We start from the raw sequence: 56,626 nt of genomic DNA, 5'->3' as shown, positions 1-56,626 counted from the left end.
CCAGGGCTTCACGAATGGCGGCGATACGGCCATCCATCATATCCGATGGGGCCACCACATCGGCACCAGCCTCGGCATGAGACAGCGCCTGCTTCACTAGGATTTCCGTGGTCACGTCGTTGATCACATAGCCGTTGTCATCAATGATGCCGTCCTGACCATGTACCGTGAAGGGGTCTAATGCCACATCTGTGATCACCCCAAGCTCAGGTACCGCTTCTTTAAGGGCGCGTACAGTGCGTTGAGCCAAACCTTCCGGGTTGTAGGCTTCTTCCGCGTGCAGCGACTTTTTATCGCCAGGCGTCACCGGGAACAAGGCAATGGCAGGCACACCAAGGGCTGCCAATTCTTTGGCTTCTTCAACCAGAAGATCGATAGACAGGCGCTCAACGCCCGGCATCGACTCTACCGCTTCGCGACGGTTTTTTCCTTCCAACACAAAAACGGGGTAGATCAGATCATTGACGCTAAGCTCATGCTCTTGGGTCAAACGGCGTGAAAAGTCGTTTTTGCGCAAACGGCGCATACGGGTGTAAGGAAATAAATCGAGTCCTGATTGAGGCATGGTGCTCTCCTGTACATTGAGTGTAAGCCGGCAAGGCGATGCCGCGCAGTATAGTTGGCCATTTTACCAGCTAATCCAAGGGGATGCTCTGGCAATGAGATAATTTGTTGATGTCGCGCATAGTTATCGGCGCGTTTGTCTTTAGCGGTCGAGGGCAAACAGGGTGTTGAAGTTGGCGATGCTGAGGGCGCTTATTTGTTCTTCCGGTACCCGATAATGTTCGCTTAGATGCGCAACTACATAGGGCAGATGAGCCGGTTCGCAGCGGCGTGATTTAGGCTTAGGGCTAATGGTGCGCGGCAACAAATAGGGGGCGTCGGTTTCCACAAGCAGCTTATCCATGGGAATAACATTGAGCGCATCGTTAAGCTCGCCGCTGCGGCGCTCGTCGCATACCCAGCCGGTAATGCCCAGATACAGGCCCAGGTCTAAATAATTTTGTGCCTGCTGGCGGTTGCCGGTAAAGCAGTGCAATACCCCGCGGGGTTGATACTCACGTAGCATGGCAAGCATATCGTTATGGGCATCACGCTCGTGTAAATACACCGGCATATTGAGCTCGTTAGCAAGTGCTAACTGACTGGCAAATATTTTTCTTTGCTGGGGGCGGGGTGAAAAGTCACGGTTATAGTCAAGGCCGCATTCGCCTATGGCAATCACTTCCTTGGCCTGGGCCATGGCGCTGAGATTGGCGGCGAAATCGTCCGTGGCATCCTTGGCATTGTGGGGGTGAATGCCGGCGCAACTATAAAGGTTAAATTGCTGCGCCAGAGCCAGCGCTTCTCGGCTGTCGGCTTCATCGCAGCCGATCACCATCATGGATTGAACGCCGGCCTCGCGAGCGCGGGCAACAACGGCATCAAAGTCATGGCGAAATTGACTGCTGCTGAGGTTAACGCCGGCGTCGATCATATTAGTCGGTGCGTTTTACGCGGATACTTTTATTGCTGCCTTGTTTTTTCAACAAGAAGGAATTGAACATGGCGCGACTGATCACTACGGTATCGTTTTTACTGATACGGAATGATTCAGTGCCAACCTGGCGCCAGCGCTGACCGTTGTCCAGGGTAATGATAAGCTCACCGTATGGCGCTTCTTTAATGCTGCTGACCTTGGCTACAAGTTCATCACCATTTTCTTCATTGCGCTGTTTGTGCTCTAAGCCAAAATCACCCTTGTCTTTTTTGCCCTTGTTGGCGGCGTTTGCATTGGCATTGCCTGCAGCCGCGGCAGAAGCCTCTGCGCCTTTGCCTTGTGACTTACCAGCCTTGTTAGCAGGCACATTGGCAGGCATGCTGTCGATTGGTTTGCCGGCCATGATGTTGTCATAACATAAAAGGCGACGAAAATCGTTTTCGATAAAGCTACACGCTTTTAAGGCCTGAATATTTACACCATCATCGGCCTGAGCCGTGGTGCTTAGGGTGGCTAGTAATGCTAGCGAGGCGGGCACGAGGTATTTTTTCATTGCTTTTCTTCCTGTGATTCTTCCGATGACGGTTTCGCGCTGTAAAATGCAGCCAAAATAAGGCCAAGCTCAAATAATAACAGCATGGGCAAGGCAAGCAAGGTTTGTGATAGCACATCCGGTGGCGTTAGAAACATCGCCAGTACAAAGGCACCGACCACTATATAAGGGCGCTTTTCTTTAAGGCTGGTGGTCGAGGTGACGCCGCTCCAGCATAACAACATGATGGCGACGGGAATTTCAAAGGCGATGCCAAAGGCCAAAAACAACTTAAGTACAAAGCCTAAGTAGCTGCTGATATCCGGCGTCAGGGTCATGACCTCGGGGCCAATGCCGGTGAAAAAGCTGAGGATAATCGGCAGCACGACAAAATAACAAAAGGCGATACCGCCGTAAAACAGCACTATGCTTGAGAGCAGCACGGGGATCAGCATACGCTTTTCATGGGCGTATAAGCCGGGCGCTATAAAGGACCAGATTTGGTGCAAAATAAAGGGAATGGCGGCAAAAAGCGCGACAAACAAGGTCAATTTAAAGGGCGTAAACAGCGGGGCCGTCACATCTGTGGCGATCATCTGGCTGTTTTCAGGCAGATTTTCTACCAAGGGGTTGGCGACGAAGGAGTAAATATCATTGGCGAAATAAGCCAGGCCAATAAAGATCACCAATACCGCAATCACAGAGCGCAACAAGGTGTTACGCAGTTCAAGTAAGTGCGAAATAAAGCCGGATTGCGCGGGTTCAGTCATGATTTTTCTTTGTGCTTTGCAGGTCGTTGCTGGTGTCTGTGGTAGGCTCGGACGTTATGCCCGCTTGCTCTTTATTCTGGACGCTTGTTGCCGTGCTATCCGTATTCTCATAGCTGCGTGTGACCGACTGTGCGGCGCGCTGTAATTGCGCCACCGATTCTTGCAGTTCCGGGGAAATATCGCTCATATTTTGCTGCTCGGCTTTTTTGAGGTTCTGATGTAGCTCATGCACGCGCAGCTCTTCGCTGACTTCGGCGGAAATATGATTAGCCATGGTTTTGATTTTGCGTATCCAGGTGCTGACGGTACGTATGGCCACCGGCAAACGCTCGGGGCCCAATACGATCAGGCCAACTATGGCCACAACCAGCAATTCCCACATGCCCATCGGCGCTTATACCTTGTCTTTATCTTGCGCAGCGGTTTTATCGGCGGCCGGGTTGGTCGCGTTATCTTGCTCGCTGATCTTTTCTTGAGTGGTCGTTTCGGTTTTATCTTCGTCTTTTACGGCCTTCTTAAAACCTTTCACCGCACTGCCTAGATCGCTGCCGATGTTACGTAGTTTTTTGGTGCCGAATAGCAATACGATGATCGCTAAAACGATAAGTAGCTGTACCCAGCCGACGTTACCAATGCCCATATTATGTACTCCAATATGCGGATAATTGTTCGACGAGTATACCTTGTACTACGTCGAGCTAATAGTATAAATCTTTACGGGGGAGACCCTATCCCTTTCGCCAACCCAGCCAACAAAGGCCTGCTCCCAAGGTGGCGCTAAGTGCGGCCCCAGTATACCAGTGGTTGATGACCAAAATACTACTGACTATCAAGGCACTGCAACCAATTAAGGTAAGCAGCACGGGTTTGTGGTTATTGGCCTGGGGTGGCGGCTGCAGATGCTGGCGCTTCAGCGCGTGATAGAGCAAATCCGGGATCTCGGGCATCTTTTCCGCCCAAAATGGCAAATTAGCATACATTTGCTTGGCCACGGCCCAAGGACCTACTTGTTGTTTGACCCAATCTTCCAAGAAAGGTTTCGCCGTTTGCCACAGGTCCAACTGCGGGTAGAGCTGGCGACCCAGGCCTTCAACATAGAGCAAGGTTTTTTGCAGTAACACCAGTTGCGGCTGCACTTCCATATTAAAACGTCGTGCCGTATTGAACAGGTTAACGAGCACATGGCCGAAGGAGATCTCCGCCAGCGGCTTATTAAAAATGGGCTCACACACGGTGCGAATAGCAAATTCGAATTCTTCTATGCTGGTATCGGCGGGCACCCAGCCCGAGTCCACGTGCAGCTCCGCCACCTTGCGGTAATCGCGGTTGAAAAAGGCGATAAAGTTCTCTGCCAGGTAGCGTTTATCGTCCTTGTTCAGGGTGCCGACAATGCCGCAGTCTATGCCTATATACTGCGGGTTGTGCGGGTTCTCGTGAGAGACAAAAATATTGCCCGGGTGCATATCGGCATGGAAGAAGCTGTCGCGGAATACCTGAGTAAAGAAGACCTCAACGCCACGCTCGGCCAGCAACTTCATATTGGTACCTTGCTTTAGCAGGGCATCGGTGTCGGAGACAGGAATACCGTAAATGCGCTCCATCACCAGCACATTGCTGCGGCTGTAATCGCTGTACACATAGGGAATGTAGAGGGATTCAGAACCTTCAAAGTTGCGTCTGAGCACAATGGCATTGGCGCCTTCACGCATTAAATCCAGCTCATCGAGCAGGGTTTTCTTATACTCTTTGACCACCTCAACCGGGCGTAAACGACGGCCCTCGCGCAGTAGTTTGGCCACCACCTTGGCGCATTGTTGCATCAGGGTCAGATCCGCATCGATCTGCTTTTTGATATCGGGGCGAATGACCTTAACCACCACTTCCTGATGCTCGCCGCTGCCATCGGCCAGCTTGGCGGTATGTACCTGAGCGATGGAGGCAGAGGCTAATGGGGTGGTGTCGAATTCGCTGAAAACGGCGCTAATATCGTCGATTTCTAACGCCTGTTCGATAATTTTCTGCGCCAGGTCGCCGCTAAACGGCGGCACCTGGTCTTGCAGCAGCGCCAGTTCGTTGGCGATCTCAGGAGGCAAGAGGTCGCGGCGGGTAGACAGCATTTGTCCAAATTTAATCCACACCGGCCCTAGGGTTTGCAGGGCCAGGCGTAGGCGCATGCCAGCGGGTTTGTCGCGATGGCGGTTGCGCAACCAAAAGGCGCTGCTTCTGGCCAGTTTGGCAAACCAGGGCAGTTTATGGCGCGGCAGCAGCTCATCAATGCCGTATTGCAATAAGGTTTTGGTGATGAAATACAGTCGCGCTACGGCCACAATTAACCTCTTGTTTGCTGCATTGGCATTTGCGCCAATAGTTTATCTAGGCGCTGTTCCAGCTGTTGGACATCGCTCTTTAATTGGCGATTCTGACGCGTGAATTGGGTCAGTTCCAGCGGGTGAATGCTTACTTTAAGCTCGTCTTGTAACAGCGTCAGCAGGATATGATCCAGCTTGCCTTGTGCTTCTAACGCCCGGGCTTTGCTTTGGCTGACAGCTTGCCATAATAACTGCGCTGGCGCATCGCCGATATATTGCGACCAATGTTCCGGCCAGTCGATATCGAGCTCGCTAAAGGCCTGACTAAAGGCCTGGGCAAGATGAATATCGCCGTCGATATCGAGTTTATGTTGGCGGATAAGCTGGGTCAGGCGCGATGGCTCTTTAAGCTTCATCAGGGTGTCGGTATCGGCACTGATAAAGCAATCACTGTACTCGGGCTGTGCATCATGCACTTGCAGCATCAGGCCTTCGCTGGCGTAGACGACGCTGATAAATTGCTGCCAGTCGCGCACATGCACCACCAGGCTCTGCCCCTGTACCTTGGCAAGGCGGGCCTGCACCTGAGGGTCGAGGGAGATTAGCCTGTTGGCGAGTGTTTCTACGGCGGCGATAGCAAAATGCCCGAGCATGGCCGCTCCTTAAAACTTAAAGCCGCGATGCAGGGCAACGATACCGCCGCTCATATTCTGATAGCTGGTCTGCTCAAAGCCCACGTCTTTCATCATGCCCTCTAATGTTTCTTGATCCGGGTGCATACGAATAGACTCGGCAAGGTATTTGTAAGACTCGCTGTCATTGAGCACTACCTGGCCCACCTTAGGCAGAATATTGAAGGAATAGATATCATAAAGCTTAGTCAGTACTTCATGCTCAGGCTTGGAGAATTCCAACACCAGCAGACGACCGCCTGGCTTAAGCACGCGATACATGGAAGCCAAAGCCTTGCTTTGGTCGGTCACGTTACGTAGACCAAAGGCGATGGTGATCACGTCTATGCTGTTGTCCGGAAACGGCAGCTCTTCGGCGTTCATCTGTACATATTCGATGTTGCTAACCAGGCCACGGTCGCGCAATTTGTCACGACCTACCTTGAGCATCGAATCATTGATATCGCCCAAGATCACGCGGCCGGTATCGCCAACCAGCTGGCTGAATTTAGCGGTCAGGTCGCCGGTACCACCGGCTAAGTCAAGAATTGTCTGGCCTTTGCGGGCGCCCGAGCTGGCTATGGTTACGCGTTTCCATAGACGATGAATGCCAAAAGAGAGCAAATCATTCATTAAATCGTATTTAGCTGCGACCGAGTGGAAAACATCGGCAACATGAGCCGCTTTTTCGTTTGCCGCGACCGTTTTATAACCAAAATGCGTGGTTTTTTGCTCAGCTTCTTTCATGGTAATTCAAGCCTAGAGGGAATTTGGCCATAGTGTACTTGAGGGCCCGTAACAGCTCAAGGATTAAGCCATTTTTACGCTCGCTCTGATTTTGCCTAATGCCTATAACGGCAGGGCACAAAACAGCGAGGCGAACAAAAGAAGGGAGATTTGGTCGCATCGACTTTGACACACATAGCCGCTGGGCTAGAGTAGGGCATCATAGTGCATTGCAATAACGAGAACAGAAATATGCAGTCTCCCTTTAAGTTGAAAACATTGGCCCTGGCCACTGCCTTGGTATTGGGCGTTAGTGCCTGTGCGGCGCCCAGCAAAACCGCGCCCCTGAACCAGGATGAGACCTTTACCCAGGTCGCCGAGCAAATCGTCAAATATCGCGAAAGTGTGAATCCTTACAGGCAAGAGGTGGACGGTTATCTGCTGGCCAACCTCAGCCCCGAGTACCTCAAGGCGCAGTACGAGCAACGCCAGGCCTTGCTTGCCCAGCTTGATGCCATAGATAGCGAGGCACTCAGCGGCGAGAACAAGATCAATCTACAGATTATCCGCGCTCAGGTGCAGAACCAGCTGGATGAGTATCGCTTTAATACCCATTATATGCCGCTGACCTCAGAGTACGGCTTTCACTCGTCGCTGTCCTTTATGGTTGCCCGTGGCGATTACAGCTCAAAAGCTGGTTTTGAAACCTACCTTAAGCGCTTAAGCCAGGTGCCGCGTTTCTTCGAGCAGAATATTTATTGGATGAACAAGGGCCTGGAAACCGGTCTGACTCAACCTAAGGCGGTACTCGCCGGTTATGAAGAGTCCATCAGCGCCTTTTTGGTGACTGATGTTACCGAATCCGAGTTTTATGGGCCTTTTAAGCAAAATACCGCCGGTATCAGCGATGATGAATTTGCCCTGCTACAAAGTCAGGCCAAGGAAGTGATCGGCAAGCAGGTGTTGCCGGCGTATCAAAACTACTATGACTTTTTCGTTAACACCTATCGCCCCGGTGCCCGCGATACCATAGGCATCTCTAATGTGCCTAACGGCGAGGCCTTTTATGCCAATCGCGCCAAGCATTACACCACCACCGAGATGACGCCAAAGGAAATCCATGAACTGGGTTTGCAGGAAGTAAAACGCATCCGTGGTGAGATGCAGGCGATCATCGAAGAGCTTGGCTTTGAAGGCAGTTTTGCCGACTTTGTTGAGTTCTTGCGTACCGATCCGCAGTTTTACGCCACCACCCCGGAAGAGTTGCTGAAGGAAGCGTCTTATATCGCCAAAAAGATGGACGCTCAGTTGCCAAAATTGTTTAAGGAGTTGCCGCGTAAGCCGTATGGTGTTGCGCCGGTTCCCGCCAACATAGCCCCTAAATACACCACGGGCCGCTACTCGGGCTCCAGCCGTGATGACGAAGCTGGCTTCTACTGGGTCAACACCTATGCCCTGGATAAGCGCCCCTTGTATGTGTTGGAAGCACTGACCTTGCACGAAGCGGTACCGGGTCATCACCTGCAAATTTCCCTTAATGCCGAGCTGGATTACCTGCCAAGCTATCGCCGTAATGCCTATCTATCGGCCTTTGGTGAAGGCTGGGGTTTGTACAGTGAATACTTGGGTATTGAAGCGGGCTTCTATCAAGACCCTTATAGCGACTTTGGTCGCCTCACCTATGAAATGTGGCGTGCGGCGCGTTTAGTGGTGGATACCGGCATGCATATGTTCGGTTGGTCGCGCCAGCAGGCGCTGGATTTTATGAGCGAAAACACAGCATTATCACTGCATAATGTGAAAACGGAAACGGATCGCTATATCTCCTGGCCGGCTCAGGCACTGTCGTACAAAATTGGCGAGCTGACCATTAAGCGCTTACGTGCCAAGGCGGAAAAAGCCCTGGGTCATGACTTTGACGTGCGCGAGTTCCACTATCAGGTCTTGCGTCATGGTTCTATTCCACTTAATGTACTAGAGCAGCAAATTGACCAGTATATTGCTGAGGCATTAGCGACCAAGAAAAGCTAGAATGCTGAAATATTACAAGAAATTGGGCGCCTAAGGCGCCCAAATAGTTAGGGGTAAGGCGAATTATGCCGATATTGATTAAGCGCCTTTTGCTCACCATTCGCAGCCATATCGACCAGCTCAGTTGGCAGGCGGTGGTACTCGCAATTTTAGCGCATATGGGGATAACTTGGCTGCTGCTGGCGGCCGCCGGTGAGCAGGCGCTGCTGGCGCCAAACACGTTTTTTTATTATTACGTGGTCACCACTTCAACCGTGGGGTATGGCGATTTAAGCCCAGGCTCAGATCTGGGGCGCCTGCTGGTGGCCCTGGTGCAAATTCCTTTCGGTTTGGCATTATTCGGTATGCTGCTGGGTAAGGCCGGACAAACCATTACACATATAATAAGGCGTGCTATGACAGGTGAAAAAGACGTAACGCATTTTGCTAACCACATCATTATTTTCGGTTGGCACCCAGTGCGCACTCGCAAAATGGTGCGCTACATTCTTGCCGATGACAAACGGGTGCGCAGAGACATAGTGCTGGCGGTGACCGATGATATTGAGCACCCTTTCTTTTCTGAGCCCAATGTCAGCTTTGTAAAACTGAGCAGCTATACCGATGAAGAGCAACTCAAGCGTGTTGGTATCAGTACCGCCGATCGCATCATAGTGGAAGGGGCGGACGATAACCAAAGCTTCACCACGGCGCTGAAAATCAGCAAGTTAGTGAAGGAAAGCGCCCATATCTGTGCTTATTTCGATGATGAAAGTAAGGCGCAAATGCTGAGCGAGCACTGTGCCAACGTTGAATGCAGCTCTAACCGTACCGCCGAGGTGCTGGTTCGCTCGATGGAAGACCCAGGTGCCAGTCGAGTGCAGCAGGAAATTATGTCGAGTCTCCATGGTGACACGCATTTCTCCATGGTGATCCCAAACGAAGTCAGTCGCTTCACCTATGCGGATATTTTTGAGCTCTTTAAGCGCCAGTATGACGCCACCATTTTAGGCATTGCCCATAATCGCAGCGCCCTGGATATGGATCTCAACCCACCGCTTGATTACGCCATTCAGGGCGGCGATATTATTCACTATATTGCCCCGGTACGCGTTCTTGCCGCCGAGGTAAAGTGGCCGTAATTGGTATTACTCACCTTCCCTGAGCAGCCAATCCAACCCTTGGATTGAGGTGCTTGGGAAAGCGGTGGCATGACGAGCCTCCTCCATGATCCTCAGTTTGATTTGGCTGTGACTCGCCGGCAGGCTGCGCAGCTTATCAAACAGGGCCTGTGCGCCGGCCACCATATCCTGCCCCTCGCCATACGCTGGGGTTTCTAAACTACCCACACCTATATAGACCTTGGGCGCTGCCTTACTGGGCTTTAGCTCTAAAGCCAGAATAGACTGGTTATCAAACCACACCGATGGGCTGCCCAGAATATAGTTGCTGAACATATCCGGTTCTTGCAGCAGTAAATAGGCGCCGAACAGTCCACCTAAAGAATTCCCCATATAGGTGCGCTGCGTTGCCAGAGCGCGGTAATTTTTTTGTATATGGGTAAATACCTGTTCGCGAATAAAGCGCGCATGTTTCGCTGCTTCGCCAGTGGCCAGCTTCCAGCTCGATTCTTTGGTTGGGGTGTAATCACGAACGCGGCTGCTCTGGCCCTTGTCGCCTTGAGCGTAACCAATGGCAACTAAAATGGCCTCGGGCATGGCCCCTGAATTCATCGGGAAGCGAGTGGCCCCAGAGACCAGTTGAAAACTGTAATGGCCGTCGGTGAGGTAAATAACCGGGTAGTGTCTACTTGGGTTTTTAGCATAGGAAGCTGGCAGCTTAATATACAGGGGGTAGGTATGCTGGCTATGGTGATCCGTTAATTCGATGACCTGGCTGCGGGGGATGGAATACGCGCCTTGTTGGCCATAGGTAAGTCCGCAAAAGAGTAATAACAGCAGTGAGAATAACCGCATAAACACACCTAAAATCAATTAATTTGCTTCAATTTTGCACCATACTAGCAGCTATCTAGCAGCTATACTTTGACGGCGACCATAAATTAATTACCTTGGTTGCCAACCTTTTTGCTTGCTACTGCGTCTTGTAATAAAGATTTGATTTTCACTATGACAGAAACCACCACGGCGTTATTGGTTCTGGCCGCACAAAAAGGGGACGCGAGCGCCTTCTCGGCCTTGTGTGAGGGCCACTATCAGGGCAGTTACCGCTTTGCCTTTAAGCTCTGCCAGTGTGAGCAGGATGCGGCGGATCTCACTCAGGAGGTATGGAGCAAGGTGGCCAAAGATATTCGCGTTTTGCTTGAGCCCAGTGCCTTTAAAGCCTGGTTGTTTCGCGCCGTATATCGGCGCTTTATCGACCTAACGCGACGTCGGCAAAAAGAACGGCTGGTGGCCGAGCCACCGCAGCAACAATGCGGGGATACGGCCAAGGTAGAGCGGCATTTAGACTTACTCGCCCTGATAGCCCAATTGCCAGACGTGGAGCGCCATAGTGTGTATTTGTTTTATTTAGAAGAGTTGCCCATAGCGGATATCGCCAAGGTACTCGATACGCCACCAGGCACAATTAAATCGCGCTTACACAGTGCTAGGCAGAAATTAAGCCAGTGGGCCCAAGATGAAAGAGGAAGCGAGCATGAATCTAGAGCAGCAAATTAAGTCGGAGCTGGCGCAGGAGCGCCAGCAATTAGACGGTATTTTAAGTCGGGATGAGGGCTTATTTGCCCGCTTGGGGCAAACCTATCAGGGCTCCATGCGCTTCTGGGTATGGTTTTCAACTCTGTTGGCCTTGATTGCCACGGCTGCCTTTATTTATTGCGGCTATCGCTTTTACATCGCCACTGAGGTCGGTGCCCAGATTTTTTGGGCGGTGTGGTTTATCGTCGGCCTTATGGTGCAGATTGCGGTGAAGCTATGGATCTTTATGGAAATGAACCGCAACTCCATTATTCGCGAGATTAAACGCACCGAGTATTTATTGCTTGAGCGCAGCCATAAAAAAGCCACCGAGTAGGTGGCTTTTTCGTTCGTTGTTAGTCCAGGGCCTTAAAGCGAATGGCGGTACCGCCGCTGGGCGCCAGCTTAAGCGTAAGCTGGTCCTTGCTGGTGACCACCTGCTTGCTGATGGTCATGCTGTAGGGGTTATTCACCCATTCGGCATCCTCGCCATCGGCATAAATCTGCGCCTCAAAGCGTTTACCCGGCTCTAAAAAGTCGAGCTTGATATCGACCTTGCGGGCTTCACCATCGGTAATGGCGCCCAGATACCAGTCGTTACCACTGTAGTGATCGCGCTTGCGTTCCTTACGGGCAAAAACCACATACTCACCCATTTCACCGGCAATGGCCTGGCTTAGCTCCCAATCGGTGGGCACATCCTGGATAAACTGGAAGGCATCCGGCTTGGCCAGGTAGTTACGGGGTAAATCCGCCGCCATTTGCACCGGGCTGTAGAGCACCACATAGAGCGCCAGCTGTTTCGCCAAGGTGGTTTGCGGGCGGTTGGTATCCGCGCCTAGGCCGTTAAAGCCCATATCGAATATCCCTGGAGTGAAGTCCATCGGCCCCGCCAGCATGCGGGTGTAGGCCAGCATGGGCGTATGTGCCGGTGGATTCGGCGGTGTGCCCCAGGCATTAAATTCCTGACCACGCGAGCCTTCACGGGTGATCCAGTTCGGGTAGGTGCGGCGCAGGCCGGTATCTTTGATCGGCTCATGGGTATTGATGCTAAGCTGATACTTGGCCGCCATTTCAAGATTGTAGAGGTATTCGTTAGCCATAAACTGGCCGTCGTGCCACTCGTAGCGGGCGATACCCTGCTCATCGATGCGCTTAATATTGCCGCCATCGGCAACATAGCCGGTTTTGATCTGGCTTACGCCATGTTGTTGGTAGAGCTTAAAGGCGTCTTCCATCTGGTTGCGATAGTTGCTGACATTGCCCGAGGTTTCATGGTGACCGATCAGTTTCGCACCCACCTTTTCACCGTGTTTGGCAATGGCGGCTAGGTCGAAATCATCATAGCTTTTGGTAAAGCTAAAGACATCGCCATTAAAGAACCAGTCGCCGTCCCAGCCTTGGTTCCAGCCTTCAACGAGCACGCCATCGAAGCCATATTTGGCGGCAAAGTCCAGGTATTCAATGGTGTTTTCTGTGGTGGCGCCGTGTTTTTCACCGCTGCCCCAGGTGTTTTCATTGATATGCATGCCCCACCAGATACCCACGTATTTACCCGGCTTAACCCAGGATACATCGCCGAGTTTATTCGGCTCATTGAGGTTGAGGATCAGGTGCGAGTTAAGTAAGCCTGTGGCCTTATCGGCGATTTGAATGGTACGCCAGGGGGTGGTGAAACCGTTTTCGGTTTTTACCGCAATGCCGTCGGACCAGGGCGTTAAATCGGCTTTAAAAATACCCGGGCGACGCTGGTTCAAAGTCATGCCGGCATAATCGACCAGCGCGGCTTCGTGAATACTGATATGGACGCCATTGCCCATTTTCAGGGTAAAGGGCGTATGAACATGGGCTGCCTCGCTGGCGTCGGTGCGCTTATAGACGTACTCGTAACGGTTCCAGCCACGGGCCGGGATCCACAGCGCTTCGTTGTTTTGTCCGGCCAGAGCAAACTCGGTGAGCTCATCGGTGATCTGGTAGTCGGGGCGCTCTTTGCCTTCTAATTCATAACGAAAGCCCAGACCGTCATTAAAGGCGCGCACCCGCACCCTGTAGTTGCGGCTGGCATCGCTTTCATCGCTGAAGGTAACCGCCAGTTCGTTGTGATTGTCACGGATAAGGCGCTGCTCACCCCAGGGCTGTTGCCAGCTTTGGTCGACGCTTTGAGTTTGCGTCTCGGTGATCACCAGGCCATCGCGTAGCGGTGCCGCGTCCTTAAAGTAAAAGCCGAGCTTGGATGAGTTAATCACCGGCTTACCGGCAAACGTCACCTGGTAACTTGGGGCGCCTTCATCACTTAAAGAAATTTGGATCTGGCCGTCGGGAGAGCTGACGCTCACGGTTTTTGCCAGCGCTAATGGCGATGCCAAAAGCAAAGGGATAAATACTCGCATTGACTTGTCCTGGTAATACATAACGCCTAAAGAGAAATCTTAGGGTAAGGTGAATCCAGGGTGATCACATAGAAACTGCATACGTATTCAAAGGCGAGGGGCTAGCTGCAGAGGTAAAAAAGGCGAGTTGAACTCGCCTTTTTTTATTTTGTTTCGCCTGCGAAGGCTCTTGCCATAAATGGCGGCTCGCTTAAGGCGCCCTGGTGGATACCCGGGGTGTAGTATTCGGTTTGTAGTGCTTGTGGATCACAGGCGCGGAAGCCGTCGAAACCCATGCCTTTACGAGCCAGAGTCACAGACCATAAACCCGACGGGTAAATAGGCTGTGGGAATGGCAAGGTTTGCAAGGCGCCAAAGCCCACTTCCTTCATCGCACCGCGCATTTCCAATAGTAATGGCATATGCATTAGCGGGCTTTCGCTTTGCTGTACCAGCACGCCGCCAGGGCGCAGGGCTTGCAAGCAGCTTTGGTAGAAGGCGTGGTTGAACAGGCCTTCACCCGGGCCAACCGGATCTGTGCCGTCAACAATCACTACGTCGATAGACTCAGGCGCGGCTTCGCGCATGTATTTGATGCCGTCATCAAATAACAAGGTTGCGCGTGGGTCCTGGTTTGAAGTGCACAGCTCAGGGAAATACTTCAGCGACATCTCGGTAACTACTTGATCTATATCGATTTGCGTGACCGACTCTACGCTGTCGTGCTTAAGCACTTCACGCAGGGTGCCGCAGTCGCCGCCGCCGATGATCACCACGTTTTTCGGATTCGGGTGGCTGAACAGCGCAGGGTGGGCGATCATTTCATGGTAAAAGAAATTCTCGCGGGTACTCACCATGGTGCAGCCGTCAATGATCATCAGGTTGCCAAAGTCGGTGGTTTCATACATGGCAACATGCTGAAAGGGAGACTGTTTTTCTTCAAGTAATTTGTTGATACGCAGTGAGAAAGCACTGCCATCACGGTCACTGATTTCGGTAAACCAGTGGTTTTTATCTAAACTTGTCATGTGTTACATAATCACCAATAAATGAGAAACGCAATTTTGCCAGTGTGCAGGGCAATGCTCAATCACATTTTAGCTGCATTTATGTGATTTTCTATTCGCTAGTGGCAATAAGAGGTATTAAACTAGCGGCAAATTCTTGGGTCAATATTGAGAGCAGAGTTATGGAAAAGGGTCCCCTGACAGGTCACCCAGCGGGTTACCAGGTCGCTCAATCCGTTTATAACGTTAGTCATTGGAGCGATGGCTACTTTGATATTAACGCTCAGGGTGAGCTGGTGGCTTATCCCGATGGCGATAAAAATAAACCCGGTTTGGCATTAAATGCCTTAGTCGAGCGTTTTAAAGAGCAAGGCCTGACCTTGCCGGTGTTGGTGCGTTTTACCGATATTTTGCAGCATCGTGCATCGCGTTTAATTTCTGCCTTCAGTCAGGCCAAAACCGCCAAGGGCTATCAGGGTGACTATACCTGCGTCTATCCGATCAAGGTAAACCAGCAGCGCTCTGTGGTATCCAAGTTATTGGCGCACAGCAGTGGTCAGGTCGGCTTAGAAGCCGGTTCTAAGCCTGAGCTGATGGCCATTCTCGGCTTGGCCGAAAAAGACATCACCATAGTCTGTAATGGTTACAAAGACAGCGAGTTTATGCGTCTGGCGCTGATCGGTCAGGCTACCGGCCACAAGGTCAATATTGTTATCGAAAAGCTTTCCGAGCTTGATGCGCTGATCCGCGAAATGGATGCCATGGCCCTTGAGGCGCCAATCGGTATTCGTATTCGTCTTAATTCCGTGGGTAAGGGCAAGTGGCAAAATACCGGTGGTGAGCGCGGCAAATTTGGTTTGACCGCCTCTCAGGTGCTGCAGGCCGTTGAGACCTTGAAGAAACACAATAAGCTGCATTTAATGGAGCTGGTGCATTTCCATATAGGTTCGCAAATCGCCAATATTCGCGATATCCAACGAGCGCTAACCGAATGTGCCCGCCACTATGCGCAGTTGTGCCAAATGGGCGTGCCGCTGAAAACCGTGGACGTGGGCGGCGGCCTGGGTGTTGACTACGAAGGTTCGGGCTCACGCAGCAGCTGCTCAATGAACTACACGGTTGAAGAGTATGCCAAAAACGTGGTGGCCGCCTTTGCTGAGGTGAGCGATGCCAACGATCTGGCTCATCCGGCCATTATTACCGAATCGGGCAGGGCGCTGACCGCACACCATGCGGTATTGATCACCGATGTGGTGGACGTAGAAAAAGCACCTAATAACGAGGTGGCGATAGCCGATGATGCAAACCTGCCTAAGGTGGTGCTGGAAATGCAGCAAACCTGCGCCGGTGTTAACGCCCGAATGGCCATTGAAAGCTATCACGATGCCATGCATCTGTTCAGCGAGGCTCATGCTCAATATGTGCATGGCATGCTGGGTATTGAGCAGTGGGCCCTGGTTGAGCAACTTTATTTCCGTACCCTGCACAAGGTGCGTGCTTGTTTGAGCGAGTCGGCTCGTGCCCATCGCGAAGTGATTGACGAGCTGAACGAAAAGCTGGCGGATAAGCTGTTTGTAAACTTCTCATTATTTCAGTCGCTACCGGATGTGTGGGGTATTGGTCAGTTATTCCCGGTATTGCCCATCGAACATCTAGATAAGCCGTTGGATCAGCGCGTGATCATTCAGGATATTACCTGTGATTCAGACGGACAAATTCGCGAGTATGTAGATGGTGCCGGTATCGAAGCCAGTCTGCCCATTCCACGCTATGAGTTTGGTCAGCAATATCATATTGCCATGTTTATGGTTGGTGCCTATCAGGAGATCCTCGGTGACCTGCATAACCTGTTTGGTGACACCGACTCTGTGCATGTGGAAATGCACGGTGAAGAGTACCGCCTGACCAATGAAATCAAGGGCGACAGTGTTCAGGACGTATTAAAATTTGTTCATTACGATAGTGAAGCCTTGGCGGCGCGTTATCAGCAAAGAGTCAGCGCAATGGCTATCGATGCGGCGCTGAAGCAGAGTTATCTGGATGAGCTAAATCACGGATTAAGCGGCTATACCTACTTTGAAGACTAGCCTGGGTTTGTTGCCAGTCGGCAACAGAACCCTTTTCCGTTAAAGACAAAAAAGCGCTATCATTAGCGCTTGTTTTTTATACCCAAATAGGAAAGTTGTTGTGCGTGCAGTGGTTGCTTTATTTCGGCAAATTGTGAGTATTGGCTTATATACCCTGAACACCTTATTTTGGTTTCTCCCCATAGTCCTGTGTGGTGTTTTTAAGCTTATCCCCATTAGGCCCTGGCAAAAAGCCATGAGCGCCTTAGCAAAAACCATGGCCAGTTGTTGGGTTGCGGGTAACTCCTTAAATCAAAAACTGATTACTCCTTATAAACTTAAAGTGATCGGGCTTGAGCAACTACGCAAAAAAGATTGGTACCTGCTGGTGGCTAATCACCAAAGTTGGGTCGATATTCTGGTGATGCAGCGCATCTTTCGCGGCCGCATCCCGTTTTTGAACTTCTTTTTGAAAAAAGAACTGTTGTATGTGCCGTTTTTAGGCCTGGCCTGGTGGGCGCTGGATTTTCCTTTTATGAAGCGAACCAGCAAGTCGCAGTTGAAGAAAAACCCTAAACTGCGCGGTAAAGACATAGAAACCACGCGCAAGGCCTGTGAAAAGTTTAAGGAAATGCCGGTGTCCATAGTCAACTTTGTTGAGGGTACCCGCTATACAGACGCCAAGCATCAGCGTCAAAACAGCCCCTTTAACCATTTACTTAAGCCTAAAGCCGGCGGGATCGCCTTTGTGTTGCAGGCCATGGGCGAGCAGATCAGTAAAATAGTGAATGTCACCATTCATTACCCGGGCGGTATTCCTACTTTTATGGACTTTGCTGGCGGTAGGGTGAAAGAGGTTGTGGTGCATGTGGAAGTGCGTCCACTGGACTCGCAGCTGATCGGCGACTATAGCAACGACAATGCATTTCGCGTAGAGTTTCAGCAGCATCTCAATGCTCTTTGGCAAGAAAAAGACTCGACCCTGAAGCAGCTAACGCAGCAGAATAGGAACTAATTATGCTGAAACGATTATTGCCCAAATGGCTGGTGGGAAGCCTGGCGACCTGCTTATTGCTGGTAAATACCCTGGTGTGGGGAGTGATCGTTTTTATCCTTGGGCTGGTAAAACTTATCCTGCCGTTTTATGCCACCACTGTGGTGTTGCATTGGGCCTACAGTGGCTGGCGCCTTGGCAATCGCTTGGCGTTACAGCTAGGTTGCGAGCGCTTTAATGTGCGCTTTGACGGTAAGGTCGACCCCAATGCCTGGTATCTGTTGATTGCCAATCACCTGAGCTGGCTTGATATCGTGGTGCTAAGCGCCGTTACCGAGCTGCCGGCGCCGAAGTTTTTCCTTAAGGATGAACTAAAATACGTGCCCTTTATCGGCAGCGGTGCCTGGGCCATGGGTATGCCCTTTATGAAGCGCGCCAGCAAGGAACAAATTGCCAAGAATCCAAAGTTAAAGGGCATGGATGTGGAGCGTACCAAACGCAGTTGCAATAACTTTAAGCAATACCCATCCTGCATAGTTAACTTTGTTGAGGGTTCGCGCTTTACTCCGGGTAAACAGCAGCGCCAACTCAGCCCGTTTGCCTATTTGCTCAAGCCCAAGGCTGGCGGCATCGCCTTTGCGTTACAGGTTTTAGGGGAAAGGTTTGACGGTTTGCTCGATGCCACACTATGCTATCAATCTCAGGGAACCCATATCTGTCGTGATTTTATGCTCGGACGCCTGACCCAGATAGACTTACTGGTCAATGTGCGTGACATAGCGCCGCAGCTGATCGGTGATTATCAGCAAGACAAGGCGTTTCGGGTCGAGTTCCAACAACAACTCAACGATATTTGGCAGGCCAAGGATGAGCTTATCGCCCAGCAACAAGCACCCACAGCCGCCCCCGACTGCGCCAAAGTAGTAGATAACACAGGAAAGGTGTAACTCAGCTATGACCCAAAGTCATTTACAAAAATTGCTTAAGCCCTTATTCGCCGACACCGAGCGTGCCGAGTTGCTAAGCACGATTTCAGCGACGGGTATTGGTCTGATGGCCATTATCCTGCTGTACTTCTTTTTAAGTAGTTTAATGTTACCGGCGCTGCAAAGCCTGATGATGCGCATAGCACCACAGCGTACCTCGGCCTTGAAGCCGCTGTTGATTAAATTGAACCGTCGTTTGGCCGGCTTTATTTGCTGTGTTGCCTTTCTGGCTTCCTTCCAAACCGTGGTGCAAATCCCCGAACTTTACCTGGATATTATCCATTCCTGCGTGAAGATTTTGCTTATCGTATACGGTGGTTTTATCGTCAGCAGCATGGTGAGCATAGGCGGTGCGCTTTATAACCAGTTTGAATTCTCCCGCGAGGTGCCGATTCAGGGGCTAATTCAGCTGGTTAAGCTGATCACCTTCATCATCTGTGCGATTTTAATTTTTGCCCTGCTGCTGGAAAGGTCACCTACCTATATTATCTCCGGCTTTGGTGCCATTGCCGCGGTGACCATGTTGGTGTTTAAAGACACTATTTTAGGTTTTGTGGCCAGCATACAAATAGCCGCCAACCGTCTGGTGACCTATGGTGACTGGATTCAGGTAGACAGCTATGGCGCCGATGGCGAGGTGATCGACCTGGGTTTGAATACCGTGAAGGTGCGCAACTGGGATAACACCATCACCACCTTGCCGACCTATACCCTGGTCTCCGGCTCGTTTAAAAACTGGCGCGGCATGCAGGAGTCCGGCGGCCGCCGTATTAAGCGCTCGCTCAATATAGATATGAACAGTATCCGTATCGCCGATGACGAGTTGCAGCAAAGCCTAGAGGAAACATTGCAGCTGTGCGAGTATATCAACACCACATCCTTGCCGGATAAGGTCACCAACCTGGGTCTGTTTCGTCGTTACGCCGAGGGCTATTTGAAACAGCACGACCGTATCAATAAGGACCTGACCCTGATGGTGCGTGAGTTACAGCCCTTGAACCATGGTCTGCCCATTGAATTCTATTGCTTTAGTGCCGACAAGCGCTGGATTTCCTACGAGCATATTCAGGCGGAAATTATGGATCATCTGCTGGCGATCCTGCCCATCTTTGAGCTTAGGCCTTATCAGAGCGTAAGCGGGCAAATGAATGGCTCTAGTTAGCCGAATAACCTTAAGCATTTAATCTAAAAAGCCCGGCAAGCCGGGCTTTTTAGTTGCGCATTTCAAAAACTCAGCCTCATCAGTGCGGCAATTGTTCTAACAGCAGTCCCAGCGCCGCAAAGACGGCAATCAGCATCAGCACAGGTGGCTTAAAGCGTTGCAACCACCACCATCCCAAGGCGACAAAAACAACGTACCACCACTGGGTTACACCAGCGGGAATTATGGGGTTATAGAGCGCCGCCAAAATAAAACCGACCACAGTAGCGTTGATGGCAGTGCTTACGCCGGCCAGCAGGGGGTTGCTCATCAGCGCTTGCCAATGACGGGCGCACCCCAGCACCAGTAAGAAGCCGGGTAGAAAAATGGCCAAAGTGGCAATTAAGGCGCCCAACAAGGGGGTTGAAGGCGCTAAGACAGCACCGAGATAAGTCGCAAAGGTAAACATGGGACCGGGAATGGCCTGCGCCGCCGCATAGCCAGTTAAAAAGCTGTCGGCATCCACATCGGTCAATATGGTATCGAGTAGGGGCAACACTACATGCCCACCGCCAAACACCAGAGAGCCCGCCTGATAAAACTGGGCGCTGAGCTGCCACAACTCACCCGTGGCGGCGAAACTCAGGATAAACAGCAGGGCAAAAAGCAGCAGCGGTAGCTTGCTAAGGCCTGTGCTTGCTTTGTCTGCGTCTTGCGTTGTGCCTTCATCCTTAAAGGGTTGCAGTTGCCAAGCCCCCCAGATCGCCGCCAGCACCAAGATCAATAACTGGGTATACAGGCTGGGGATTAATATCAGGGCACCCGCACTGAGTAACGCCAACGCCCGGGTATGCCAGGTGCGGCAGAAGCTTTTACTCATGCTAAACACTGCATCGGCGACAATCACCACGGCGAACAATTTAAGCCCGGTGATCAGCCCCGTAGTGGCCCAAGGCAGCTGTTGTGCTCCCAATGCCAGCAGCACCATGATCAGCATGGAGGGCAGGGTAAAACCGATAAAGGCGGCGATCCCCCCGGCTAAACCGGCGCGCTCTACACCAATGGCAAAACCTACCTGCGAGCTGCCCGGTCCGGGAAGCAATTGACTAAGGGAAATAAAATGCCCGTATTGCTGCTGAGTCAGCCACTTTTTATTTTCCACAAAGTGACGTTGAAAGTAACCCAGGTGTGCCGCCGGGCCACCAAAGCTAGTGCAACCAAGCAACAGGAACTGGTAGAAGATGGATAACAATTTCATAGTTTCATTATACTTAGAGCTTGTGTAGATTATGTGACACTATAGAGGTGTTCCATTTGGTTGCAACAACATTGAGGTTGTTATGAAGACGCGCACAGGGTGCTGGGTGCCACTAATATTATCGCTGTTCATTCCCATGGCCGCTGTGCAAGCCAGCACAATTACCGTCGCTATAGATCATGCGCCTCCTTATAGTTCTACCCATGGCGCTCAGGCTAAAGGCCTCTTGCTCGATATTCTTACGCCCATCGCCGATGAGCTTGGGCTTGAGCTTAAGGTGGTCCCTTGCCCCTTTTCGCGCTGCGTGCATATGCTGGAGCAGGGCGAGGTCGATATTATGGGCGGCCTTATTCGTACTAAGCAGCGCGAGCAGGGACTGACCTTTGTTCCTCCCGCTTATATGGCGCTGCACTCATCTTTTCGTTTTTATTCCTTGCGCGCCAACGGCATAGAAATCACCGATTACGAAGATCTTTACGGCAAGCGTATTGCAGTGATGCGCGGAGCGGCGCACTTTGCCCGTTTCGATAAAGACCGGGATATCATCAAGGTGCCGGTAACCTCGGAGCAGGTGGCGGTGCAAATGCTGCTAAAGGGCCGGGTGGATTTATTTATTGGGGTTGAAGATACCGCCGAGCATGCCATGAGCATCTTGCAGCAGCCCATGCACGAATTGGTTAAGCAGCCTTATCAGTATCGCGATTCGATCTTTGGCTATATGGCCTACAGTCGCGATTTTGCCAAGACGTCCCAGGCAAAACAAATCACTTCTTTATACCAGGACCTTGCCGAAGGAGGTCAGCTAACTGAGCTGGTGAAGCCTTATGCGCTGCCGCCGATCGCCAGGTATTGATAACAAGACCATTGAAATTAGTGCAATAAATCATTTTTACTGGCACCATTTTAACCGTAAGTTCATGCAAATCTGTTACCATCCCCCAATAGGACAAATAATAGGAAAATAAATCATGGCTAAACGACTAAACACTTTGACTCCTGTCGTGGCACTAACCTCAGTGGCATTGTTATTAACGGGCTGTCAGGCAACCAATACGCAAAAAGGCGCAGGTATCGGTGCCGGTGTCGGTGCGGTATTAGGTAAAGCCACAGGCGATCATGATGATAAGCGTATCTTCATCGGTGCCGCTATCGGTGCACTAGCCGGTGCCGCGGTAGGTAACTACATGGATAACCAAGAGCAGGCGTTTCGTGATGAGCTAGCCGGTTCTGGTGTTGAAGTTGTGCGTGAAGGCGACAACATTCGCCTGGTAATGCCGTCAAACATTACCTTTGCTACCGAGCAGTCGTACATCTCAAGCGGTTTTCATGACACTCTGAATGCCATCGCCAGCGTGATGAACAAGTACGAGAAAACCTACCTAAGTGTACAAGGTCATACCGACAGCACGGGTCGCAGCGAATACAACCAAAATCTGTCTGAGCAGCGTGCGCTAAGTGTGAAAAACTACTTGGTGAACAGCCAGATCCTGGCGGCGCGTATCAGTACTCAGGGTTACGGTGAAAGCCGTCCTATCGCCGACAACAGCACGGCAAATGGCCGCGCTCTAAACCGTCGCGTAGAAATTCAAATCGTACCTAACGTACAAAACTAAGCGGAGGCGCTGGGCTGATTAAACTGCAGCTCACAAAGCTTTCGATACAGCGGTGATTGTTGCATTAAGCTAGCATGATCGCCGCTGGCAACCACCTTCCCCTTATCCATTACCACAATTCGATCGGCGTGCATCACGGTACTTAAGCGATGGGCGATGATCAGGGTCGTACGCGACTTCATCAGTTCGGTTAATGCCGCCTGTACATGGTGCTCACTTTGCGCATCAAGGGCGCTGGTAGCCTCGTCAAGTAACAGAATTTTCGGATCTTTGAGTATGGCTCTGGCAATGGCAATACGTTGTTTTTGCCCGCCGGATAAACGCACTCCGCGCTCTCCTAAAAAGCTGTGGTAGCCATCGGGTAACTGCTCGATAAACTCATCGGCATAGGCCTGCCTGGCGGCGGCGCTCACCTCGTCCTGCGTAGCTCCTTCCTTGCCATAGGCAATATTGTGATAAACATCGGCGCTGAATAGTACGGGGTGCTGGGCTACCATGGCCATTTGTTCGCGAATATCATGCAAGCTAAGCTCGCGGATATCCGTGCCATGCAGGCGAATGCTGCCGGCACTGACATCGTAAAAGCGTTGCAGCAGTTCAAACAGGGTGCTTTTGCCGGCGCCGGAAGGGCCGACTATGGCTACAGTTTCGCCCTGGGTGATCTTTAAGTTAAAGACCGATAGGGCGCTTTGCTGTGGCCTGGAAGGATAATGAAAACTGACGTCTGTAAATTCGATAACATCAGCCTGAGCCTGGGTATTCAGGCTTTGTGCCTGTGTCGGGTCAAGAATTTCGCTTTGCACTTCCAGTAATTCAATCAGGCGTTTGGCCGCGCCGGCGGCTCTTTGCAGCTCACCATAAATTTCCGCCACCGTACCCACCGCCATGGCCACAACTATGGCGTAAAACACAAAGGCGGCCAGTTCGCCGCCGGACATCTTCCCGCTAAGCACATCGACACCGCCGCTGTAGAGCATAAAGCTGATGCCGGAAAAGCTGATAAAGATCACAAAGGCGATAAGAAAAGAGCGCTGCATAATGCGCTTTTTAGCTACCGCAAAAGCCTTATCAACCTCGCCGTCAAAGGCGGCCAGTTCACTGCCTTGGCGATTAAAACTGTGCACGGTTTTGATGTTTTGCATCACCTCGCCGGCATAAGTGCTGATATCGGCGATGGCATCCTGTGAGCTGCTGGCCAAAGTGCGCACCCGACGGCCAAAAAGCTTCATGGGCAGCAGCACCATGGGTACGCATAAGAGCACTATCAGGGTGAGTTTCACATTGGTGATAAAGAGCATAATGACGCCGCCGATCAGCATCAGGGTGCTGCGCAGCGCCATGGATAAGGACGAGCCGACTATGCTTTGCAGCAAGGTGGTGTCCGTGGTCAGGCGTGACATGATCTCGCCGCTGCGATTTTCTTCAAAATAACTGGGGTGCAGAGCGAGAATGCGGGCAAACACTGCCTTACGAATATCGCTGCTGACCCGTTCGCCAAGCCAGGACATCAGATAAAAGCGGCAAAAGATGCCTACCGCCATCAATGCAATCAAGCTGATCAATAAAAAGACCGAGCCGCGCAATTGCTCCATGGAGCCGGCGATAAAACCCTGGTCTATCACCTGCTTCAAGCCCTGACCCAGGGAAAGGTTAATGCCTGCGGTGAGTACCAAGGCAAATAGCGCAGCGGCCACCACCCACTTGTAGGGTAAAAGAAAGCGGAAAATCGGTCGTAAGTGACGCAGTGCACTTTTCTCATTAATGGATGTTTCGGTATTGGATGCAGCCATGGGGGTACCAGATTGAATTGTCCATTTGAGTGTAACAGAGCGGCGTAAGCAAATGTAATAACGCCTTTTATTTTTGCGACTAAGCTTTAATGGCTATCAATTTAAAATCAACTAATAAAAAGGAATGATAATGAAGCAGGTAAACACCCTATCTCGTGCCCTATGTGCGTTCGTCGGGGCCATGTCTCTGACCAGCACGGCGGCGCTGGCCGACTGGCGTAACGAGCCGATTTATAATCAGCAGTATCAATCCATCAACACCTGTCAGGGCCAGTATCCCAGCTATTGGCAGGACCCGAATTTTCAGCCAATGTGGGCGGGACAAACATTGACCAATGTGCCTAATCAGGCCTACGCTGGTCAGGTGTTTCAGTTATCCGATGCCTTCCCTGGCCAGCCAGTTGACGATAAACAGGCGCAGGCCTGGCGGGATAAACGCTTCGACGCCTTGTTTGCCGAGGGCACCAGCGCCAAAGACAAGTATAAGCTGGCGCTGGCCTACAGTGAGGCGGTGATGGATTATATTCTCGCCGGTAATGTGCAGCGCCAGGACAGGGAAGACTTCGATGTGTGCGAAAACCAGGTGCGCCCCTGGTTCCATATGCCGTTTCAAACCTATGATGCCATGTCGGGTCGGGAGTTTACCCATGGCTTAACCCGTGAAGCGCCGGTGACCTTCTCGGTGCAGGCGGGCACCGGCACCGATCAATCTACCATGTGGGCGGTGGCTATTTACAATGCGACCGCGGCTTATACGTTGGGGCAGGTGTGGCAAGACGGCGGTGCTAAGGTGCCAAGCGACAATATTCGCTTTGATGAGGGCGCGGTGATCGCCAAGCCCTTATTTAATACCTCAACCGTGGCACAGTTGCCGATATTGACCAATATGCCCAGCTGGGACGCCAATATTTCCGATCCGGCTTTTTGCGCCTGTAAGCCCAGCGATAGCAATCGTCACGAGTGCACCTTGCAGGAAGAAAGTCAGCAATGCCCGCGCAGCTATGCTCAATGGGGTGATGTAAAGCTGCTGCAATTCGATTTTGCCGTCAAAGACAGCCGTGCTCGCGATACGGGATGGGTCTATGGCACCTTCGTCGCCGATGGCCTGCGTAAAGCGAAAGAGAAAAACCCATGGCAGCGCATCAGCCTGCTCGGCATGATGTGGGGTAATGACACACCGCCCGCTGGTCACTATGCCATCAGTTACCCTCAGGCACCCCGAGAAAATGGCTTTAAAGAGGCGGTAATTATTTGGGACAGCGTTGATGAGCTGAACAAATACGCGGGCTCAGGACGCATGCGAGCGCCTGGACACCTGGGCTGCAATCAGCGCCTCAATGGTCCTGCCGATAACAGCAACAGCTCCTGTATGTCGTGCCATGGCAGCGCTTCGGTACCGGATAAAAACTTCGATACACCCCCTTTGTTGTCGCAGTTTTCCGGCGATCAAACCCATCAATGTGTGGCGCCGCTGATCAGCAGCACCAGTGCCGGAATCGACAGAGGCGGTGACAGCGCCCAAGTGAAGTATCAGGTGGCGTTTGACACAGTGGATGCGACTTATTTTACCAATGTGGGTGCTGGAGAGTCGTTTAACATGATGGTGGTCAATGAACAGGGCCAGAAGGTTAACTTGATGCATGACAGCAATGCGCCCAATTATGCCGATGATGATACCAAGCAGTGGCGTTCGCTCGACTATTCCTTGCAGATGTCCATCGCCCTCAAGCAGTGGTTGCAATGGCAGGCCAACGCTCAGCTTGACGCTAAGCAGCGTGTCCATTTTAAAGAGCTGCGACGAAACGTCGAATAACTATTGATAAAGCCCGCATTGAACTGCGGGCTTTTTTTATATACTAATAAACATAAAACAATCATTAACAGGTTTACTTATGAACGCGATCGGCACCTTTACCGTGACACTAAACCCCCAGGATGCCTATGCCACCGGCGTCGACGGCATTAACCTTGGGCGCATGTCGATAGACAAAACCTTTAGCGGCGATCTGCATGGCATTAGCCAGGGAGAGATGTTGAGCGCCATGACTGTGGTACAAGGCTCCGCCGGTTATGTTGCCATCGAGCAGGTTACCGGTACCCTGGATGGCAGAAAAGGCAGCTTTGTGCTGCAGCACTTCGGTACCATGAATCAGGGCCAGGACCGACTCGTCCTCGAAGTGGTGCCTGACTCCGCCAGTGGCGAATTGCGTGGTCTATCTGGGCTGATGCGTATTCGTATCGATAAGGGTGTGCACCATTATGAATTCGATTATCGCTTGGAGTTTGATGATGAGTAGCGAAACGATTTTAAACACCGCCCAGTTTGACCCCAAGGTTAAGCAATACTGGCTGACCATTTGGTTGCTAGTGGCCAGTATCACCTTGTTTGGCATCGCCTTACTGCCCATTGTCGCTGTCTTGGTATGGTGGCTTGGTGGGCGCATTTTGGCGGCCATGTCGGCGACCTTAAGTGAAAAGAAGCTGGTGGTGAAGCGTGGTATCTGGGTGCGTGAGGAGAAATCCATTCCGCTTGATAAAATTACCGATGTGGCCATGACTCAGGGCCCGCTGATGCGAGTATTCGGCTTGCATAGGTTAAGTTTTGAAACCGCCGGACAGTCCGGGCCGGGAGCCTTGGTGTCCTTGCTTGGGGTGGTGGATGCGCATCATTTTCGCGAAGCGATTTTAACGCAAAAGGAACGAGCCGCAACACAGCAGGGTGAGCACCATCATGGACAAAGCGCCGCGCAAGGCGGCACTAATCAAGATAACCAGGCGCTTATGCAACGCCTGGTCGATGCGGTGGAGCGCATAGACGCGCGTTTGGCGCGCCTTGAGCAAGAGCCGAAGGCCACGCCTACGGCATCGTCCGAGACTTCGTCAGGGACTCCGTCAGAGACTTCGTCAGAGACTTAACTCAGTGGTAGCAGCTGAGGGTTGCCGGCCAGCATCTGTAGTTGTTGGCCACGCTCGGCGCTGACCTGGTAGGCGCGTGCCTTGATGGTATCAACATAATGCCATTGTGCCTGCGCCGCAGCGGCGCTGAAGGTCACGGTCAAAAAGCCGCGGTTTACCAGGTTGTTATAACTCAGATCATCGATCAGCAGGGCAATCACCTGTTCCATTTGCGCTATGGCTTGTGGGTCTTGCGTGTTGAGTGACAAATACTCTTCAATACCCGGTGATGAAACCGATGCGGTAGCAAATTCGACCCCGGCGGCCTGATCACCGGCGATGGGGTTGGCAGCGTCGGTACGCAGTTGTCCCGCCCAGCCATTGTGGGTATCACCGGCCAGCACCACCAGATTCTTCTGCGTCGCCAGGGCTGTGCCTAAAATTACTTCCCTTTCATAGGCATAGCCATCCCAGGCATCCAGATTATAAGGCAATACAGTTTCTACACGAGCGCGCTCAGCCTCGGTGACGCTGGGGTCGCCGGCTAAAATGCGGCCCTTAATTTGTGCCAGCTCGGCAAATAAAATGTTGGCCTGTGCCAATAGCGGCGCGGTGTCGCCACCTTGAGCCAGGGTGCCTTGCACCGCGGCCAATAACATCATCACCTCGGCGGGCAGGTGCATCTTGGTCATCAATACCTGTTGACCTAATACCTGCCATTGCTGGCTTGAAGTGCTGATACCGTCGGTAAGCCAGGTAAGCTGCTCGCCACCAAGTAAGGTCCTGCTTGGAGCACCAATGGCGCTGGCAAAGTCGTACTGGCCTGCGGCCGTGGTGAGGTCAAAGTCGCCGTAACTGAGTTGTTCATCACGTGCCAAGACGCGGGTATCGAGCATGTACAAAGAAACCAGGTTGCCAAAATCGAAGCGACGATAGATTTTTTCTTTGTCGGCGACGTTGCGGATTGGCATCCATTCAAAATAGGCGCGCAGCGCCTGCATTTTTCGCTCTTCGAACGGGCCTTCCGAATCATCATGGTTTTCAGCACCACTGTGCCAGGTATCATTACTGATTTCGTGGTCATCCCAGACGGTGATAAAGGCGCAATGGCTGTGCGCCGCCTGCAGATCCGCATCCTGACGATACAGGGCGTAACGTTTACGGTAGTCGTTCAGGGTAATAATTTCTTCGTTATTGTCGCTGGCTAGCTCGCGGCCAAGGGCTGCGGCGTCTTCACTGGCATAGCCGCCGGCACCATATTCATAGATGTAATCACCCAGATGCAGGATGGCATCTAGGTTTTCCTGCTTGGCGACTTCGCCATACACATGGAAATAACCGGCCGGGTAGTTAGCGCAAGAAAGTACCGCCAGTTTAACCTGATCTATGTCGCCGACGGGCAGGGTTTTACCCTTACCTGTGGCCGAGGTGATACCGTAGGAAATAAAGCGATAATAGTAGGTGGTGTTGGCATCCAGCCCTTGTAAATCGACCTTCAGGGTAAAGTCGGTGTCCGCACTCACCTCGGTTTGGCCATCATGAACCAGGGATTCAAAGTTGGCGTCGGTGGCCGCTTGCCACTGTACCTTTACGCGAGTAACGCTTGGGTCTTTGGGCGTCACGCGAGTCCAGATTATCAGGCTATCGTTAAGGGGATCGCCGCTGGCTACGCCATGGTCGAAGCTAACATTAATCTGTTCTTCGTCGCTGTCATTGTCGAGTACACAGCCGCTTAGGCCAAGAGATAAAACGGCAGCGCCAAATCCCGCTGCCGAAGCTTTTAAAAAACGTCTACGAGTAAACTGCATTGGTTTGTACCTGTTATTTTTTTATGATGCAGAGCTTATCCGACCAGTGTTACTGTTCGGTGACAAGCATGTCAACTAGAAGACGCTACATACCTCCTCGGCCTTACAGCTGATCACGGTGACATTTTCATAACCGACCCGGGTGAGTTGCTCGGCGGCTAAGGTGGCGCGGGCGCTGCTGGCACAGTGCAAATAGATAGGACGGCTGGCGTCTTTTTCTATTTCCATCAGCTTCATTTCCAGCACACCGCGAGGAATATTAATGGCACCAGTAGCCGCCTTGGTAGCGTGCTCGGCAGGCTCACGCACGTCAATTAACAGGCCGTGGTTCTCGGCCAGCTCCGCCTTGGCTTGTTGCGCATCAACGCGGCGCTGCTTGGGAACTATGGTTTTTAGTAAGTCTGGGATTGGGGTGAGCATATTATTCCTCCATGCCTAATTTGCGTAGTAAGGCCATCATTGGACACCAGCCGGAAAACGCCGATTGGATCAGGTTAACGGCGATAAACGCGGTAAACCACAGCCACATTGGGCTGACCAGATAAGTTAACAATAGCGACAATAAAATCATGATGCCAGCGATCAATCTGAGTGCGGCGGGTATTTTCATGGTAAGCCCCTTGTTGGTAATTTGTTCAATTTAATTATATTAGCAAAATCTAATTTAGCAATAGTTAATATTAGACTTTGCTAATGTTAGCTTCTATACTGATTTGCATACTTCAATTCTCTAGCTTAACCGGGGGAACTCGTGGACCTGATGAAAATGGCAGACAATGCCGAGCAGGCTCAAGCCTTACTAAAACTGCTGGCCAATAAAAATCGGCTGATGATTCTTTGCTGCCTGCAACAAGGTGAGCTCAGTGTTTCTCAGCTTAATGAAAGTGTGCCCTTAAGCCAGTCCGCCTTGTCTCAGCACTTGGCGGTACTGAGGCAGGAAAACATAGTGAGTACCCGCCGTGAGAGTCAGACCATTTATTATAGCTTGTGCAACGACCAGGTACGGGCCGTACTCAACACCCTGTACACGCTGTTTTGTGAGGAGTAGGCCGTGACTTGGTTAGATAGAGGAGTGAGGGCCAGCCTGGGTGGGCCAATGCCCTTGTTTATCTTTATTATCGCCTTGGTGGCCGGCGCCTTTGCACTGCAGCAAACGCCCCGCGAAGAAGAGCCGCAAATTGTTGTGCCCATGTTCGATATCCTGGTTGATGTCAGTGATATAGAAGCCCCAGAGGTCGAACGCCTGGTGACAGTGGAGCTGGAAAAGCTGCTGGCGCAGATAAAGGGCGTTGAGCATATTTACTCGGCCACCCAAAATGGCCGCCTGGTCAGTACCTTACGGTTTGAGGTCGGTCATTCCCGCGAGCAGGCGCTGATTGATACCTATGCCAAGCTTTATGCCTATCAGGACACCATGCCGGCGGTGGTACGCCAGTGGCAAATTAAACCCATAGAAGTGGATGATGTGGCCATCGTCATGCTGGGTTTATACAGCTCGGCGCCGCAGTTATACGACGATTATCAACTGACACGCATGGCGCAGGAGCTGGCAACCCGATTGCAACGGCTCGAAGACACCAGTGAGGTTAAGGTGATCACCGGGCGTACCCGCAGCGCCAATATCTATCTCGACAGCGCCGCCCTTAATGCCCATAAAACGACGATTTCGGATGTGCTTTATGCCCTAAGCGTGGCTAACCAGTTGCGGGATGTGGGTAAGGTCAAAGATGCTCAGGGACACTGGCGCCTGCAAGTACAAGGCGGCGATGCCTTGCGCTCATTGGAGCAGCTTGAGTCCCTGGTGGTCAATGTGGTGAATGGTCAGGCGGTGCGCCTCGACAGCGTTGCCAGCATAATCGATGGCCCCGGTGAGGCGCAGCATTATCAATGGTTGCAAACCCAGGATGGTCAGCCCCAACTGCCCATGGTTACCCTGAGTGTGGCGAAACAGGCCGGTGCCAATGCCGTGGCGGTGGCTCGCGATGTTCATGCGCAAATGCAACAGCTGCAAGATGAGTTGTTACCGCCCGAGGTTAAGGTGGTGACGCTGCGCGATTATGGTCAAACCGCCAATGAAAAGGTCAATAACCTGGGGGCCAGCCTGGTATTTGCCATAGTCACGGTCGTGCTCTTTATTGGTGTGTTCCTGGGCTGGCGCCCGGCCATAGTGATCGCCTTGGCCCTGCCCATTTGTTATGGCCTGACCCTGAGTTTTGACTGGGCCTTTGGCTACACCATTAACCGAGTGACCCTGTTTGCCTTGATCTTGGCCCTGGGCTTGTTGGTGGATGATCCGATCACCGGTATCGATAACATCAGCCGCTTCTTTAGCCATCAAGGCAGTGTGCAGGATCGCATAGTGGGGGCCATGGCGGAGATTCGCACGCCCTTGTTGATGTCGACCCTGACCATTATGGTGGCCTTTTTCCCATTGGCCTTTATAACCGGGATGATGGGGCCCTATATGGCACCCATGGCCTTTAACGTGCCGATCAGTGTGGCGCTTTCTACATTAGTCGCGTTTTTTGTAACCCCTTGGCTGGCGATGAAAATTCTTAAGCCCAAGGGCGATGAGGTGGCCGAACAAGCCCAGGCCGCCAATCTCTATACCCGGATGCTGGACTACTTTTTACTGCGCCGCAGTCGTGCCAAGCTGATGCTGCTGGTGGTGTTGGTCTTGTTTGTATTCAGTGCCTGTTTACCCTTGTTGCGCGCGGTGCCGCTTAAGTTATTGCCCTACGATAACAAGAGTGAAGTACAGGTCTTGGTGGATATGCCCGAAGGCACTTCGTTGGAGGATACCTCGGCGCTGCTGAGCAAGGTGCAGGCGCTAAGCTGGCAGTTGAACGAGGTGCAAACCATAGCCGCTTATGCCGGTCAGCCATCAAGTATGGACTTTAATGGCATGGTGCGGGGTTATTATCGCCGCTATGGCGATCATTTGGGTGAGTTACGCATCCTGTTACGCGATAAAACCGAGCGTCAGCATCAGTCCCATGCCGTGGTATTGCGTTTGCGCCAACAGTTGGCGCCACTGGCCAATAAGGGTATCAGCATCAAGGTGATCGAAGTGCCGCCCGGGCCGCCGGTACTTAGTACCCTGGTTGCCGAAGTCTATGCCGAGCCCTTTGTGAGTGAGCAACAACATCGTCTTGGTGCCGAGTTAATTGCCCAGCGTTTGCGCCAGGAGCCCCATGTGGTGGAGGTAGATAGCACCTTGGAGCGTCAGCAGCAGCAACTGCGTTTTGTCACCAATAAAACCAAGGCGGCGCTGTCTGCCTTGAGTACCTCAGATGTGGTCGATGCCATAGCTGTGGCGGTGCAGGGCAGAGAAGTGGGCGCCTTGTATGTGACCGAAGAGGCAAAAATGCTGCCCATTCGCGTCTCGCTTCCCTATGCCCAGCGCGACCAGGCCCACTTATTGGCCTTGCAGGTGAAGGGGCAAAGACAAATTAGCCAGACCAGTAACGATCTCGGTCTGGTGAGCGCGCCGCAACCCCTGGTGCCTTTGTCCGAGGTGGGTGAGTTTCATCTTGAGCCACGACCGCAGGCCATTATGCGTAAGGATCTTAAACGGGTGATTTATGTCACCGCCGAGCTTAACGGTCGCACTCCGGCGGAAGTGATCGCCGATATCAGTGCCGACCGTGGCCCAGAGGAAGTGGAGCCGGTATCTTGGCAGCAACGTAGTTTCTTTAACCCAGGCGGCAGTGCAGCCTGGCAGTTGCCCCCGGGCGTTGATGTGTCATTCAGTGGCGAGGGGGAGTGGCGCATTACCATAGATGTCTTTCGCGATATGGGCATTGCCTTTGCCTTTGCCCTGGCCGCCATCCTGGTGCTGCTGCGTGTGCAAACCCGCTCCATGAGCTTATCCCTGATCATTATGTCGGCCATTCCCTTGACGGTGATCGGCATTATGCCCGGCTTTTGGCTGCTGAATCAGTTTGGCGAGCGCCAGGTTGCCGGTGCGCCAGAGCCGGTGTTATTCACTGCTACGGCCATGATAGGCATGATAGCCCTGGCCGGCATTGTGGTGCGTAACTCACTCATTTTGGTTGAGTTTATTAATCAGGCTCGGGCTCAGGGCATGGCCATTAAGGAGGCCTTGGTGGCCGCCGGACGAGTGCGTATGCGCCCGGTGTTATTGACCGCGGGCACCACCTTGTTGGGCAACATAGTGATTGTTTTTGACCCCGTGTTTAGCGGCCTCGCTATCGCCATTATTTTCGGCATTATTGCTTCTACTTTATTCACCCTGCTGGTGGTGCCGCTAGTGTACTACCTGGTTTTTGCTGATGAGGAACACACGCATGCAACCTAAGTTAGTGATTGTCCTTGTAGTCGGCTTCTTAGTCGCTGCGATAATTTGGTTTTCCGGGGTGCTGGATCAACATCTGGCGCCGGGGACAAAACAGGCGCCTGCGCCCTACAGCGGGCAAACCCAGCGCGTTGGCAGCGAGCCGGTAGTTGCTTATGAGGCCGTACCCGGTCAGGTGATTGCCCAGCAAAATACCAAGGTAGCGGCACGGGTGATGGCGCAAATTGAGCAAATTACCGTGCGTGCCGGCGATATGGTGGAGCAGGGCCAGGTGCTGATCCGTCTCGATGAGCAGGAGCTAACCACTCAATTGCAACAGGCCAAGGCCCAGGTGCAGGCGCTGCAGGCTTCATTCACCCAGGCGCAGAAGCAATTACAGCGCGCAAAGGAGCTTTTTGCCCAGGGACTTATTGCGCAAAGCGATATAGATGCGGCCACCGCCAATCATGATAATTTATCCGCCAGCTTGCAACAGGCGGGGCAGCGTCAGCAACAGGCACAAATTGCCTTGGGTTATGCCACCATTACCGCGCCTATTTCCGGGCGTGTGGTAGAGCGCTTTGCCGAGCCGGGCGACACAGCAACGCCGGGTCGCGACTTATTGGCCATATACAACCCGCAGCAGTTACAGCTGGAATTTGCGGTGCGTGAGCGCCAGGCGGTCAATCTGCGCTTGGGTGATATGCGCCAGGTGGAGGTCCCGGCCTTGGGTGTCAGCGAGGCCACCGAATTAGTAGAAATCGTACCCGCCGCCGACAGTGCTTCACGCTCGCTACTGGTGCGCATGGCAGCCCCTAAAAACGCGCAGTTGCTGCCCGGTCTTTACGCCCAGTTACAGCTGCCCTTGCCTCAGCATGAGGCGGTGATGATCTCGCCGCAGTATGTGCACAGCTATGGCCAGCTCGATATGGTCTTAGTGGTGGAGAATAAGCAGTTGGTGCGTCGCTATGTGCGCCTTGGACGAGTGATAGGCGATCAGGTTGAAGTACTGAGCGGCCTGCGCCCTGGCGATGAAATCGCTATCGATGCCAAACCACCAAGGCTATAGCCTGCCTTATAGATATGCCCAAGATCACCGCTGTCGGTGCTCTTGGGTATCTTCATTCATAAATATTTACATTATTAATATTTACTTCACCTTTGTACCTAATTAGCCATGTGATATAAGAGTAACTTTATAATAATAAAGCTAATTTAAGGACAATCAGGTGCTAACAATTCAAGGTCTTACCAAAACCTACAGCAATGGTGTGCAGGCTTTAAAGGGCGTGGACTTAGATATCCCCAAGGGCATGTTCGGTCTTTTGGGCCCCAATGGCGCGGGTAAATCATCGTTAATGCGAACCATAGCGACACTGCAAAGTGCCGACGGTGGCAGCATCACCTTCGATGGTATCGATGTGCTCAACCAGCCTCAGGAAATTCGTCGCCGTTTAGGTTATCTGCCTCAGGATTTTGGTGTGTACCCACGTATTAGCGCTTATGAGCTGCTCGACCACCTGGCCATTCTTAAAGGCCTAGACCAGGCCAAAGAGCGTAAAGAAGTAGTGGAAGGTCTGCTCGCCCATACTAATTTATATCAACATAAGTCTAAGTCGGTGAGTGGCTTTTCCGGCGGTATGCGCCAGCGTTTTGGTATTGCCCAGGCGCTGCTTGGCGACCCGGATCTGTTGATTGTCGATGAACCCACCGCCGGGCTTGACCCGGAGGAACGTAACCGTTTCCATAATCTCTTGGTGAGCCTGGGTGAGCAAAAGGTGGTGATCCTCTCTACCCATATCGTTGATGATGTCAGCGAGCTGTGCCCGAACATGGCGGTACTGGCCGGTGGCGAAATCCTTCTTAAGGGCAACCCCATCGACCTGACGCAACAGCTTAACGGCCGTATCTGGCGTAAAGAAGTGGTCACCCAGCAAGAAGCACAAGAGCTTGAACAAAATTTGCCGGTGATTTCTAAGCGTCTGTTTGCCGGTAACACCATATTGCATGTGTTTGCCGAGCAGGCTCCGGAAGGCTTTGAAACCGTGGCCAGTAATCTGGAAGACGTGTACTTCTCGACCTTGCATCAGCAACGCCTGACAGCATCGGCCTAAGGAGGGGTTATGTTGTTAAAAATGCTCACCTTTGAGCTGCGCTATTTTGTGCGCCAGCCATCATTCTATGTGTCCAGCCTGCTGTTCTTTTTGCTGGCGTTTTTTGCCACAGTTTCCGACAAGGTGCAAATAGGTGGCAGCAATGTGAACGCCAACAGTCCCTATACCATCTTAATGATGATGGCGGTGCTATTGATCTTTGCCCTGTTTGCCGTGGTGAACTTTGTCGCCTCCTCGACTATACGCAACGACAGTGAACATATGGCTGAGCTGGTATACAGCAAACCCATAGCTCAGCGCAGTTATCACCTCGGCCGCTTTCTTGGCGCTTTTTGTGTCACCGTGCTGGTTTTTGCCTTTGTGCCGCTAGGGATCTTCCTCGGTACCTGGTTCGGCTCTTTGGTAGGTTGGTTAGACCCTGAGCTACTGGCCCCCAACAAGCTGCAATATTACCTGCAGCCCTTTGTGATCCTGGCGGTGCCAACCCTCCTGGTGATGGCGGTAAGCTGCCATGTGGCGGCGCTGCGCTTTCGTACCATGATGGCCGTATATATTGCCGCCGTGGTGCTCTTTATTGGTTATAACGTGGTGTCGGTGTTTTTCGAGCAACCGGAATTCCGCTTATGGGCCGCACTGTTCGACCCCTTCGGTTTTGGTGCCTTTATGGATGCTACCCGCTATTGGACGGTGGCAGAAAAAGACACGCAAACCTTGGCCTTGGAAGGCAATGTTCTTTATAACCGTTTGATTTGGTTAAGCGTTGCCCTGGTGCTCTTTGTCACCATGGGTCTAAAGGGCGGTTATCAGAGCGGTGCCAAGGATAAAAAGCCGCAGCAGGCTTCACCCTCTATGCTTAAACGCGCGCAGCAGGCGCTTAGCAATAAGATTGCCGTGCGTCCGTCTCAGATCAGCACTAAAAGCCAGTTTTTACTGCGTACCCGCTTCGAGATAGTACAGGTGGTCTTTAGCGCGCCCTTTATGATTCTCGCGGCGCTGACCCTGTTTATGTTGATCTCGCCCTTGTTAGTGCCGGGTCAATGGTATGGCACCTCAAACTGGCCGCTGACGCAGGCGATGATCCCGCTGATCAAGGGAGTGATGGGCATGTTTATGATCATCATCCTGGTGTATTACAGTGCCGAGGTGGTGTGGCGTGAGCGCAATTCTAACTTCGGTGACATTATCGACTCTTACCCCACCCATAACCTGGTTTTTTGGGCGTCAAAGTTGTTGGCTATCACCACGGTATTGGTGCTGCTCTACAGCGCTGGCATGCTCTTTACCATTACCTATCAGCTGGTGAAGGGGCAGTTTAATATTGAACTGAGCCAGTATTTGTTCCGCCTTGGTTACCTGACCATGGTGCCCCTGGTGATGACCACCATATTGGCGTTTTTCTTCCAGGTGATCAGCCCGAATAAATACGTGGGCATGCTGCTGTTTATCATCTATTACGCCGTGAACATGGTGCTTAGCAATTACGGTTTTAGCCATAATATGTATCGCTTTGCCTCTTCGCCGGCGGCACCTTATTCCGATTTGAATACCTATGGTCACTTCTTAACCGCAGTGCACTGGTACAACTTATACTGGCTGGGTTTAACCCTGGTCTTAGCGGCCCTAGGCTATGGCCTGTGGCACCGAGGTCCGCAGCAGACGCTGCTGTCGCGCCTGCGTTTGCTGGGTTATCACCTAGGGAATAAGGGTAAGCTGGTAGCGACCTTTGGTCTGGTGATCTTTGTTGCCAGCGGCAGTTGGATATATCACAACACCCGGGTGTTGAACGATTACCAAACCCAAGATCAGAGCGAAGACCTGCGCGCCCAGTACGAGCAACAACTGGTGCAGTATAAGGATGCTCCTATTCCCGCGATTACCAAGGTGGATGTGACTGCGGATATTTACCCGCAGGAACGTCGCATGCTCGCCAAGGCCGAGGTGGAGTTTACCAATACCAGTGAGCAGCCAATCAGCCGTTTTCTTGTAAGCAAGCCAAGATTTAGCTCCCAGTGGCAGCTTAAGCTTGAAGGAGGACATCTAGGGGAGGAGCTCAGCGAGTTCAAATCCTGGTGGTATGAATTTGATACCCCGTTACAGCCAGGCGAAACCCGCAGCGGTGAAATGTCTGTAGTACGTGAACATCAGGGCTTTAAGAACAGTGGCTTTGATACCCAATTGGTTGAGAATGGAACCTTTATCAATAACTATGAACTCTTCCCGGTATTTGGTTACCGTGGTGACTATGAGCTGCAAGACCGTAATGAACGTCGTAAGCGCGGCCTGCCGGAACTGGAGCGTGCTCATGATCTTAAAGACAGCCGTTATTACCAGCAAAGCTTCTTTGGTCAGGGTGTGGGCTTTATCGACTTTAGCGCCACCATTAGCACGAGTCTGGATCAATTCGCCATCGCGCCCGGTTACCTGCAACATGAAGAGGTAGACGAGGAGCGTGGACGCCGTACCTTCCGTTATGAGATGGATGCGCCCATGGTGCACTTCTACAACATTATGTCGGCCCAGCTTGAGGTGAAGAAGGAAGAGTATAAGGGCATAGATATCGAGGTGTACTATCATAGCGACCATGCCTGGAATATAGATACCATGATCCAGTCCACCAAGGACTCTATCGACTACTTTACCCAGGCCTTTGGCCCGTACCAGCATAAGCAGTTACGTATTTTGGAGTTCCCCGGCTATCGTTCGTTTGCGCAAAGCTTTGCCAATACCGTGCCCTACTCTGAAAATATCGGTTTTATCACCGACCTGCGCGACCCGGATGATATCGATGCGCCTTATTATGTTACCGCTCATGAAGTGGCGCACCAGTGGTGGGGTCATCAGGTGGGTGCCGCCGATGTACAAGGTTCGGCGGTTATTTCCGAAACCCTGTCGCAATACAGTGCGATTCAGGTGTTGCGTGAAAAGTATGGCGAGCAAAAGCTGCGTAAGTTCTTAAAGTATGAGCTGGATCGCTACCTGCAAGGGCGGACCCGTGAAGCCCATGAAGAAATGCCGCTGTATCGTTCGGAGAACCAGCAATACCTGCACTATCAAAAGGGTTCTGTGGTGATGATGGCCATCGCCGATCGCATTGGTGTAGAGCGCACCAATGAGGCGTTAAAGGCATTTTTACAGGCCTTTAAGTATAAAGACGACCCTTATCCAACTACCTTGGACTTGTTGTCTTACCTCAAAGCGGATGTCGATGAGCAGGAGCAGGCCTTTATCGATGATCAGTTTAAGCGCATTACCCTGTTTGAGCTGGGCGTAGAAAAGGTAGAAGTGGCCGAGCAGGCCGATGCCGATGGTAAGTTTAAGGTCACGCTAACGGTAACGGCTAAGAAGGCATTTGCCGATGGTAAGGGCAATGAAACCGAGCAGCCCATGGCGCAGCTGGTGGATATTGGCTTGTTTAGTGAGGACCCAGAGAAGTTGAGCGCCGAGGACGCGGTGATCTATCTGCAAAAGCATCAGCTCACCAGTGGTGAAAATACCCTGGAGCTGGATGTGGACAAGAAGCCGAGCTATGCCGGGGTTGACCCCCTGGTGAAGCTGGTCGACAGAGACAGCGCCAATAACATCAAGAAACTCTAAGGCTGTTTATCACCGCCGGGTTCCTCGGTGGTGATATGCACAGACACCAAGAGAGGGTTGTGATCCGAACTCGTGCGCTCCAGCGTTTGCGCCGAGGTGAGGGTCACGCCTCTTATCCATATTTGATCTAGGGGTAAATCAAACACCCGGGTACGATGATCCGGTGTAAAACTGACCCTTGTCATATCTAGTTCACTCAGCAGCCCTTGCACCAGTTGCCAGCGCGCGCGACTCCAACTGTTAAAGTCTCCGGCAAAGATCACCGGCCCGGAATGAAGCTTGATTAATCCCGTTAACCGCTCCAGCTGTTGCCTATAGTCGCTGATGCCAAGAGTAAAGTTAATGCCGTGCATATTCACCAGCAATAAGGAGTCACCATTAGCCAAAGGATAGCGACTGATACTCGATGCTTTGGGGGTACGCAACCAAGGTTCCCGCTGATAAAAACGACAATAAAGCTGGGGCGACCAGTCGCTTAGCAAGGCCAGCCCGGTTTGCTGGTTGAGGCCCTTGTAGCCTGGCGAAAAACGGGTATGGGGCTTGAGTTGTAACAGCGCCTCATCGGTGATGGCTTCTTGCAGCAGCATAATATGGCTTTGCTCTGACAGGGCGTGCAGATCTGCCAGTAGTTCAGGCTTGGCCGCCTTATAAATATTCCAGCTGAGCAGTCTGAGTTCCGATACCGGCAAGGGCATGCTGACTGGCTCACCGGGCTGGGTTAATAGCGCAACGCAGGATTGGGGTGAGTCGGCACTAAAGGGAGACGCAGGCAAAGGCTCCGGCAGCACGGCCTGTTGCCACTGAATAAAGAGTAAATAAAGCAGAAAATAGAAACTCGGCACAGGCAGCCTTAGTAAACTTACTGATTGGCAAGATTATAGTGGCAAAAATGGCTTTAGATGCCAAACAGAAAAGATAAAGGGCCTTACGGCCCCGGTTTGCAGCAACAATAAGAGGGTATGACTTTTACCTTACAGCTCAAAGTCTAAGCTGTATGATACATACGCTTTTAAATCATCATCCGCGTCCAGGTCGGTTTGCAGCAGACCAAAGGTAAAGCCTGACTTGCTGATACTGACGCCATAATCTATGTAACTGTCGTCTTCACCGTACCATTCCTCCACGGTATCGCCGCTGGAATGGCCGAAGTGAAGCGCCAGTTCGGTATCTTTTAAAATGGTAAAGCTGGCGTTGAGCTCAAGGTAGAGCATGTCTTCTTCGTCGGTGGCATCGCCTTCGGCATTGACCAGGTAACTGGCACCGGCGCTGAGCCATTGCCAGCTCACCGAGCCATAGATCTCACCAAAACCAATATCTCCCTCGGCATCCGGGTAGGCGTAATAGATATAGCCGACATCGTAGCCTATGTCGTCGATTGAACCGGCGAAGCCCGCGTACAAGTCCATTTCATAGCTGGTGCTGGCAGCATCGCCGAAATCGATATTCGACAGCCAGGTGCCAGCATAAAAGCCGGTGTCGGAGGCGTAGTCTATGCCACCGGATACCGCGGCCCCATCGTCCGACTGGGTAATACCGCGCCAATAATAGTTAGAACTGGCGGCGACATTGGCGGTGACTTCCGCCTGGCTGGCCAGCGAGGTGAGGGACAGTGCCAACAAAGCCAGCACCGACGCGTATTTCTTTTTGTTCATTTTCTCATTCCTGTAGTAACGCTGTGTTAAATACTTAGTTGGCAAGGCGTGTGCCAATAACGGAATATTTTTTAAAAGTTACTATTTTTCAGATGCTTGTTGGTATTTTGAGCTGTGTTGGCTGGTGGGCGGGGGAGTGCGGATGCACTCTGGTGGTGCATATTTTATGCTTTTGCACTCATTTTAACCAATGTTGCTGCATAGAGGTTCTAGTTTGGTTTTGTGTTGCTGGTGGCATTGGTTGTTAAATTAAGATCTTGTCGCGGTGGGTGAGCGCGTTAAGAAAATAGTCCGGTGGACTATTTTTAGCAAGCGAACGCCTTGAGCCAGTGAAAGGCCGGGGATGGCGCCCAAAGAGGGAGTGATTAATTTGGATGCAAGTAATTCGTCCATGAAGCTGGGTTCCTGTTCGTGACGAAGTTACGGCATACATGCCTCCATCTCCTCGCGCTGCGAAGCGGTGCTTCGGTCACTCGTCGCCCCGCTTATCGCAGAGCTCGTCACCTTCAAGCGGCGAGAGTGAAATTGTTCACTCTCTTGTTTCCGCTTTCAGCCATGCCTCGCTGCCTTAGCCACGCTTCGCAGCAAAAGCCGAGATCGAAAGCGCAAATTTAACGGGATTAGGCTGATACATCTGCGTTTCAATTTAGGTTAACGCAAACAGCGTGCATATTCAGGAAAACGACCAAAACGCTCGTTTTTATCCTAGGCATAATATTTTTATAGTTAATAAAGTCTAAACGTGGCAGCAGCTTACATTGTTTGATACAAATAGACCAATTATAAAATCGAGTAATGTTTCGGTAGAAAAACGCGCGATTAGCTCGCTATAAACATGTTAAGTGTAAAAAAGAGTATCCATCATGATCAGAGTATTATTAATTCTATTTCTAATCAGTTTATCTACTCATTATGCTAACGCTAATGAGCTGAATGTGAACATTAATAGCTATTCTGATGCTGCTGCATATATAAAGGCGGCTTATGATAATGGCTTAGATAAGAAGTGCTGGGACTCCAATGCCACTCAAAGAAAAGTAGTTGCCTTTCTGGGCAGCGAAGGACTAGACGACACGCATGAAAATAATCTATCTAAAAAATCTATAGAGCTAAAGCCATTCGAATGCAATGCCTTAGCCTCTGTTATTGATATGGTGCATTCAAATAAAAATGCGATTTTGGCAAAATATCCAAAAATAAAAAAACTACTGCTGCACCGGACTGGAAGAAATTACCTTCTAACAATCCAGTATTTTATAGCCAAAATGGTGGTTCAAAAGCAATTCTGAGTATTAATGATAGAAATTTTCCAGAAATATCATTGCTTACAGTTAATTCAAGCTGTGACCTAAATAGCAAATCTAAGAAAGGTGAGTCTTTTATGTATGTAAATAAAACTCTCGTTAAGTTTGGCTATGTATGCAATGGCGACATGCAGTCCAATATTTTTTGCTAAAAGCCAAAAAGGAAAAGAATATATACTTAAAGAGTTTGAGGAAAAATCCAAGGTTTGCTACGCATTCAAAGAAGAAATAAAAGGGTTGTGCTTTGGTGCTATCGGTTTTAAGAGCTCAAAGCGCGAACTCCTCAATATAAAGAAACAGAGAGATGCAGCAATATAGTTTTTTTTTGATAAACACTTAACAAGTTTAGGCAACGGACACAAAAAGCCTGGCCGCTTTTCGTGCCGCTGCTAAAGGCGTTACTGCCGTCCGCTAATGGTACTTAGCGTCCTATCGGAAATCTCAAAACTCACAGGTATCGATCTCCCGTTATGATTCGCGCTGGAGAAATCGGCTTTTGTTGTGGAGTCTGTCATTGATAGCGAGGCACGATGCCGAGCTAGATTTATCAGTACAGGGAGGTGCTGTTAAATCGCATCAATGACTAAGCGGAACGTTTAACAAAACGCTGAGTTCGTAAGCATTAGCGAATCACGGGTTCGCGGAGTTTCCAAAGAGGGAGTCGAATCACTCCCTCTTTGGTTGTCGTCGCCAACGCGACAAGATCTATCAGTCAAAACCACAGTCGGCGACTCGGCAAAATTTACTCAAAAGCATCTTTGTCGGCGCAGAGCACCGACCTACGTGCGGCCAAGCCACACAACACAGGTTGAAACCTGACCCACAGGTATCGATCTCCCGTTTTGATTCGCGCTGGAGAAATCGGCTTTTGTTGTGGAGTCTGTCACTCGTCGCCCGACAAAAAGTTACAGATTACCCAAAAATCGCCCGCATCAAGCTAATGGTATCCGCAACACTGCGACCTTTTTCCACTTCACTGATAATCGAATCACGTTTTGCGCGAATATGCTCGGGAATGCCTTCTTCGGCCAGGGCACGGTCAACCAGCATGGCCGCCGATTCTTTTGAGCGCTTTCTCGCCGTACTATTGGCGCTGGCCGGACTCGCCTTAGGCTTATGTAACAGCTTAAAGTAGTTGGATTGCTCCATGGCGTTTTTATCGAAGTAGTAGAACAGACACGGAAGCAGGGCCTTAATATCGGCCAAGCGCTGTTCCTGCTCGTTGTCTCCGTGCGCCATGGCGAACCAAGGCTGGCGGGCCAGGGTGCAAACGATATCTTGCCAGTAGCGTTCGAAGTCGCGGTTATTCAACCTGGCCACATTGAGTGCTGCGCACAGGATATCGCTTTTGCTATTGGTGATTGGTGTGAACACATCGGGGCGGCGCATCGCCAATAGGCGGGTGGCCGGGGCCAGGGTTGGCTTGTCATCACTGCCGGTAAATAGTTGCAGGTACGCAAGCACAAAGGCCTGGTAGTGCTCTAGGTTCACCTCGTCGGTGAGGGGGATATGTGCCAGTGCCGCCTCGACCGCCTGCGGTTGGTCGTCAAGAATTTGCGCAAAGGCCTTGTTGTTTTTGATGCCGGCAAAGAACTCCACATCGAAGCGATACACAGCCGGGTCGTGAGCGGCGGTGTGCTTGCCGATAAAGGCCAAGCGGTCTTCCTTGCTCATTTCCTGTAATGGCGTGCTTTTAATGCTGGCAATATGCTCGGCCAAGCTCAGGTGCTCAGCCAGCAATACACCTTCTTTATTTTGTTCAAGGTAGGCGCAGATCACCGGCCAAGGGGCAATACGCAGGGTTTTTAGCTGTAAAAAGCTAATCGCATCCTTTAGCTGGGATTGTAGTTTTTTGACCGTGGGCAGTTGCGTTGGCTCAAGTAAATCAAAGTTCAGGCGCTCGGTGGCCACTTCTAGCAGCTCGTAGGCCCAGCCGAGAAAGTCTTCAGGGTGGTTCTCTACTTTTACCGCCATCAGGTTAAGGCTAATGTCCGCCGCCTGTTTGAGGATATTCTGATAAATCTGACTTTCTTGTTCTGCCAGCGCCATTTTTGATGGCGAGATAAGCAACTTCTTCATGCTAGGTACTACGCTCCGCTTGATACATTACAGCCCCGACCGAGTCTGGTGATCCAGCGGGGCTGTGCATCATACTGAGATTGAGTTTTGTTGCAATATTGACATTCGCCTATTTATTTCGATGCTCTTAGCCGCGACTTCGCATTCGTAGCTAAGGAGTGGCCAACGCCATTTTTACAAAGCAATCACACCTGCGAGCCTCTAGGTTGCCGGTTAATATTTTTCCTTTATGTTTCTTGTGGATAGCAACTGCGTTATCCTTGCCACGAAACAACTACTTCGATTCAAAGGTGTGCAGAAGTCTCATGCTCATAGCCGCGGTTAACAACTCTTGGGCAAAACCAGCCTCGACTCTTTTCTTATCCACGTTTGCTTTATTGGCCCAATTTTATAGTCCGCAAGTCGCTGCAGATGAGGTGGCAATTTACCTTGGTTATACATTGGGTGCGAATGATGATGATCGCATAACGGCCATTTCATACAGCTTAGAGACCGAGCCATCTTTTACCTGGTTTGATGGTGTTGCATTCACTTATGGCGAGTTTAATGGCTTAGACAAGCATTATGGCTGGAATGAGTTCGATGATGTGCCCTATTTTTCAGCGGGCTTATATTGGCATCTATTGCAAGGGCAGCAAACCAGGCTTACTTTTGAGTTCGCCCCCACCTATGTAGATGGTAATTACTATTATGCTCACTACGTAGGAAGCCGCTGGCATTTTACATCCAGTCTTAGTTACACCTACTTTATTGCTCAGAGCGACGTGTTTACATCACTGCGCTACCAGCATACCTCTAACGGGGGGATTGAACCGCCGAACCCCGGGGTGGATGGCCTGGGTTTGCAACTTGGCTACCGTTGGTAAGCGGGAGCAGGCAGCTATCATCATATATTCATCCATCTCGACTACAATTACACTTTTATAGCCAATAGGTTATGCTACTAGTGTTGTCTCAAAAGGAACGAGGTTAAGCATGAAAACCCTTGCCAAGGTATTAGGTATTATTATTGTCGTGATCATCGGCTTGTTGATCGCGATTCCATTTTTTATTCCGGTCGATGCCATCTTTACTAAGGTGTCCGAGCAGGTGGAGAAAACCACCGGCCGTACTTTGACCATTGCCGGTGATAAAAACTTAGCGATTTTCCCGTCGCTACGCCTGGAGCTCAATGATGTCAGCTTTAGCAACATGGCCGACGGCTCACGCGCCAACATGGCGACCATGAAGCAGCTGGATATTCATATTCCCTGGACGTCACTCTTCTCCGGTGAAGTGAAGCTGGATAAGTTCGTTATTCGCGAACCGGATGTCTTGCTGGAGACCAATGCTCAGGGCAAGGGCAACTGGCAGTTGTTTGATAAGGTGGCCGAGCAGCAACCTGAGCAAACGAAATCTGGACAGGTTAGCCTTCCTGAAAACTTCGATATCGAACTCGGTGAAGTCGCCATCTATGGCGGTCAATTTACCTACCTTGATGGCCAAACCGGTGCCAAGCAGCAAATTTCCGACCTGGAACTGGCGGTGTTATTGCAATCACTGCGTAAACCGCTGGAGCTGAAAGGTGGCATTACCTATATGGCGCGGCGCTTTAACCTGGATGTGGTGGTCGATAACCCTATTAAAGCCATTGAAGGACGCCCGTTTGCGGTAACTAAAACCGTCGAGTCGGATTTGGTTAATGTTGAATTTAAGGGGCAAATCGCCGATCAGGGCCAAAATATTAGCGGTACTTTGCATCTTGATGGCGACTCGGTAAAAGACATCGCCAAGTGGCTGGGTGTTGAGCTTGATGCCAAGGATAACGCCTTTAATGCCTTCAGTGTTGATGGCAGCATGCAGATGCAAGGTCAGTCCTTGACCATTAATAAGCTAGTGGCCAAGCTTGATGAGCTTGCCATCGAGGGTATGAGTACCATCAACCTGGGTGAGCGTTTGGCGATTAATGCCAATGTTGACCTCGGCATGTTGGACCTAAACCCGTATCTACCTGAACCAACTGAAGCAGCAGAAGCGCCAGCTGAAAAACCGGCCGAGGATGCCAAGGGCGATGCCAAGGCTCAGCCAATCGTCTGGGATAACACCAAGATGGACCTGTCAGCACTTAATAGCCTGGATGCCAACGTGGTGGTGCGTTCAAGCGGCTTAAAGGCACGCGACATTACCCTAGGGGAAAACCAGTTCACCTTGAAACTACAAAATGCCGTGGCGAATTTAAGCATGGATAAGTTTGTGGCCTATGAAGGCCAGGGTAAAGGTACTGTGATGCTTAACGCCAAACAGGCGCCGTATCAAATCAATACTAACTTCAGTCTGGCAGGCATCAATGCTGAGCCGCTGCTAACCGATGCAGCCAAGTTCGATAAGCTGATGGGCAAGGGCTCTATTGATTGGCAGTTGAGCACACGGGGCCAAAGCCAAAAAGACTTTGTGAATGCCTTAGCGGGTAAACTGAGCTTTAACTTTGCCGACGGTGCAGTGAAAGGGGCCAACGTGGCTGAGCTGGTGCGTAAGGCCAAGGAGTTGATCAAGGGTAACACCGCAGCGCTGGCCGATGGTTTAAATACCGGCTATGACGAGTCGCAAAAAACAGACTTTACCGCGCTAACGGGTAGCATGACGTTTACCAATGGTGTGGGCACTAACTCAGACCTGTCTTTGCAGAGCCCGCTTGTTCGTATCTCGGGTGAGGGTGAGGTGGATTTACCGGCGACCGAAGTGAACTATCGTTTAGTTACCGGTATCGTCGATTCCATCGAAGGTCAGGGCACCACGGATGACAGCACAGGCTTTAAAATTCCGATGCGTATTAAGGGCCCATTCCACGATGTGGGCATTAAGCTAGACGTGGCCGATGCGGCCAAGGAAGAAGCCAAAGAAAAAGTTAAAGACAAGGTAAAAGATAAGCTCAAGGGCTTGTTTGGTGGTTAATTGACCCCATATAGAAATTTAGCAACAGGGCGCTTTATGCGCCCTGTTTGTTTTGTAAGCAATTGAACCTTGGGGCAATTGAATGACTGGTAGGGGAAAAGGCCAGCTTAAGGGCATTTATCGCAGGCGAATATGCGTGTAGATACAGCCCCTTGGTCGGGAAATTAATTAAAAATTAGCCTACCTTTTGCGCGCCATTACTGATACAATTGCCCGCCCTCAGCAGTCATACAGCATAAAAGTTGCCTGATTATTGAGCGGATAAAATATTTAATGCCTTAATTTTTAAAGAGATTTAGGCTGTTTGTAACTACACCGGAGCATCTAAAATGATCCAAATGCAAACTCAGCTGGACGTTGCTGATAACAGCGGCGCTCGCAAAGTGCAGTGTATTAAAGTCCTTGGCGGTTCACACCGTCGTTACGCATCGGTTGGTGACATCATTAAGGTTTCTGTTAAAGAAGCTATTCCTCGCGGTAAAGTGAAGAAAGGTGATGTTAAAAACGCAGTAGTTGTGCGTACCAAAAAAGGCGTTCGTCGTCCAGACGGTTCTTTGATCCGTTTCGATAGCAATGCTGCAGTTATCCTTAACGATAACCTTCAGCCAATCGGAACTCGTATCTTCGGCCCTGTGACTCGTGAACTTCGTACTGAAAAGTTCATGAAGATCGTTTCACTAGCACCAGAAGTACTATAAGGAGTCGATCATGGCAGCAAAAATCCGTCGTGATGACGAAGTAATCGTACTAGCCGGTAAAGACAAAGGTAAGCGCGGTAAAGTGCTTTCAGTTGTAACTGAAACTGGTCGAGTATTTGTTGAAGGCGTAAACCTTATCAAGAAGCACCAAAAGCCTGTTCCTCAGTTGAACCAAGCTGGCGGTATTGTTGAGAAAGAAGCGTCTATCGACGTATCAAACGTTGCGATCTACAACTCGGAAACGGGTAAAGCAGATCGTGTGGGTTTCAAGTTTGAAGATGGCAAGAAAGTGCGTATCTTCAAATCTACTGGTAAAACTATTTAATAGTTGGAGTAGAAGATGGCGAAACTGCATGAAGTATACAAAGACAAAGTAGTAGCAGAACTTCAACAGAAGTTTGGTTACAGCTCTGTCATGCAAGTCCCTCAGATCGAAAAGATCACATTAAACATGGGTGTGGGCGAAGCCCTAGCTGATAAGAAAATTCTAGAAAACGCTGTTGCGGACCTAGAAGCAATCTCTGGTCAGAAGCCTCTAATCACTAAAGCTCGCAAGTCAGTTGCAGGCTTTAAGATCCGTGAAGGCTACCCAATTGGTTGTAAAGTAACCCTACGTGGCGAGCGTATGTGGGACTTCTTTGAGCGTTTGGTTTCAATCGCTATCCCGCGTATTCGCGATTTCCGTGGTGTAAGCGCTAAGTCTTTTGACGGTCGCGGTAACTACAGCATGGGCGTACGTGAGCAAATCATCTTCCCAGAAATTGATTATGATAAAGTAGATCGCGTTCGTGGTCTTGATATCACTATCACTACTTCTGCGAAAACGAATGATGAAGGCCGTGCGTTGTTAGAAGCGTTTAACTTCCCATTCAAGAAATAAGGGTAGGGTTATGGCAAAGAATTCAATGAAAGCGCGCGAAGCAAAGCGCACTAAATTAGTAGCACAGTACGCTGAAAAGCGTGCGGCACTTAAAGCTATCATCAGCGATGTTAACACATCAGATGAAGAGCGTTGGGACGCGGTTCTGAAACTTCAGAGTCTACCGCGTGATTCTAGCCCTGCACGTCAACGTAATCGTTGTAACATCACGGGCCGCCCACATGGTTACCTTCGCAAGTTCGGCCTAAGCCGTATCAAATTACGCGAAGCTGCTATGCGCGGTGAAGTTCCTGGCCTTAAAAAGGCTAGTTGGTAATAGAATCACGGGAGTAAGACTATGAGCTTGCAAGATCCTATTGCGGATTTGTTCACACGTATCCGTAACGGCCAGACTGCGAAGAAGGTTTCTGTTTCAATGCCATCTTCAAAGCTGAAAGTAGCAGTTGCTAAAGTGCTAACTGATGAAGGTTATGTATCTGGTTACTCTGTAACTGAAGGTGCTAAGCCTGAGCTTGCTATCGAACTTAAGTACTTCGAAGGCAAAGCTGTAATCGAAAATATCCAGCGTGTTAGTCGCCCTGGTCTACGCATCTATAAGAAGCGTGACGAATTACCTAAGGTAATGGGTGGTCTAGGTATCGCTATCGTATCAACTTCTAAAGGCCTAATGACTGACCGTGCTGCACGTAGTGCTGGCGTTGGCGGTGAAATCATTGGCTTTGTAGCGTAATCGGAGGGGACTATGTCGCGTATAGCAAAGGCACCTATTAATGTTCCTGCCGGTGTAGAAATCACGCTAAAAGGCCAGGATATCACAGTTAAAGGTAAGAACGGCGAACTTAGCCGTACGATCCACGAGGCTGTTGAAGTTTCATTCGAAGAGAACGTAATCAAAACGAACCCAGTTGAAGGCGTTGCTAACGCTTGGGCTCAAGCTGGTACTGCTCGTGCACTTATCAACAACATGATTGTTGGTGTAAACGACGGTTACGAGAAGAAGCTACAACTTGTTGGTGTTGGTTACCGTGCTGCGGTAAAGGGTAACGTACTAGATCTAACTCTAGGTTTCTCACACCCAGTAAACTTCGAGATCCCAGCGGGCGTCACTATTGAAGCTCCAAGTCAAACTGAGATCGTTGTTAAGGGCGCAGACAAGCAGCTAGTTGGTCAAACTGCTGCGAACATTCGTTCATACCGTGAGCCAGAGCCTTATAAAGGTAAAGGTGTACGTTATGCTGACGAACACGTGCGTCGTAAAGAGGCTAAGAAGAAGTAAGGTAAGACGATGGATAAGAAAACAGCTCGTCTACGTCGTGCTAAGCGCACCCGTAGAAATTTTATTGAACAAGGCAAAACTCGTCTTGTTATCCACCGCACGCCACGTCACATTTACGCTCAGGTAATTAGCCCTGAGGGTACTGTACTGGCTGCTGCTTCTACTGTTGAAAAAGCAATTGCTGAAACAGTTAAAGGCACAGGCAACATCGAAGCTGCGCAAGCAGTGGGTAAAGCAGTTGCTGAACGTGCGGCTGAAAAAGGCGTTAGCGCAAGCATCGCTTTTGACCGCAGTGGCTTTAAATATCACGGCCGTGTGAAGGCGCTTGCTGATGCAGCGCGTGAAGCCGGTTTGCAATTCTAGGAGTAGACAATGGCTAACGTAGAAGCAAAGCAACAACAGCCTGATTTGGCTGAAAAGCTAATCGCGGTAAACCGTGTGTCTAAAGTGGTTAAAGGTGGTCGTATCTTTAGCTTCACTGCACTAACAGTAGTTGGTGACGGCGCAGGTAAAGTAGGTTTTGGTTATGGTAAAGCACGTGAAGTTCCTGCTGCTATTCAAAAAGCAATGGAAAAAGCACGTCGCAACATGATCAACGTAGACCTTAAAGGTAATACACTTCAGCACCCTATCAAGGGTCGTCACGCTGGTTCTAAAGTGTACATGCAGCCTGCATCTGAAGGTACAGGTATCATCGCCGGTGGTGCGATGCGTGCAGTACTAGAAGTAGCTGGTGTACAGAACGTATTATCAAAGGCTTACGGTTCGACTAACCCGATCAACGTTGTTCGCGCAACAATTTCTGCTCTTGAGAACATGAAATCTCCAGAAGCAATTGCTGCGAAACGTGGTCTTAACGTTGAAGAGATTTTGGGGTAAGACACCATGGCAAACACAGTAAAAGTAACTCAAGTACGTAGCTCTATCGGTCGTTTACCGAAGCATAAAGCTACATTACGTGGCCTTGGTTTACGTCGTATCAACCACACTGTAGAGCTAGAAGATACGCCTTCAGTACGTGGTATGATCAACCAAGTTTCTTACATGGTTAAGGTTGAGGGGTAATTCGATGAACTTGAATACACTTTCTCCTGCTGCGGGTTCTAAAACACCTAAGAAACGTCTTGGTCGTGGTATTGGTTCTGGTCTAGGTAAAACTGGTGGCCGTGGTCACAAAGGTCAGAAATCACGTTCAGGCGGTAAAGTACGCGTTGGTTTTGAAGGCGGTCAAATGCCTATGCAACGTCGTCTACCTAAGTTTGGTTTCACTTCACGTAAGTCGCTTGCGTCTACTGAAGTAAATCTATTCGAAATCGCTAAAGTTGAAGGCGATGTGGTAGATCTAAACGCGTTACAAGCAGCTGGTCTGGTTAAGAAGAACATCCAGTTCGTTAAAGTAGTTAAATCTGGCGAAGTTTCTCGCGCGGTTACCGTTAAAGGTCTTAAAGTGACTCAAGGTGCTCGTGCGGCGATTGAAGCTGCCGGAGGCAAGGTAGAAGAGTAAGGAAGTACTTTATGGCTAAACCAGGTCAAAATATGCAAAGTGCACAAAGTGGGCTTGCGGAGTTGAAGCGTCGTTTACTATTTGTTCTCGGAGCTATCATCATTTACCGTCTAGGTTCATTCGTGCCGATCCCTGGGATTGACGCCGCTGTACTTGCCGAATTCTTCGAGCAACAAAAGGGCACCATTGTTGAGATGTTCAACATGTTCAGTGGTGGTGCGCTTGAGCGTGCTTCAGTGCTTGCACTGGGTATTATGCCGTACATCTCGGCCTCGATTATCATGCAACTATTAACGCATATACATCCTGCGATGATAGAGCTGAAAAAAGAGGGTGAGGCTGGGCGTAAGAAAATTAGCCAGTACACGCGTTATGGTACGCTCGTGCTTGCTACATTCCAATCAATCGGTATTGCTACTGGCTTACCGAACATGATGGAAGGGTTAGTTGTTAACCCTGGCTTTGGTTTCTATTTCACCGCTGTGGTGAGCTTAGTAACCGGCTGTATGTTCCTCATGTGGTTGGGCGAACAAATTACAGAACGTGGTATCGGTAACGGTATCTCAGTGCTGATTTTTGTTGGTATCGTAGCTAACCTGCCGTCTGCTATTGGTTCGACAGCCGAAATGGCGCGCCAAGGTGAATTGAACATTTTGGTACTGGTATTGATTGCGGTAATCGTATTTGCCGTTACTTACTTGGTGGTTTTCTTTGAACGTGGTCAACGTCGTATCGTTGTTAACTACGCGAAGCGCCAACAAGGTCGTCAGGTGTACGCTGCTCAAAGCACACACTTGCCGTTAAAAGTGAATATGGCTGGGGTTATTCCACCAATCTTTGCTAGTAGTATCATTCTGTTCCCTGGTACAATTGCAAGCTGGTTCGGCCAGGGTGAAGGTCCTGTAGCTGACGTGTTACAAGCTATCTCAACAGCGTTGACCCCAGGTCAGCCTCTGTATGCGATGGTCTTGGCAGCGGCTATTATCTTTTTCTGCTTTTTCTATACTGCGTTGGTGTTCAACCCGCGTGAAACTGCAGATAACCTGAAAAAATCTGGTGCATTTATTCCAGGTATTCGTCCAGGTGAGCAGACATCGAAATACATTGATAAAGTAATGACACGCCTGACATTGGCAGGTGCCTTGTATATTACCTTTATCTGTCTGGTGCCCGAGTTTATGACCATGGCATGGCAAACGCCATTCTACTTCGGCGGTACATCAATTTTGATTATCGTTGTTGTGATCATGGACTTTATGGCACAAGTACAGACCCATCTGATGTCACATCAGTATGATTCTGTGCTGAAAAAAGCGAACCTTAAAGGCTACGGCCGCTAAGGTCTGTTACGGAGTTGAGTAATGAAAGTACGTGCTTCCGTTAAGAAAATCTGCCGTAACTGCAAAGTAATCAAGCGTGCTGGTGTAGTACGCGTGATCTGCAGTGAGCCTAAGCACAAGCAAAGGCAAGGCTAATTAAACAGTCATGCAGGCTGAGTATCCTACTCGGCCTGTGTTTTTAATATTGGTTTGGTTATCGCTTGAGTATCCTTACGGGCTTTTCAAGAAGATGATTACCAAACTTTAAAATAGGAGATGTGTTAGTGGCCCGTATAGCTGGCATTAACGTTCCTGACCATAAGCATGCAGTTATTGGTTTAACAGCAATTTATGGTGTAGGTAAAACTCGCGCTAAGGCGATCTTAGCTGCGACTGGTATCGCCGAAACCACAAAAATCGGTGAACTTTCAGACGAAACACTTGACGTACTTCGTGAAGAAGTTGGCAAGTACACTGTTGAAGGTGATCTTCGTCGTGAAGTTACTTTGAACATCAAGCGTCTTATGGACCTTGGTTGCTTCCGTGGCTTACGTCACCGTCGTTCGCTTCCACTTCGTGGTCAGCGTACTAAGACTAACGCGCGTACTCGTAAGGGTCCTCGCAAGCCTATCAAGAAATAAGGTGGGGTAAGTTATGGCTAAAGCACCAATTCGTCGTAAGAAGGTAAAAAAGCAAGTTGCTGATGGTATGGCTCACGTTCATGCTTCTTTCAACAACACTATTGTTACTATTACAGACCGTCAAGGTAATGCACTATCATGGGCAACTGCCGGTGGTTCAGGTTTCCGTGGTTCACGTAAATCTACTCCATTCGCTGCTCAGGTAGCTGCAGAGCGTGCAGGTACTGCTGCTCAAGAATACGGTTTAAAGAACCTAGAAGTTTTCATTAAAGGTCCAGGTCCAGGCCGTGAGTCTGCTGTACGTGCATTGAACGCTGCTGGTTTCCGTATCACCAACATCACTGACGTGACGCCAATCCCTCATAACGGTTGTCGTCCACCGAAGAAACGTCGCGTATAACAATAGGTTAGGAGAAAGAACATGGCAAGATATTTGGGCCCTAAGCTCAAGCTAAGTCGTCGTGAAGGTACTGACCTGTTCCTTAAGAGCGGCGTACGAGCTATCGACTCTAAGTGTAAGCTAGAGAACGCACCTGGTCAGCACGGCGCCCGTAAAGGTCGTCTATCTGACTACGGTCTACAGCTACGTGAAAAGCAAAAGGTTCGTCGTATGTACGGCATCCTTGAGAAGCAATTCCGTAACTACTACAAAGAAGCTGCTCGCCTTAAAGGCAACACAGGTGAAAACCTACTTCAGCTTCTAGAGCAACGTCTAGACAATGTTGTATATCGCATGGGTTTTGCAAGCACACGTGCTGAAGCACGTCAGCTAGTAAGCCACAAAGCGGTTATGGTTAATGGTCGTGTTGTTAACATTCCTTCTTTCAACGTTTCTCCTGAAGACCAGGTTGAAATCCGTGAGAAGTCTAAGAAACAAGCGCGTATCGTAGCGGCTCTAGAATTGGCTGAGCAACGTGAAAAGCCAACTTGGGTTGAAGTTGACGGTAAGAAAATGGAAGGTACTTTCAAGCGCCTACCTGAGCGTTCTGATCTGTCTGCGGACATTAACGAACAACTAATCGTCGAACTTTACTCGAAGTAAAGTTAAGAGTTAAGAGAGGATAAAATGCAGGGTTCTGTAACCGAATTCCTAAAACCAAGGTTAGTCGATATCGACGCTATCAACCCGACTCGTTCAAAAGTGGTTCTTGAGCCGCTTGAGCGTGGTTTTGGTCACACTCTAGGAAACGCACTACGTCGTATTCTGTTGTCATCTATGCCTGGATGTGCAGTTACTGAGGTAGAAATTGATGGCGTTTTACATGAGTACAGCGCGAAAGAAGGCGTACAAGAAGACATCATTGAAATCCTGCTAAACCTGAAAGGGTTGGCGGTAAATATCGAAGGCAAAGATGAAGTTTTTCTGACCCTGACTAAATCTGGTGTAGGCCCTGTGACTGCGGCAGATATTCAGCACGATGGCGACGTAACAATCGCTAACCCTGATCACGTAATTTGTCACCTAACGACAAATAACAGCGAGATCAGCATGCGTATTCGTGTTGAGCGTGGTCGTGGTTATGTACCAGCGTCTAGCCGCGTATCCTCTGAAGACGATGAGCGTCCAATCGGCCGTCTGTTGCTTGATGCATCATTCAGTCCGGTTGAGCGTATTGCGTACTCGGTTGAATCAGCACGTGTTGAACAACGTACTGACTTAGACAAGCTAATCATTGATATGGAAACGAACGGCACTTTAGATCCTGAAGAAGCGATCCGCCGTGCGTCAACTATTCTTGCTGAGCAATTAGAAGCATTCGTAGACTTACGTGATGTTTCTGAGCCAGAAGAGAAAGAAGAGAAGCCAGAATTCGATCCTATTCTGCTTCGTCCAGTTGATGATCTTGAGCTAACAGTTCGTTCAGCAAACTGCTTGAAAGCCGAGCAAATTCAATATATCGGTGATTTAGTACAGCGTACCGAAGTTGAGCTTCTTAAGACACCTAACTTAGGTAAGAAGTCTCTAACTGAGATCAAAGACGTGCTTGCATCACGTGGTCTTTCTCTGGGCATGCGCCTAGAAAACTGGCCGCCAGCAAGCCTAGCTGAGTAATCTAGATCACTATATTTAGTTTAGTTAGAAGGATAGGGTCATGCGCCATCGTAAGAGTGGTCGTCAATTAAACCGTAACAGCAGCCATCGCAAAGCGATGTTCAGCAATATGGCTGGTTCTTTGGTGAAGCACGAAATCATCAAAACAACATTGCCTAAAGCGAAAGAGCTGCGCCGTGTAATTGAACCTTTAATCACACTGGCTAAGACTGATAGCGTTGCAAACCGCCGTTTAGCGTTTGCTCGCACGCGTGATAAAGAAGTTGTTGGTAAGTTGTTCAGCGAGATTGGTCCTCGCTACGAAAGCCGTCCTGGTGGCTACACTCGTATTTTGAAGTGTGGTTTCCGTGCTGGCGACAATGCACCAATGGCTTACATTGAACTAGTAGATCGCCCAGTTGCGACTGAAGAAGTTCAAGAAGACGCGCAGTCTGCAGAGTAAGTCTTAAAAAGACACAAAAAGCCGAGCTTATGCTCGGCTTTTTCTTTATATGGCCAAAATAAAACGTTTCCCTCTTCTATATATAGCTATTTGGCTACTCCTTTCTCTATATAAAACAAGCTAAATGTAACCAAATAGATCTAAAACAGATCTTTAACTGTTAAATACATCGGTTTTAGTTTCTTTTTTGCGCAAACGATCCATTTTTAGTAATTTTCTTTAAAAAAGGGGTTGCGTCGAAATCGAATCTCCCTATAATGCGACCCCACTGAGACGGCAGGCAGCAACGCATAGCGAGGCGCTAGCGGCTCAGGGAGTCAAGTAAAACTGAGTTTTAAGAAACTTTAAACTTTCTCAAAATTAAGTGTTGACAACAAATCAGGGTTGAGTAGAATGCACAGCCCTCGAGACGCGAAAGTAACTCGAAACGTTCTTTAAAAATATGAAGCAATCATCTGTGTGGGCATCGTACAGATTGAGTTCTAACAGCAGATTCTAGTTCGCTAGATGACGCAAACAAATTTAGAGTCTCAATGTTTTTTCCTTAAATGGAAAGTGAGTGACCAACGGCAATAAATTTATTTATTGCAGCACAGTCAATTCGATATCGAAAGATATCAAAATCAGAATTCATTGAGCACGAAACTTCGGTTTCAAAAAACTTTTAATTGAAGAGTTTGATCATGGCTCAGATTGAACGCTGGCGGCAGGCCTAACA

59 protein-coding genes (1 of these 59 cut by a window edge) are annotated in these 56,626 nt (G+C 50.3%); 39 read left to right on the top strand and 20 right to left on the bottom strand.

Annotated features, from left to right (window positions below):
* From hemB to ubiE, 9 genes are all read right to left on the bottom strand, one after another.
* A protein-coding gene (hemB, locus tag C2M17_RS08280; protein WP_105200363.1) for a porphobilinogen synthase crosses the window boundary here: on the bottom strand, positions 1-565 show its 5' portion. Its footprint begins 446 nt before the window's first position; only the first 565 of its 1,011 coding nucleotides appear in the window; the start codon lies at positions 563-565; its stop codon lies off the left edge, out of view.
* A 141-nt stretch (positions 566-706) separates the two neighbouring features.
* Positions 707-1,477: a TatD family hydrolase gene (locus C2M17_RS08275; RefSeq protein ID WP_105200362.1), complete on the bottom strand. Its 771-nt coding sequence runs from the start codon at positions 1,475-1,477 to the stop codon at positions 707-709.
* Position 1,478: 1 nt separating this feature from the next.
* Positions 1,479-2,033 carry a hypothetical protein gene (locus tag C2M17_RS08270; RefSeq protein ID WP_105200361.1) on the bottom strand — a complete coding sequence of 185 codons (555 nt, stop codon included), beginning with the start codon at positions 2,031-2,033 and terminating at the stop codon, positions 1,479-1,481.
* The gene (tatC, locus tag C2M17_RS08265; RefSeq protein WP_105200360.1) at positions 2,030-2,782 is read right to left on the bottom strand and encodes a twin-arginine translocase subunit TatC; all 753 of its coding nucleotides are present in this window, start codon (positions 2,780-2,782) and stop codon (positions 2,030-2,032) included. The genes C2M17_RS08270 and tatC overlap by 4 nt, the downstream gene beginning before the upstream one ends.
* Positions 2,775-3,170 (bottom strand): Sec-independent protein translocase protein TatB, encoded by a 396-nt coding sequence (gene tatB / locus C2M17_RS08260; protein ID WP_105200359.1) that lies wholly within the window; start codon positions 3,168-3,170, stop codon positions 2,775-2,777. Before tatB ends, tatC begins: the two co-directional genes overlap by 8 nt.
* Before the next feature lie 6 nt (positions 3,171-3,176).
* The gene (gene tatA, locus C2M17_RS08255; RefSeq protein WP_105200358.1) at positions 3,177-3,422 is read right to left on the bottom strand and encodes a Sec-independent protein translocase subunit TatA; all 246 of its coding nucleotides are present in this window, start codon (positions 3,420-3,422) and stop codon (positions 3,177-3,179) included.
* 88 nt (positions 3,423-3,510) lie between these two features.
* Entirely contained in the window at positions 3,511-5,109 is a 1,599-nt protein-coding gene (gene ubiB / locus C2M17_RS08250) for a ubiquinone biosynthesis regulatory protein kinase UbiB (protein ID WP_105200357.1), read from the bottom strand.
* A gap of 2 nt (positions 5,110-5,111) precedes the next feature.
* Complete coding sequence (locus C2M17_RS08245) at positions 5,112-5,744, bottom strand: ubiquinone biosynthesis accessory factor UbiJ (protein WP_105200356.1); 633 nt, start codon at positions 5,742-5,744, stop codon at positions 5,112-5,114.
* A gap of 9 nt (positions 5,745-5,753) precedes the next feature.
* A complete protein-coding gene (gene ubiE, locus C2M17_RS08240) occupies positions 5,754-6,509 on the bottom strand; it encodes a bifunctional demethylmenaquinone methyltransferase/2-methoxy-6-polyprenyl-1,4-benzoquinol methylase UbiE (RefSeq protein ID WP_105200355.1) in 756 nt (251 codons plus the stop codon).
* 231 nt (positions 6,510-6,740) lie between these two features.
* Here ubiE and C2M17_RS08235 point away from each other — a divergent pair, with 231 nt between their 5' ends.
* Both C2M17_RS08235 and C2M17_RS08230 read left to right on the top strand, forming a co-directional pair.
* Positions 6,741-8,519 carry a DUF885 domain-containing protein gene (locus C2M17_RS08235; protein ID WP_105200354.1) on the top strand — a complete coding sequence of 593 codons (1,779 nt, stop codon included), beginning with the start codon at positions 6,741-6,743 and terminating at the stop codon, positions 8,517-8,519.
* Between the two features lie 65 nt (positions 8,520-8,584).
* On the top strand, positions 8,585-9,640 hold the full coding sequence (locus C2M17_RS08230; RefSeq protein ID WP_105200353.1) for a potassium channel family protein: 1,056 nt from the start codon (positions 8,585-8,587) through the stop codon (positions 9,638-9,640).
* Positions 9,641-9,646: 6 nt separating this feature from the next.
* On the opposite strand, the gene C2M17_RS08225 is transcribed toward C2M17_RS08230, so the two are convergent.
* Positions 9,647-10,474 carry an alpha/beta hydrolase gene (locus C2M17_RS08225; RefSeq protein WP_105200387.1) on the bottom strand — a complete coding sequence of 276 codons (828 nt, stop codon included), beginning with the start codon at positions 10,472-10,474 and terminating at the stop codon, positions 9,647-9,649.
* A 153-nt stretch (positions 10,475-10,627) separates the two neighbouring features.
* Here C2M17_RS08225 and C2M17_RS08220 point away from each other — a divergent pair, with 153 nt between their 5' ends.
* Entirely contained in the window at positions 10,628-11,179 is a 552-nt protein-coding gene (locus C2M17_RS08220) for an RNA polymerase sigma factor (protein WP_105200352.1), read from the top strand.
* Positions 11,157-11,534, top strand: a complete 378-nt coding sequence (locus C2M17_RS08215) for a DUF6768 family protein (RefSeq protein WP_105200351.1) — start codon at positions 11,157-11,159, stop codon at positions 11,532-11,534. Before C2M17_RS08220 ends, C2M17_RS08215 begins: the two co-directional genes overlap by 23 nt.
* Before the next feature lie 19 nt (positions 11,535-11,553).
* On the opposite strand, the gene C2M17_RS08210 is transcribed toward C2M17_RS08215, so the two are convergent.
* On the bottom strand, positions 11,554-13,587 hold the full coding sequence (locus tag C2M17_RS08210; RefSeq protein WP_105200386.1) for a glycoside hydrolase family 97 protein: 2,034 nt from the start codon (positions 13,585-13,587) through the stop codon (positions 11,554-11,556).
* Positions 13,588-13,730: 143 nt separating this feature from the next.
* Positions 13,731-14,594, bottom strand: coding sequence for a polyamine aminopropyltransferase (gene speE / locus C2M17_RS08205; protein ID WP_105200350.1), 864 nt, complete (start codon positions 14,592-14,594; stop codon positions 13,731-13,733).
* Between the two features lie 161 nt (positions 14,595-14,755).
* Here speE and speA point away from each other — a divergent pair, with 161 nt between their 5' ends.
* The 4 genes from speA to C2M17_RS08185 all read left to right on the top strand — a co-directional run bounded on the left by speA (position 14,756) and on the right by C2M17_RS08185 (position 19,781).
* A complete protein-coding gene (gene speA, locus C2M17_RS08200; RefSeq protein WP_105200349.1) occupies positions 14,756-16,660 on the top strand; it encodes a biosynthetic arginine decarboxylase in 1,905 nt (634 codons plus the stop codon).
* 100 nt (positions 16,661-16,760) lie between these two features.
* On the top strand, positions 16,761-17,654 hold the full coding sequence (locus tag C2M17_RS08195; protein ID WP_105200348.1) for an acyltransferase: 894 nt from the start codon (positions 16,761-16,763) through the stop codon (positions 17,652-17,654).
* A gap of 2 nt (positions 17,655-17,656) precedes the next feature.
* On the top strand, positions 17,657-18,580 hold the full coding sequence (locus tag C2M17_RS08190) for an acyltransferase (RefSeq protein ID WP_105200347.1): 924 nt from the start codon (positions 17,657-17,659) through the stop codon (positions 18,578-18,580).
* 7 nt (positions 18,581-18,587) lie between these two features.
* Positions 18,588-19,781: a mechanosensitive ion channel family protein gene (locus tag C2M17_RS08185; RefSeq protein WP_105200346.1), complete on the top strand. Its 1,194-nt coding sequence runs from the start codon at positions 18,588-18,590 to the stop codon at positions 19,779-19,781.
* A 79-nt stretch (positions 19,782-19,860) separates the two neighbouring features.
* Here C2M17_RS08185 and chrA read toward each other — a convergent pair whose 3' ends face one another.
* Positions 19,861-21,018 carry a chromate efflux transporter gene (gene chrA, locus C2M17_RS08180; protein WP_105200345.1) on the bottom strand — a complete coding sequence of 386 codons (1,158 nt, stop codon included), beginning with the start codon at positions 21,016-21,018 and terminating at the stop codon, positions 19,861-19,863.
* Positions 21,019-21,124: 106 nt separating this feature from the next.
* Here chrA and C2M17_RS08175 point away from each other — a divergent pair, with 106 nt between their 5' ends.
* Both C2M17_RS08175 and C2M17_RS08170 read left to right on the top strand, forming a co-directional pair.
* Positions 21,125-21,871 (top strand): substrate-binding periplasmic protein, encoded by a 747-nt coding sequence (locus C2M17_RS08175; RefSeq protein ID WP_158677992.1) that lies wholly within the window; start codon positions 21,125-21,127, stop codon positions 21,869-21,871.
* Between the two features lie 115 nt (positions 21,872-21,986).
* Complete coding sequence (locus tag C2M17_RS08170; protein WP_105200343.1) at positions 21,987-22,631, top strand: OmpA family protein; 645 nt, start codon at positions 21,987-21,989, stop codon at positions 22,629-22,631.
* Here the strand turns inward: C2M17_RS08170 and C2M17_RS08165 are convergent.
* Positions 22,628-24,421, bottom strand: a complete 1,794-nt coding sequence (locus C2M17_RS08165) for an ABC transporter transmembrane domain-containing protein (RefSeq protein WP_105200342.1) — start codon at positions 24,419-24,421, stop codon at positions 22,628-22,630. The two genes, C2M17_RS08170 and C2M17_RS08165, sit on opposite strands and share 4 nt — an antisense overlap.
* A 130-nt stretch (positions 24,422-24,551) precedes the next feature.
* On the opposite strand from C2M17_RS08165, the gene C2M17_RS08160 reads away from it, so the two are divergent.
* The 3 genes from C2M17_RS08160 to C2M17_RS08150 all read left to right on the top strand — a co-directional run bounded on the left by C2M17_RS08160 (position 24,552) and on the right by C2M17_RS08150 (position 27,337).
* A complete protein-coding gene (locus C2M17_RS08160) occupies positions 24,552-26,234 on the top strand; it encodes a hypothetical protein (RefSeq protein ID WP_105200341.1) in 1,683 nt (560 codons plus the stop codon).
* A gap of 79 nt (positions 26,235-26,313) precedes the next feature.
* Positions 26,314-26,718 (top strand): DUF3224 domain-containing protein, encoded by a 405-nt coding sequence (locus C2M17_RS08155; protein ID WP_105200340.1) that lies wholly within the window; start codon positions 26,314-26,316, stop codon positions 26,716-26,718.
* Positions 26,708-27,337, top strand: a complete 630-nt coding sequence (locus C2M17_RS08150; protein ID WP_105200339.1) for a PH domain-containing protein — start codon at positions 26,708-26,710, stop codon at positions 27,335-27,337. The genes C2M17_RS08155 and C2M17_RS08150 overlap by 11 nt, the downstream gene beginning before the upstream one ends.
* On the opposite strand, the gene C2M17_RS08145 is transcribed toward C2M17_RS08150, so the two are convergent.
* The 3 genes from C2M17_RS08145 to C2M17_RS08135 all read right to left on the bottom strand — a co-directional run bounded on the left by C2M17_RS08145 (position 27,334) and on the right by C2M17_RS08135 (position 29,734).
* Complete coding sequence (locus tag C2M17_RS08145) at positions 27,334-29,124, bottom strand: alkaline phosphatase D family protein (RefSeq protein ID WP_105200338.1); 1,791 nt, start codon at positions 29,122-29,124, stop codon at positions 27,334-27,336. The two genes, C2M17_RS08150 and C2M17_RS08145, sit on opposite strands and share 4 nt — an antisense overlap.
* A 75-nt stretch (positions 29,125-29,199) precedes the next feature.
* A complete protein-coding gene (locus tag C2M17_RS08140) occupies positions 29,200-29,544 on the bottom strand; it encodes a rhodanese-like domain-containing protein (RefSeq protein WP_105200337.1) in 345 nt (114 codons plus the stop codon).
* Position 29,545: 1 nt separating this feature from the next.
* Positions 29,546-29,734, bottom strand: a complete 189-nt coding sequence (locus tag C2M17_RS08135; protein ID WP_105200336.1) for a YgaP family membrane protein — start codon at positions 29,732-29,734, stop codon at positions 29,546-29,548.
* A 150-nt stretch (positions 29,735-29,884) separates the two neighbouring features.
* Here C2M17_RS08135 and C2M17_RS08130 point away from each other — a divergent pair, with 150 nt between their 5' ends.
* The 5 genes from C2M17_RS08130 (at position 29,885) to C2M17_RS08110 (ending at position 39,129) form a co-directional block, all read left to right on the top strand.
* Positions 29,885-30,172: an ArsR/SmtB family transcription factor gene (locus C2M17_RS08130; RefSeq protein ID WP_233997945.1), complete on the top strand. Its 288-nt coding sequence runs from the start codon at positions 29,885-29,887 to the stop codon at positions 30,170-30,172.
* Between the two features lie 3 nt (positions 30,173-30,175).
* On the top strand, positions 30,176-33,445 hold the full coding sequence (locus C2M17_RS08125; protein WP_105200334.1) for an efflux RND transporter permease subunit: 3,270 nt from the start codon (positions 30,176-30,178) through the stop codon (positions 33,443-33,445).
* Positions 33,435-34,490, top strand: a complete 1,056-nt coding sequence (locus tag C2M17_RS08120; protein ID WP_158683762.1) for an efflux RND transporter periplasmic adaptor subunit — start codon at positions 33,435-33,437, stop codon at positions 34,488-34,490. The genes C2M17_RS08125 and C2M17_RS08120 overlap by 11 nt, the downstream gene beginning before the upstream one ends.
* Positions 34,491-34,650: 160 nt before the next feature.
* Positions 34,651-35,535 (top strand): ABC transporter ATP-binding protein, encoded by an 885-nt coding sequence (locus C2M17_RS08115; protein ID WP_105200332.1) that lies wholly within the window; start codon positions 34,651-34,653, stop codon positions 35,533-35,535.
* A 9-nt stretch (positions 35,536-35,544) separates the two neighbouring features.
* Positions 35,545-39,129, top strand: a complete 3,585-nt coding sequence (locus C2M17_RS08110; protein WP_105200331.1) for an ABC transporter permease/M1 family aminopeptidase — start codon at positions 35,545-35,547, stop codon at positions 39,127-39,129.
* On the opposite strand, the gene C2M17_RS08105 is transcribed toward C2M17_RS08110, so the two are convergent.
* On the bottom strand, positions 39,126-39,971 hold the full coding sequence (locus C2M17_RS08105) for an endonuclease/exonuclease/phosphatase family protein (RefSeq protein WP_105200330.1): 846 nt from the start codon (positions 39,969-39,971) through the stop codon (positions 39,126-39,128). The genes C2M17_RS08110 and C2M17_RS08105 overlap by 4 nt on opposite strands.
* A gap of 129 nt (positions 39,972-40,100) precedes the next feature.
* Positions 40,101-40,781 (bottom strand): TorF family putative porin, encoded by a 681-nt coding sequence (locus tag C2M17_RS08100; RefSeq protein ID WP_105200329.1) that lies wholly within the window; start codon positions 40,779-40,781, stop codon positions 40,101-40,103.
* 863 nt (positions 40,782-41,644) lie between these two features.
* Between C2M17_RS08100 and C2M17_RS08095 the strand changes: the two genes are divergently transcribed.
* Together C2M17_RS08095 and C2M17_RS08090 are read left to right on the top strand one after the other, a co-directional pair.
* The gene (locus C2M17_RS08095) at positions 41,645-42,070 is read left to right on the top strand and encodes a hypothetical protein (protein ID WP_105200328.1); all 426 of its coding nucleotides are present in this window, start codon (positions 41,645-41,647) and stop codon (positions 42,068-42,070) included.
* A gap of 126 nt (positions 42,071-42,196) precedes the next feature.
* The gene (locus tag C2M17_RS08090) at positions 42,197-42,403 is read left to right on the top strand and encodes a hypothetical protein (protein ID WP_105200327.1); all 207 of its coding nucleotides are present in this window, start codon (positions 42,197-42,199) and stop codon (positions 42,401-42,403) included.
* 594 nt (positions 42,404-42,997) lie between these two features.
* Here C2M17_RS08090 and C2M17_RS08085 read toward each other — a convergent pair.
* Complete coding sequence (locus tag C2M17_RS08085) at positions 42,998-44,164, bottom strand: hypothetical protein (protein WP_105200326.1); 1,167 nt, start codon at positions 44,162-44,164, stop codon at positions 42,998-43,000.
* A 305-nt stretch (positions 44,165-44,469) separates the two neighbouring features.
* Between C2M17_RS08085 and C2M17_RS08080 the strand changes: the two genes are divergently transcribed.
* The 19 genes from C2M17_RS08080 to rplQ all read left to right on the top strand — a co-directional run bounded on the left by C2M17_RS08080 (position 44,470) and on the right by rplQ (position 55,908).
* Complete coding sequence (locus C2M17_RS08080; RefSeq protein WP_105200325.1) at positions 44,470-45,030, top strand: acyloxyacyl hydrolase; 561 nt, start codon at positions 44,470-44,472, stop codon at positions 45,028-45,030.
* 109 nt (positions 45,031-45,139) lie between these two features.
* Entirely contained in the window at positions 45,140-47,095 is a 1,956-nt protein-coding gene (locus tag C2M17_RS08075; protein WP_105200324.1) for an AsmA family protein, read from the top strand.
* 329 nt (positions 47,096-47,424) lie between these two features.
* Positions 47,425-47,793: a 50S ribosomal protein L14 gene (rplN, locus tag C2M17_RS08070; RefSeq protein ID WP_105189441.1), complete on the top strand. Its 369-nt coding sequence runs from the start codon at positions 47,425-47,427 to the stop codon at positions 47,791-47,793.
* Positions 47,794-47,803: 10 nt separating this feature from the next.
* Positions 47,804-48,118, top strand: a complete 315-nt coding sequence (rplX, locus tag C2M17_RS08065) for a 50S ribosomal protein L24 (RefSeq protein ID WP_105189440.1) — start codon at positions 47,804-47,806, stop codon at positions 48,116-48,118.
* A 15-nt stretch (positions 48,119-48,133) separates the two neighbouring features.
* Complete coding sequence (gene rplE / locus C2M17_RS08060) at positions 48,134-48,673, top strand: 50S ribosomal protein L5 (RefSeq protein WP_105189439.1); 540 nt, start codon at positions 48,134-48,136, stop codon at positions 48,671-48,673.
* Between the two features lie 10 nt (positions 48,674-48,683).
* Positions 48,684-48,989 (top strand): 30S ribosomal protein S14, encoded by a 306-nt coding sequence (gene rpsN, locus C2M17_RS08055; RefSeq protein ID WP_105200323.1) that lies wholly within the window; start codon positions 48,684-48,686, stop codon positions 48,987-48,989.
* 21 nt (positions 48,990-49,010) lie between these two features.
* Positions 49,011-49,403 carry a 30S ribosomal protein S8 gene (gene rpsH / locus C2M17_RS08050; protein WP_105189437.1) on the top strand — a complete coding sequence of 131 codons (393 nt, stop codon included), beginning with the start codon at positions 49,011-49,013 and terminating at the stop codon, positions 49,401-49,403.
* A gap of 12 nt (positions 49,404-49,415) precedes the next feature.
* Positions 49,416-49,949 carry a 50S ribosomal protein L6 gene (gene rplF, locus C2M17_RS08045; RefSeq protein ID WP_105200322.1) on the top strand — a complete coding sequence of 178 codons (534 nt, stop codon included), beginning with the start codon at positions 49,416-49,418 and terminating at the stop codon, positions 49,947-49,949.
* A gap of 9 nt (positions 49,950-49,958) precedes the next feature.
* Positions 49,959-50,312, top strand: a complete 354-nt coding sequence (rplR, locus tag C2M17_RS08040; protein ID WP_105200321.1) for a 50S ribosomal protein L18 — start codon at positions 49,959-49,961, stop codon at positions 50,310-50,312.
* Between the two features lie 9 nt (positions 50,313-50,321).
* Positions 50,322-50,828, top strand: a complete 507-nt coding sequence (gene rpsE, locus C2M17_RS08035) for a 30S ribosomal protein S5 (RefSeq protein WP_105200320.1) — start codon at positions 50,322-50,324, stop codon at positions 50,826-50,828.
* A gap of 6 nt (positions 50,829-50,834) precedes the next feature.
* A complete protein-coding gene (rpmD, locus tag C2M17_RS08030; RefSeq protein WP_105189433.1) occupies positions 50,835-51,014 on the top strand; it encodes a 50S ribosomal protein L30 in 180 nt (59 codons plus the stop codon).
* A 4-nt stretch (positions 51,015-51,018) separates the two neighbouring features.
* Positions 51,019-51,453 (top strand): 50S ribosomal protein L15, encoded by a 435-nt coding sequence (rplO, locus tag C2M17_RS08025; protein ID WP_105200319.1) that lies wholly within the window; start codon positions 51,019-51,021, stop codon positions 51,451-51,453.
* Between the two features lie 11 nt (positions 51,454-51,464).
* Positions 51,465-52,793: a preprotein translocase subunit SecY gene (gene secY / locus C2M17_RS08020; RefSeq protein WP_105189431.1), complete on the top strand. Its 1,329-nt coding sequence runs from the start codon at positions 51,465-51,467 to the stop codon at positions 52,791-52,793.
* Positions 52,794-52,814: 21 nt separating this feature from the next.
* Positions 52,815-52,928, top strand: a complete 114-nt coding sequence (gene rpmJ / locus C2M17_RS08015; RefSeq protein WP_002959476.1) for a 50S ribosomal protein L36 — start codon at positions 52,815-52,817, stop codon at positions 52,926-52,928.
* Positions 52,929-53,056: 128 nt separating this feature from the next.
* The gene (rpsM, locus tag C2M17_RS08010; RefSeq protein ID WP_105200318.1) at positions 53,057-53,413 is read left to right on the top strand and encodes a 30S ribosomal protein S13; all 357 of its coding nucleotides are present in this window, start codon (positions 53,057-53,059) and stop codon (positions 53,411-53,413) included.
* 13 nt (positions 53,414-53,426) lie between these two features.
* Positions 53,427-53,813, top strand: a complete 387-nt coding sequence (rpsK, locus tag C2M17_RS08005; protein WP_022943956.1) for a 30S ribosomal protein S11 — start codon at positions 53,427-53,429, stop codon at positions 53,811-53,813.
* Positions 53,814-53,834: 21 nt separating this feature from the next.
* Complete coding sequence (gene rpsD / locus C2M17_RS08000; RefSeq protein ID WP_105200317.1) at positions 53,835-54,455, top strand: 30S ribosomal protein S4; 621 nt, start codon at positions 53,835-53,837, stop codon at positions 54,453-54,455.
* Positions 54,456-54,479: 24 nt separating this feature from the next.
* The gene (locus C2M17_RS07995; protein ID WP_105189428.1) at positions 54,480-55,466 is read left to right on the top strand and encodes a DNA-directed RNA polymerase subunit alpha; all 987 of its coding nucleotides are present in this window, start codon (positions 54,480-54,482) and stop codon (positions 55,464-55,466) included.
* Positions 55,467-55,506: 40 nt separating this feature from the next.
* Positions 55,507-55,908: a 50S ribosomal protein L17 gene (gene rplQ, locus C2M17_RS07990; protein ID WP_105200316.1), complete on the top strand. Its 402-nt coding sequence runs from the start codon at positions 55,507-55,509 to the stop codon at positions 55,906-55,908.
* Positions 55,909-56,626: the final 718 nt, after the last annotated feature.

This window comes from Pseudoalteromonas sp. T1lg10, from assembly GCF_002964545.1.
Taxonomy (GTDB): domain Bacteria; phylum Pseudomonadota; class Gammaproteobacteria; order Enterobacterales; family Alteromonadaceae; genus Pseudoalteromonas.
The sequence above is the reverse complement of the archived record's forward strand: the minus strand, read 5'-3'. Positions and strand labels throughout refer to the sequence as shown.

Coding starts and splice junctions, on each gene's coding strand:
- C2M17_RS08275 (WP_105200362.1), bottom strand. CDS start 1,477: ATGATCGACGCCGGCGTTAACCTCAGCAGCAGTCAATTTCGCCATGAC.
- C2M17_RS08270 (WP_105200361.1), bottom strand. CDS start 2,033: ATGAAAAAATACCTCGTGCCCGCCTCGCTAGCATTACTAGCCACCCTA.
- tatC (WP_105200360.1), bottom strand. CDS start 2,782: ATGACTGAACCCGCGCAATCCGGCTTTATTTCGCACTTACTTGAACTG.
- tatB (WP_105200359.1), bottom strand. CDS start 3,170: ATGGGCATGTGGGAATTGCTGGTTGTGGCCATAGTTGGCCTGATCGTA.
- tatA (WP_105200358.1), bottom strand. CDS start 3,422: ATGGGCATTGGTAACGTCGGCTGGGTACAGCTACTTATCGTTTTAGCG.
- C2M17_RS08245 (WP_105200356.1), bottom strand. CDS start 5,744: ATGCTCGGGCATTTTGCTATCGCCGCCGTAGAAACACTCGCCAACAGG.
- ubiE (WP_105200355.1), bottom strand. CDS start 6,509: ATGAAAGAAGCTGAGCAAAAAACCACGCATTTTGGTTATAAAACGGTC.
- C2M17_RS08235 (WP_105200354.1), top strand. CDS start 6,741: ATGCAGTCTCCCTTTAAGTTGAAAACATTGGCCCTGGCCACTGCCTTG.
- C2M17_RS08230 (WP_105200353.1), top strand. CDS start 8,585: ATGCCGATATTGATTAAGCGCCTTTTGCTCACCATTCGCAGCCATATC.
- C2M17_RS08225 (WP_105200387.1), bottom strand. CDS start 10,474: ATGCGGTTATTCTCACTGCTGTTATTACTCTTTTGCGGACTTACCTAT.
- C2M17_RS08220 (WP_105200352.1), top strand. CDS start 10,628: ATGACAGAAACCACCACGGCGTTATTGGTTCTGGCCGCACAAAAAGGG.
- C2M17_RS08215 (WP_105200351.1), top strand. CDS start 11,157: ATGAATCTAGAGCAGCAAATTAAGTCGGAGCTGGCGCAGGAGCGCCAG.
- C2M17_RS08210 (WP_105200386.1), bottom strand. CDS start 13,587: ATGCGAGTATTTATCCCTTTGCTTTTGGCATCGCCATTAGCGCTGGCA.
- speE (WP_105200350.1), bottom strand. CDS start 14,594: ATGACAAGTTTAGATAAAAACCACTGGTTTACCGAAATCAGTGACCGT.
- speA (WP_105200349.1), top strand. CDS start 14,756: ATGGAAAAGGGTCCCCTGACAGGTCACCCAGCGGGTTACCAGGTCGCT.
- C2M17_RS08190 (WP_105200347.1), top strand. CDS start 17,657: ATGCTGAAACGATTATTGCCCAAATGGCTGGTGGGAAGCCTGGCGACC.
- C2M17_RS08185 (WP_105200346.1), top strand. CDS start 18,588: ATGACCCAAAGTCATTTACAAAAATTGCTTAAGCCCTTATTCGCCGAC.
- chrA (WP_105200345.1), bottom strand. CDS start 21,018: ATGAAATTGTTATCCATCTTCTACCAGTTCCTGTTGCTTGGTTGCACT.
- C2M17_RS08170 (WP_105200343.1), top strand. CDS start 21,987: ATGGCTAAACGACTAAACACTTTGACTCCTGTCGTGGCACTAACCTCA.
- C2M17_RS08165 (WP_105200342.1), bottom strand. CDS start 24,421: ATGGCTGCATCCAATACCGAAACATCCATTAATGAGAAAAGTGCACTG.
- C2M17_RS08160 (WP_105200341.1), top strand. CDS start 24,552: ATGAAGCAGGTAAACACCCTATCTCGTGCCCTATGTGCGTTCGTCGGG.
- C2M17_RS08155 (WP_105200340.1), top strand. CDS start 26,314: ATGAACGCGATCGGCACCTTTACCGTGACACTAAACCCCCAGGATGCC.
- C2M17_RS08150 (WP_105200339.1), top strand. CDS start 26,708: ATGATGAGTAGCGAAACGATTTTAAACACCGCCCAGTTTGACCCCAAG.
- C2M17_RS08145 (WP_105200338.1), bottom strand. CDS start 29,124: ATGCAGTTTACTCGTAGACGTTTTTTAAAAGCTTCGGCAGCGGGATTT.
- C2M17_RS08140 (WP_105200337.1), bottom strand. CDS start 29,544: ATGCTCACCCCAATCCCAGACTTACTAAAAACCATAGTTCCCAAGCAG.
- C2M17_RS08135 (WP_105200336.1), bottom strand. CDS start 29,734: ATGAAAATACCCGCCGCACTCAGATTGATCGCTGGCATCATGATTTTA.
- C2M17_RS08130 (WP_233997945.1), top strand. CDS start 29,885: ATGAAAATGGCAGACAATGCCGAGCAGGCTCAAGCCTTACTAAAACTG.
- C2M17_RS08120 (WP_158683762.1), top strand. CDS start 33,435: ATGCAACCTAAGTTAGTGATTGTCCTTGTAGTCGGCTTCTTAGTCGCT.
- C2M17_RS08110 (WP_105200331.1), top strand. CDS start 35,545: ATGTTGTTAAAAATGCTCACCTTTGAGCTGCGCTATTTTGTGCGCCAG.
- C2M17_RS08100 (WP_105200329.1), bottom strand. CDS start 40,781: ATGAACAAAAAGAAATACGCGTCGGTGCTGGCTTTGTTGGCACTGTCC.
- C2M17_RS08095 (WP_105200328.1), top strand. CDS start 41,645: ATGATCAGAGTATTATTAATTCTATTTCTAATCAGTTTATCTACTCAT.
- C2M17_RS08090 (WP_105200327.1), top strand. CDS start 42,197: ATGTATGCAATGGCGACATGCAGTCCAATATTTTTTGCTAAAAGCCAA.
- C2M17_RS08085 (WP_105200326.1), bottom strand. CDS start 44,164: ATGAAGAAGTTGCTTATCTCGCCATCAAAAATGGCGCTGGCAGAACAA.
- C2M17_RS08080 (WP_105200325.1), top strand. CDS start 44,470: ATGCTCATAGCCGCGGTTAACAACTCTTGGGCAAAACCAGCCTCGACT.
- C2M17_RS08075 (WP_105200324.1), top strand. CDS start 45,140: ATGAAAACCCTTGCCAAGGTATTAGGTATTATTATTGTCGTGATCATC.
- rplN (WP_105189441.1), top strand. CDS start 47,425: ATGATCCAAATGCAAACTCAGCTGGACGTTGCTGATAACAGCGGCGCT.
- rplX (WP_105189440.1), top strand. CDS start 47,804: ATGGCAGCAAAAATCCGTCGTGATGACGAAGTAATCGTACTAGCCGGT.
- rplE (WP_105189439.1), top strand. CDS start 48,134: ATGGCGAAACTGCATGAAGTATACAAAGACAAAGTAGTAGCAGAACTT.
- rpsN (WP_105200323.1), top strand. CDS start 48,684: ATGGCAAAGAATTCAATGAAAGCGCGCGAAGCAAAGCGCACTAAATTA.
- rpsH (WP_105189437.1), top strand. CDS start 49,011: ATGAGCTTGCAAGATCCTATTGCGGATTTGTTCACACGTATCCGTAAC.
- rplF (WP_105200322.1), top strand. CDS start 49,416: ATGTCGCGTATAGCAAAGGCACCTATTAATGTTCCTGCCGGTGTAGAA.
- rplR (WP_105200321.1), top strand. CDS start 49,959: ATGGATAAGAAAACAGCTCGTCTACGTCGTGCTAAGCGCACCCGTAGA.
- rpsE (WP_105200320.1), top strand. CDS start 50,322: ATGGCTAACGTAGAAGCAAAGCAACAACAGCCTGATTTGGCTGAAAAG.
- rpmD (WP_105189433.1), top strand. CDS start 50,835: ATGGCAAACACAGTAAAAGTAACTCAAGTACGTAGCTCTATCGGTCGT.
- rplO (WP_105200319.1), top strand. CDS start 51,019: ATGAACTTGAATACACTTTCTCCTGCTGCGGGTTCTAAAACACCTAAG.
- secY (WP_105189431.1), top strand. CDS start 51,465: ATGGCTAAACCAGGTCAAAATATGCAAAGTGCACAAAGTGGGCTTGCG.
- rpmJ (WP_002959476.1), top strand. CDS start 52,815: ATGAAAGTACGTGCTTCCGTTAAGAAAATCTGCCGTAACTGCAAAGTA.
- rpsK (WP_022943956.1), top strand. CDS start 53,427: ATGGCTAAAGCACCAATTCGTCGTAAGAAGGTAAAAAAGCAAGTTGCT.
- rpsD (WP_105200317.1), top strand. CDS start 53,835: ATGGCAAGATATTTGGGCCCTAAGCTCAAGCTAAGTCGTCGTGAAGGT.
- C2M17_RS07995 (WP_105189428.1), top strand. CDS start 54,480: ATGCAGGGTTCTGTAACCGAATTCCTAAAACCAAGGTTAGTCGATATC.
- rplQ (WP_105200316.1), top strand. CDS start 55,507: ATGCGCCATCGTAAGAGTGGTCGTCAATTAAACCGTAACAGCAGCCAT.